Source organism: Acidiphilium sp. PA (assembly GCF_026191915.1).
In the GTDB taxonomy this organism is placed as follows: Bacteria; Pseudomonadota; Alphaproteobacteria; order Acetobacterales; family Acetobacteraceae; genus Acidiphilium.
Genome location: NZ_JAIMBY010000003.1, coordinates 225,856 through 270,013, shown reverse-complemented (window position 1 = coordinate 270,013; position 44,158 = coordinate 225,856). Strand labels below are relative to the sequence as shown.

The 44,158-nt window shown below is 62.4% G+C and carries 47 protein-coding genes and 1 pseudogene (1 of these 48 cut by a window edge); 25 read left to right on the top strand and 23 right to left on the bottom strand.

Features of this window, described 5'->3' with window-relative positions:
* Positions 1-157 (bottom strand): annotated as a pseudogene (locus AruPA_RS07465) (IS1380 family transposase); the annotation flags it as partial.
* 90 nt (positions 158-247) lie between these two features.
* Between AruPA_RS07465 and AruPA_RS07460 the strand changes: the two are divergent.
* Entirely contained in the window at positions 248-1,762 is a 1,515-nt protein-coding gene (locus AruPA_RS07460) for a Hint domain-containing protein (RefSeq protein ID WP_265636032.1), read from the top strand.
* Between the two features lie 220 nt (positions 1,763-1,982).
* Here AruPA_RS07460 and AruPA_RS07455 read toward each other — a convergent pair whose 3' ends face one another.
* Positions 1,983-2,162 carry a hypothetical protein gene (locus AruPA_RS07455; RefSeq protein ID WP_265636031.1) on the bottom strand — a complete coding sequence of 60 codons (180 nt, stop codon included), beginning with the start codon at positions 2,160-2,162 and terminating at the stop codon, positions 1,983-1,985.
* Positions 2,163-2,240: 78 nt separating this feature from the next.
* Between AruPA_RS07455 and AruPA_RS07450 the strand changes: the two genes are divergently transcribed.
* The 4 genes from AruPA_RS07450 to arsH all read left to right on the top strand — a co-directional run bounded on the left by AruPA_RS07450 (position 2,241) and on the right by arsH (position 5,020).
* A complete protein-coding gene (locus AruPA_RS07450) occupies positions 2,241-2,606 on the top strand; it encodes a helix-turn-helix transcriptional regulator (RefSeq protein WP_265636030.1) in 366 nt (121 codons plus the stop codon).
* Positions 2,603-2,953, top strand: a complete 351-nt coding sequence (gene arsC, locus AruPA_RS07445) for an arsenate reductase (glutaredoxin) (protein ID WP_265636029.1) — start codon at positions 2,603-2,605, stop codon at positions 2,951-2,953. Before AruPA_RS07450 ends, arsC begins: the two co-directional genes overlap by 4 nt.
* A gap of 62 nt (positions 2,954-3,015) precedes the next feature.
* Complete coding sequence (locus tag AruPA_RS07440) at positions 3,016-4,335, top strand: arsenic transporter (RefSeq protein WP_265636028.1); 1,320 nt, start codon at positions 3,016-3,018, stop codon at positions 4,333-4,335.
* Complete coding sequence (arsH, locus tag AruPA_RS07435; protein WP_265636027.1) at positions 4,328-5,020, top strand: arsenical resistance protein ArsH; 693 nt, start codon at positions 4,328-4,330, stop codon at positions 5,018-5,020. Before AruPA_RS07440 ends, arsH begins: the two co-directional genes overlap by 8 nt.
* Before the next feature lie 25 nt (positions 5,021-5,045).
* On the opposite strand, the gene AruPA_RS07430 is transcribed toward arsH, so the two are convergent.
* The 8 genes from AruPA_RS07430 to AruPA_RS07395 form a co-directional block, all read right to left on the bottom strand.
* The gene (locus AruPA_RS07430) at positions 5,046-5,669 is read right to left on the bottom strand and encodes a 2-dehydro-3-deoxy-6-phosphogalactonate aldolase (protein ID WP_265636026.1); all 624 of its coding nucleotides are present in this window, start codon (positions 5,667-5,669) and stop codon (positions 5,046-5,048) included.
* The gene (locus AruPA_RS07425) at positions 5,660-6,541 is read right to left on the bottom strand and encodes a 2-dehydro-3-deoxygalactonokinase (protein ID WP_265636025.1); all 882 of its coding nucleotides are present in this window, start codon (positions 6,539-6,541) and stop codon (positions 5,660-5,662) included. Before AruPA_RS07425 ends, AruPA_RS07430 begins: the two co-directional genes overlap by 10 nt.
* Before the next feature lie 18 nt (positions 6,542-6,559).
* Positions 6,560-7,330 carry an SDR family oxidoreductase gene (locus AruPA_RS07420; RefSeq protein WP_322784388.1) on the bottom strand — a complete coding sequence of 257 codons (771 nt, stop codon included), beginning with the start codon at positions 7,328-7,330 and terminating at the stop codon, positions 6,560-6,562.
* A 7-nt stretch (positions 7,331-7,337) separates the two neighbouring features.
* On the bottom strand, positions 7,338-8,096 hold the full coding sequence (locus AruPA_RS07415; RefSeq protein ID WP_265636024.1) for an ATP-binding cassette domain-containing protein: 759 nt from the start codon (positions 8,094-8,096) through the stop codon (positions 7,338-7,340).
* Positions 8,093-9,070 (bottom strand): ABC transporter permease, encoded by a 978-nt coding sequence (locus AruPA_RS07410; protein ID WP_265636023.1) that lies wholly within the window; start codon positions 9,068-9,070, stop codon positions 8,093-8,095. Before AruPA_RS07410 ends, AruPA_RS07415 begins: the two co-directional genes overlap by 4 nt.
* Positions 9,071-9,245: 175 nt before the next feature.
* Positions 9,246-10,337, bottom strand: coding sequence for a sugar ABC transporter substrate-binding protein (locus tag AruPA_RS07405; protein ID WP_265636022.1), 1,092 nt, complete (start codon positions 10,335-10,337; stop codon positions 9,246-9,248).
* Between the two features lie 386 nt (positions 10,338-10,723).
* On the bottom strand, positions 10,724-11,092 hold the full coding sequence (locus tag AruPA_RS07400; protein WP_265636021.1) for a rhodanese-like domain-containing protein: 369 nt from the start codon (positions 11,090-11,092) through the stop codon (positions 10,724-10,726).
* A gap of 184 nt (positions 11,093-11,276) precedes the next feature.
* Positions 11,277-12,494, bottom strand: coding sequence for a polyhydroxyalkanoate depolymerase (locus tag AruPA_RS07395; RefSeq protein ID WP_265636041.1), 1,218 nt, complete (start codon positions 12,492-12,494; stop codon positions 11,277-11,279).
* 229 nt (positions 12,495-12,723) lie between these two features.
* Here AruPA_RS07395 and AruPA_RS07390 point away from each other — a divergent pair, with 229 nt between their 5' ends.
* The 4 genes from AruPA_RS07390 to AruPA_RS07375 all read left to right on the top strand — a co-directional run bounded on the left by AruPA_RS07390 (position 12,724) and on the right by AruPA_RS07375 (position 15,505).
* A complete protein-coding gene (locus AruPA_RS07390) occupies positions 12,724-13,416 on the top strand; it encodes a glutathione S-transferase (RefSeq protein ID WP_265636020.1) in 693 nt (230 codons plus the stop codon).
* Positions 13,417-13,581: 165 nt separating this feature from the next.
* Positions 13,582-14,697: a sialidase family protein gene (locus AruPA_RS07385; RefSeq protein ID WP_265636019.1), complete on the top strand. Its 1,116-nt coding sequence runs from the start codon at positions 13,582-13,584 to the stop codon at positions 14,695-14,697.
* Positions 14,694-14,996: a MoaD/ThiS family protein gene (locus AruPA_RS07380; RefSeq protein ID WP_265636018.1), complete on the top strand. Its 303-nt coding sequence runs from the start codon at positions 14,694-14,696 to the stop codon at positions 14,994-14,996. Before AruPA_RS07385 ends, AruPA_RS07380 begins: the two co-directional genes overlap by 4 nt.
* A gap of 344 nt (positions 14,997-15,340) precedes the next feature.
* Complete coding sequence (locus AruPA_RS07375) at positions 15,341-15,505, top strand: hypothetical protein (protein ID WP_265636017.1); 165 nt, start codon at positions 15,341-15,343, stop codon at positions 15,503-15,505.
* A 251-nt stretch (positions 15,506-15,756) separates the two neighbouring features.
* On the opposite strand, the gene AruPA_RS07370 is transcribed toward AruPA_RS07375, so the two are convergent.
* Positions 15,757-17,355, bottom strand: a complete 1,599-nt coding sequence (locus AruPA_RS07370; RefSeq protein ID WP_265636016.1) for a gamma-glutamyltransferase family protein — start codon at positions 17,353-17,355, stop codon at positions 15,757-15,759.
* A 137-nt stretch (positions 17,356-17,492) separates the two neighbouring features.
* Here AruPA_RS07370 and AruPA_RS07365 point away from each other — a divergent pair, with 137 nt between their 5' ends.
* Both AruPA_RS07365 and gpt read left to right on the top strand, forming a co-directional pair.
* Positions 17,493-17,837, top strand: coding sequence for a tRNA-binding protein (locus AruPA_RS07365; RefSeq protein ID WP_265636015.1), 345 nt, complete (start codon positions 17,493-17,495; stop codon positions 17,835-17,837).
* Complete coding sequence (gpt, locus tag AruPA_RS07360) at positions 17,837-18,307, top strand: xanthine phosphoribosyltransferase (RefSeq protein WP_265636014.1); 471 nt, start codon at positions 17,837-17,839, stop codon at positions 18,305-18,307. The genes AruPA_RS07365 and gpt overlap by 1 nt, the downstream gene beginning before the upstream one ends.
* A gap of 6 nt (positions 18,308-18,313) precedes the next feature.
* Here gpt and AruPA_RS07355 read toward each other — a convergent pair whose 3' ends face one another.
* A complete protein-coding gene (locus AruPA_RS07355) occupies positions 18,314-18,793 on the bottom strand; it encodes a hypothetical protein (protein ID WP_076454342.1) in 480 nt (159 codons plus the stop codon).
* Positions 18,794-18,922: 129 nt separating this feature from the next.
* On the opposite strand from AruPA_RS07355, the gene AruPA_RS07350 reads away from it, so the two are divergent.
* A complete protein-coding gene (locus AruPA_RS07350; protein ID WP_265636013.1) occupies positions 18,923-19,570 on the top strand; it encodes a PadR family transcriptional regulator in 648 nt (215 codons plus the stop codon).
* A gap of 40 nt (positions 19,571-19,610) precedes the next feature.
* Here AruPA_RS07350 and AruPA_RS07345 read toward each other — a convergent pair whose 3' ends face one another.
* Positions 19,611-20,300: an alpha/beta fold hydrolase gene (locus AruPA_RS07345; protein WP_265636012.1), complete on the bottom strand. Its 690-nt coding sequence runs from the start codon at positions 20,298-20,300 to the stop codon at positions 19,611-19,613.
* Positions 20,301-20,405: 105 nt separating this feature from the next.
* Between AruPA_RS07345 and maiA the strand changes: the two genes are divergently transcribed.
* Entirely contained in the window at positions 20,406-21,080 is a 675-nt protein-coding gene (gene maiA / locus AruPA_RS07340) for a maleylacetoacetate isomerase (RefSeq protein WP_265636011.1), read from the top strand.
* Here the strand turns inward: maiA and AruPA_RS07335 are convergent.
* Positions 21,007-21,828 (bottom strand): N-acyl amino acid synthase FeeM domain-containing protein, encoded by an 822-nt coding sequence (locus AruPA_RS07335; RefSeq protein ID WP_265636010.1) that lies wholly within the window; start codon positions 21,826-21,828, stop codon positions 21,007-21,009. The genes maiA and AruPA_RS07335 overlap by 74 nt on opposite strands.
* A gap of 250 nt (positions 21,829-22,078) precedes the next feature.
* Here AruPA_RS07335 and AruPA_RS07330 point away from each other — a divergent pair, with 250 nt between their 5' ends.
* Complete coding sequence (locus tag AruPA_RS07330) at positions 22,079-24,298, top strand: bifunctional diguanylate cyclase/phosphodiesterase (protein WP_265636009.1); 2,220 nt, start codon at positions 22,079-22,081, stop codon at positions 24,296-24,298.
* Between the two features lie 279 nt (positions 24,299-24,577).
* Here AruPA_RS07330 and AruPA_RS07325 read toward each other — a convergent pair whose 3' ends face one another.
* Both AruPA_RS07325 and epmA read right to left on the bottom strand, forming a co-directional pair.
* Complete coding sequence (locus AruPA_RS07325) at positions 24,578-24,949, bottom strand: hypothetical protein (protein WP_265636008.1); 372 nt, start codon at positions 24,947-24,949, stop codon at positions 24,578-24,580.
* Between the two features lie 77 nt (positions 24,950-25,026).
* Positions 25,027-26,031: an EF-P lysine aminoacylase EpmA gene (gene epmA, locus AruPA_RS07320; RefSeq protein ID WP_265636007.1), complete on the bottom strand. Its 1,005-nt coding sequence runs from the start codon at positions 26,029-26,031 to the stop codon at positions 25,027-25,029.
* A 23-nt stretch (positions 26,032-26,054) separates the two neighbouring features.
* Here epmA and AruPA_RS07315 point away from each other — a divergent pair, with 23 nt between their 5' ends.
* The 5 genes from AruPA_RS07315 to pyc all read left to right on the top strand — a co-directional run bounded on the left by AruPA_RS07315 (position 26,055) and on the right by pyc (position 33,336).
* A complete protein-coding gene (locus AruPA_RS07315) occupies positions 26,055-27,002 on the top strand; it encodes a lysine-2,3-aminomutase-like protein (protein WP_265636006.1) in 948 nt (315 codons plus the stop codon).
* Positions 27,003-27,224: 222 nt separating this feature from the next.
* Entirely contained in the window at positions 27,225-27,674 is a 450-nt protein-coding gene (aroQ, locus tag AruPA_RS07310; protein WP_265636005.1) for a type II 3-dehydroquinate dehydratase, read from the top strand.
* Positions 27,671-28,126, top strand: a complete 456-nt coding sequence (gene accB, locus AruPA_RS07305) for an acetyl-CoA carboxylase biotin carboxyl carrier protein (protein ID WP_265636003.1) — start codon at positions 27,671-27,673, stop codon at positions 28,124-28,126. The genes aroQ and accB overlap by 4 nt, the downstream gene beginning before the upstream one ends.
* On the top strand, positions 28,126-29,472 hold the full coding sequence (accC, locus tag AruPA_RS07300) for an acetyl-CoA carboxylase biotin carboxylase subunit (protein WP_265636001.1): 1,347 nt from the start codon (positions 28,126-28,128) through the stop codon (positions 29,470-29,472). Before accB ends, accC begins: the two co-directional genes overlap by 1 nt.
* A 420-nt stretch (positions 29,473-29,892) precedes the next feature.
* Positions 29,893-33,336: a pyruvate carboxylase gene (gene pyc / locus AruPA_RS07295; RefSeq protein WP_265636000.1), complete on the top strand. Its 3,444-nt coding sequence runs from the start codon at positions 29,893-29,895 to the stop codon at positions 33,334-33,336.
* A gap of 140 nt (positions 33,337-33,476) precedes the next feature.
* Here pyc and folE read toward each other — a convergent pair whose 3' ends face one another.
* Positions 33,477-34,115, bottom strand: a complete 639-nt coding sequence (gene folE, locus AruPA_RS07290) for a GTP cyclohydrolase I FolE (protein WP_029311420.1) — start codon at positions 34,113-34,115, stop codon at positions 33,477-33,479.
* A gap of 117 nt (positions 34,116-34,232) precedes the next feature.
* Entirely contained in the window at positions 34,233-34,661 is a 429-nt protein-coding gene (apaG, locus tag AruPA_RS07285) for a Co2+/Mg2+ efflux protein ApaG (RefSeq protein WP_265635996.1), read from the bottom strand.
* Positions 34,662-34,837: 176 nt separating this feature from the next.
* On the opposite strand from apaG, the gene AruPA_RS07280 reads away from it, so the two are divergent.
* Genes AruPA_RS07280 through AruPA_RS07270 form a run of 3 tightly spaced genes read left to right on the top strand, consistent with a single transcriptional unit; the run spans position 34,838 to position 37,853 of the window.
* Positions 34,838-36,514 carry a hypothetical protein gene (locus AruPA_RS07280; protein ID WP_265635993.1) on the top strand — a complete coding sequence of 559 codons (1,677 nt, stop codon included), beginning with the start codon at positions 34,838-34,840 and terminating at the stop codon, positions 36,512-36,514.
* Entirely contained in the window at positions 36,495-37,364 is an 870-nt protein-coding gene (locus tag AruPA_RS07275) for a 4-(cytidine 5'-diphospho)-2-C-methyl-D-erythritol kinase (protein ID WP_408858582.1), read from the top strand. Before AruPA_RS07280 ends, AruPA_RS07275 begins: the two co-directional genes overlap by 20 nt.
* Before the next feature lie 42 nt (positions 37,365-37,406).
* Positions 37,407-37,853, top strand: a complete 447-nt coding sequence (locus tag AruPA_RS07270; protein WP_265635989.1) for a cupin domain-containing protein — start codon at positions 37,407-37,409, stop codon at positions 37,851-37,853.
* Positions 37,854-37,871: 18 nt separating this feature from the next.
* Here the strand turns inward: AruPA_RS07270 and phoB are convergent, their stop codons facing one another.
* The 4 genes from phoB to AruPA_RS07250 all read right to left on the bottom strand — a co-directional run bounded on the left by phoB (position 37,872) and on the right by AruPA_RS07250 (position 40,917).
* Positions 37,872-38,594, bottom strand: coding sequence for a phosphate regulon transcriptional regulator PhoB (gene phoB, locus AruPA_RS07265; protein WP_408858581.1), 723 nt, complete (start codon positions 38,592-38,594; stop codon positions 37,872-37,874).
* Between the two features lie 13 nt (positions 38,595-38,607).
* Positions 38,608-39,327, bottom strand: coding sequence for a phosphate signaling complex protein PhoU (gene phoU / locus AruPA_RS07260; RefSeq protein ID WP_265635984.1), 720 nt, complete (start codon positions 39,325-39,327; stop codon positions 38,608-38,610).
* Positions 39,328-39,338: 11 nt separating this feature from the next.
* The gene (gene pstB, locus AruPA_RS07255; protein WP_265635983.1) at positions 39,339-40,142 is read right to left on the bottom strand and encodes a phosphate ABC transporter ATP-binding protein PstB; all 804 of its coding nucleotides are present in this window, start codon (positions 40,140-40,142) and stop codon (positions 39,339-39,341) included.
* 127 nt (positions 40,143-40,269) lie between these two features.
* Complete coding sequence (locus AruPA_RS07250) at positions 40,270-40,917, bottom strand: peroxiredoxin (protein ID WP_265635982.1); 648 nt, start codon at positions 40,915-40,917, stop codon at positions 40,270-40,272.
* Positions 40,918-40,921: 4 nt separating this feature from the next.
* Here AruPA_RS07250 and AruPA_RS07245 point away from each other — a divergent pair, with 4 nt between their 5' ends.
* Positions 40,922-41,233 (top strand): DUF6726 family protein, encoded by a 312-nt coding sequence (locus AruPA_RS07245; protein ID WP_265635981.1) that lies wholly within the window; start codon positions 40,922-40,924, stop codon positions 41,231-41,233.
* An 11-nt stretch (positions 41,234-41,244) separates the two neighbouring features.
* Here the strand turns inward: AruPA_RS07245 and AruPA_RS07240 are convergent, their stop codons facing one another.
* The gene (locus AruPA_RS07240) at positions 41,245-41,919 is read right to left on the bottom strand and encodes a heme oxygenase (biliverdin-producing) (RefSeq protein WP_265635980.1); all 675 of its coding nucleotides are present in this window, start codon (positions 41,917-41,919) and stop codon (positions 41,245-41,247) included.
* A 21-nt stretch (positions 41,920-41,940) separates the two neighbouring features.
* On the opposite strand from AruPA_RS07240, the gene ppsR reads away from it, so the two are divergent.
* Entirely contained in the window at positions 41,941-43,254 is a 1,314-nt protein-coding gene (gene ppsR, locus AruPA_RS07235; protein WP_265635979.1) for a transcriptional regulator PpsR, read from the top strand.
* A gap of 50 nt (positions 43,255-43,304) precedes the next feature.
* Positions 43,305-44,158, top strand: partial view of a GAF domain-containing protein gene (locus tag AruPA_RS07230; RefSeq protein ID WP_265635978.1) — the start only. Its footprint extends 1,360 nt past the window's final position; 854 of the gene's 2,214 nt are visible here — the first part of the coding sequence; its start codon is at positions 43,305-43,307; the stop codon falls past the right edge of the window.

The window sequence follows — 44,158 nt, the reverse complement described above, 5'->3', positions numbered from 1 at the left end:
GAAGCTCGGCGATCCCCAGCCGCTTCTCGACCTCGCGCAATGTCAGCAGACCGCCGTCCGAGGACAGCAACTCGCCGTCGAAGCGGGCCACCACCGGCTTGCCGGCGACAGGTGACAGACCGGGGAGGCATGGGGTAATTTCAACCGTGGCGGGCATCGCGTTCCGTGCTGATGAAGATTTGGCGTCGACACCCAATTCTTACATCGAATCAACGGTTTACACTATGTCCGCCAACCCTCATGCATAATGCAGGTTAGTGGGACACTAATCAATATTGGCACTATCGAAGGCGTTACAATTCGAGGCGGTTCTCTAACGAATGATGGAACGATCGCCCGGGTCTCATTACCCTCGGGTGGTACGTTCACAAATGCTGGATATATCACCCCACCTATCGGCCTTAATGGAGCGGTGCTATTCGGGGTCGGCCCATCAATGCTGATTGTCGACCCCGGCGCGCGCTTCTCCGGTGGAGTGTATGCAACCGGGCAGCCGAAACATCAGACAATTGAATTGGCAACCGGCATTGAACCCGGGACTCTATCCGGCATCGGAACTCAATTCACCGGCTTTGGCGACATCATTTTCGACCCAGGCGCATCCTGGACAATCGAAGGCAGCACCGCCGGCCTGGCCGGCAGTCAGACCATTTCCGGCTTCACCCCCAACGACTCCATCGTTCTCGATAACTTCCTTTCCGCGACCGACAGCTTCGTCACCGGTACCGGCCTCGAACTTACCAGCGGCTCAAGCACGATCAGCCTCGACCTGACCGGCACCTTCACGACGGCTTCATTCACCGTCACCGACTCCGCCAGCAACACGACAATCGCTCTCGCGAACACCCCACCCTGCTTCGTCGCGGGAACCCGCATCCTCACCACGCGCGGTGAAATCGCGGTCGAATCATTGCGCCACGGTGATGTCGCCATTCTCCACGATCAGACGACCGCACCAATCACGTGGATTGGCCACCGCTCCATCGATCTTGCGAGGCACAACAAGCCCGAGACCGTCCAGCCGATTCTTATCGAAGCCGGCGCACTCGCCGACGGGATACCCCACCGCAACCTGCTCGTCTCCCCCGACCACGCCATTTTTCTCAACGGGCATCTGATCCCAGCAAAAATCCTGCTCAACGGTCATTCGATCCGCCAACTCGCCCATCGCAGCGTGACCTATTATCACGTTGAACTTGCGCATCACGCCGTCCTGCTCGCGGAAGGCTGTCCGGCTGAATCCTATCTGGAAACCGGCAATCGTGGTGCCTTTGTGAATGGCGAAACCACGCTCATCCTCCACCCCGATTTCGCGCAACGGAAGCGCGAAACACAAGGCTGCGCGCCCTTCGCCGAATTCGGCACCATCGTAGAAGCCGTTCGCGCCGAAATCCTTGCCAGACTGTCGCTGCGGACCACCGAGGACCCCGAACTCCGCATCAAATTCAAAGATGGCGATGCTGTCGTCGAGTCACGCAGCACAATCCCTGGTCACATTGCACCAGACCCGCGCGACCGTCGCCTCCTCGGCGTCAAAATCAGGGAAATCACGATCGACGATGCCACCGTTCCGCTTGATCACCCAGATCTCACCAACGGGTGGCACACCCAGGAGTCGGACGGACGATGGACCAACGGCCGAGCCATTATCCCGGCCTCAATCCTGAAAGGTTCGCGTTCGGTCTCTCTCGCAGTCGCCTCAACGCTGACCTATCCACTGGAACGTGGCGACGAAATGGAGCGTGAGCTGCGACAAGCCTGACGACGCTAACGATCAGGCCAAGGCTGACCCGATCGGGTCTGTGAGTCGCGCGATAGACGGGCTGCAATCTGGAGGATCGCTCAAGGATTGCAGCCGGCTTGGCCGCCCCCCCTCCCTCATGGTCAAATCAGTCTTCCCATCCGCAACCCTGCGTCTTCGCTGAATGGGACCACCACTCGTCCCCTTGCGACCAAGAATGATAGCTGGAACACGGCCTGCATCATGAGCGGAGCGGCTGGGTATCGGCGGTATTCATGAAATATCCACGCGGAGAGGCAAGTATAAGAAGGACTTCTTTTTTGTAAAAAAGAAGCAAAAAACTTTTTGACTCTGGGGCACGGGCGTTTTCATCGGCTCGGGCCCAAATTAACAAAGTTTTTTTTGCTTCTTTTTTGTTCACAAAAAAGAAGACTCCCTCCCCGTCAAACCTTGCCTTGACAGCTCCGCCCCACCCCGATATTTCCTCATTTCGATAATCATGGAAACGTCAAACCAACCCGACCCCCATTGGATGGTCACCGCCCTTGCCGCTCTGGCGCATGAGCACCGTCTCGCCGCCTATCGCCTGCTGGTCGAAGCCGGTCCGCCCGGCGTGGCTGCGGGGGAGATTGCCGCGCGGCTCGGGCTTGTGCCTTCGTCGCTCACTTTTCATATCCAGGCTTTGCTTCGCGCGGGGTTGGTTACCCAGCGCCGTGCGAGCCGCCATGTGATTTATGCAGCCGATTTTGCTGCAATGAACGGCTTCATCGGCTTTCTGATGCAAAACTGCTGCGGCCAGGGCGTGGTGGCATGCGCTCCGTGTGCGCCAGTCCAAACCGATTTCAATCAGGCGCAAACGGCATGAACGTCACCATCTATCACAATCCGGCCTGTGGTACCTCGCGCAACGTGCTCGATTTGATCCGCGCGGCGGGGATCGAACCGACCGTCATCGAATATCTGAAAACGCCGCCCAGCCGCGCGGAACTGACCGGCCTGATAGCCCGCATGGGCATTCCGGTCCGGGCCTTGCTACGTGAAAAGGGCACGCCTTACGCCGAGCTTGGCCTGGATGATGAAAACCTGTCCGATGATGTGTTGTTGGATGCCATGATGGCACATCCCATTCTGATCAACCGGCCCATCGTGGTTACCGCCGAAGCCGTAAGACTCTGCCGCCCCTCCGAAACAGTAAAAACCCTCCTAACCTAAACCAATAGAAGTTCTTTGCTTCTTTCTTACAAGAAAGAAGCCTTCTTTACTTCACGTTCCCCATGATTGCTCTCGCGATCTTTATCGCCACACTGACCCTGGTCATCTGGCAACCCCGTGGCCTCGGCATCGGCTGGAGTGCGATGGCCGGCGCCGTGGTCGATCTGGCGTTCGGCATCATTCACTGGCGCAACATTCCTACGGTCTGGCATATCGTCTGGAATGCGACGTTCACCTTCATTGCCCTGATCATCATTTCGCTTCTGCTCGATGAAGCCGGGCTGTTCCGTTGGGCTGCGCTGCATGTGGCACGCTGGGGCCGCGGGCGGGGGCATATTCTGCTGCCGTTGATCGTGCTGCTGGGCGCCGGTATCGCCGCGATCTTCGCCAACGACGGTGCCGCATTGTTGCTTACCCCGATCGTGATGGCGATTCTGCTGAGTCTTGCGTTTCCGCCGGCCGCCGCCCTCGCCTTTATCATCGCGACCGGCTTTGTTGCCGATACGACCAGCCTGCCGCTGGTGATTTCCAATCTGGTCAACATCGTCAGCGCCAATGTGTTTCACATCGGGTTCGACCGGTACGCCTTGGTGATGATCCCGGTCGACATAATCGCGCTGCTCGCCACGCTCGCGGTGCTCGGCCTGCTCTACCGCCGCACCGTCGATCGAGACTACGCGGTTGCGGCGCTGGACATGCCCAAGACGGCGATCCGCGACGCGTTGGTGTTCCGTGCCGCCTGGCCGATTCTGCTGATACTGCTGGCGGCCTATTTCATTACCGCACCGCTCGGTATTCCGGTCTCCTTCGTTACCATCATCGCCGCCCTGCTGCTGCTTGCCATCGCGGCGCGCCTGTTCACCCCCGGCCGGCCGATCATTGACATTCGTCGCATTCTGCAAGGCGCGCCCTGGCAAGTCGTCATTTTCAGCCTCGGGATGTATCTGGTGGTCTACGGGCTGCGCAACGCCGGTCTGACCGACCACATTGCCGCCGCCCTCCAATTGTTCGCCGCCCACGGCATCTGGACCGCCGCGCTCGGCACCGGCATTCTCGCCGCAGTTCTGTCATCGATCATGAACAATATGCCGAGCGTTCTGGTTGGCGCCCTCGCCATCGAACATCTGCCGAACGTTGCGCCGCCGATCCATGATGCCATGGTCTACGCGAATATCATCGGCTGCGACCTGGGGCCGAAATTCACCCCGATCGGCAGCCTCGCCACGCTGCTCTGGCTCCACGTGCTGGCGCAAAAGGGCACGACGATCAGCTGGGGCCAATACATGAAAATCGGCCTGCTGATCACCCCGCCGGTCCTGATTGCGACCCTTGCAGCCCTTGCCGTGTGGCTGCCGATCGTGGGATCGACCGCCCATGGATGACATGCCCGCTTTGCAGCCTGACCTGCTTGCTCCGCCAGACCTTGTTCGCCTGGAACCCACCACACGCGCGACCCATAAACCGCGCGTTCTGCTGCTTTACGGTTCGCTGCGGACCCGCTCCTATTCGCGTCTGCTGACGGAGGAAGCGGCCCGGCTGCTCGATCTGATGGGGGCGGAAACCCGCATCTTCGACCCGCGCGATCTGCCGATCACCAACACTACCACGGCGGATCATCCGAAGGTCGCGGAATTGCGCGATCTGTCGATCTGGTCGGAGGCGCAGGTCTGGTGCAGCCCGGAATTGCACGGTGCGATTACCGGTGTCATTAAAAACCAGATCGATTGGATTCCGCTCGAACTCGGCGCCGTCCGCCCGACCCAGGGCCGGGTGCTTGCGGTCATGCAGGTTTCCGGTGGCTCTCAGAGTTTCAATGCGGTCAATACTCTGCGCCTGCTCGGGCGGTGGATGCGCATGGTCACCATTCCCAACCAATCGAGCGTCGCCAAGGCCTACGAACAATTCGACGACGCCGGCCGTATGCTCGCCTCGCCCTATTACGACCGGTTGGTCGACGTGATGGAAGAACTGATCCGCTTTACCCTGCTGCTGCGCGACCGCGCCCCCTATCTGGTGGATCGCTACAGCGAACGCAGACAAGCGAGCCACGATACTTCCCGCCTCTGATCCGCCGCCGGCGGTTGAGAGAGGATCAGTTTTGCGCGGCCAGCACTGCCGAAAACCGCGCGGCCTTTGCCGCAACCTGGGTTGGCGTGTCGCCACGCTGATACAACGACCCGCCGATGCCGAACCCGGCCGCACCGGCCGCGCGCCAGGGCGCCATGTTATCCGGTGCGATCCCGCCCACCGGCAGCACCATCGTGCCCGCAGGCAGCACCGCGCGGATCGCCCGCAGCATCGCCGGGCTGCCAGCCTCGGCGGGAAACAGCTTCAGCGCATCCGCCCCCGCCGCCAGCAGCGCAAACGCTTCGGCCGGTGTGAAAAACCCTGGTGCGGCCTGAAGATCCTGTGCCTTTGCCGCCGCCACGATCGCTGGATCGGCGTGCGGCGTGATGATAATCCGCCCACCTGCATCGGCCACCGCGGTGACATCTGCTGGCGTCATCACCGTCCCCGCGCCGATCAGTGTCGTCGCGCCGAACCGCCGTGCGAGGCGGGAGATACTTTCCAACGGATCGGGCGAGTTCAGCGGGACCTCGATCACCCGTACCCCCGCGGCGACCAGCACATCGCCGATCGCCTCGACCTCGTCCGGCGTCACGCCACGCAAAATGGCGATCAAGGGCGATGCAGCGAGGCATGATTTCAGGTCCATGTTGCGCGTGCTCCCAATCGTGCCAGCCCGGTGGCACCGGCCGCCTCATCCACTGCAATCGCCACACCGCCGCGTGAAGCGATCGCCGTTACATACAGCGCCGCCAGCGCGCTCGCACCGACCACGGCCACCGGCGTGGCGACGCTATCGAGCGCCGCGTTCAACTCATGACCGATCATCAACCCGGACAGATAGGCATAAGCCGCCGCCTCGGTCATGCCCTGGCGCAGCACCTGGGTACGCACGCCGAACGCATGGTGCAGCAACCCGCCCGTATCCGCAGCGCGCGCCACGCCGGCGGTGAATGCTGCCGGGTCGATCGGCCCGGCCACGGTGGTGCGCGCCAGGATCGTATGCTGCGCCAGGGCCGCGAACATTTCACCGGTCATATAGGTGCTGAACCGCTCGATCCGCCCGGCCGACACCGCGGCCCATTTCGAATGGGTACCGGGCAGGCAGATCCTGCGCGTCGCCCCGTCGCTTGCGGCGGCACCGAGAATCTGGGTCTCCTCGCCGCGCATGATGTCGGCGATGCCGTTTTCATCGATCGTGGCGAGACCGGGAACGATCCGAACCGCCGCGCCCGCGAAGGCAACCGGGGTCAGTCGCGCCGCGATCTCATCGATCCCGGCCGGGCAGGACAGATAGGCGACTTCGTGCCAGCCTTGCCGGCTGCCGATCATGCCGCATAACAGGATATGGCGTTCGCCGTCCGCCAGCCAGTCTCCCACAATGTCGCGCAGCACCGGCTCGAACTGACGGTCTGTTATCGTCATGATACCCTGCGGCGACGCGCGCCGGTCGAGCACCGAACCCTCCTGGTCCAGCCGCCATGCGCGCAGCGATGTGGTGCCCCAATCGACGCCGATCATTGCGCCGTGCCGGCCGGCTCAGACCGCTCCGGCATCGACGTAGAAATTATGCGCCGTGATCAACCGGCTGTCGTCCGCGGCGAGCCACAGCGCCATCCGGGCGCAATCGGCCGGTGCCAGCTTCTCCTTCAGACATTGGCGCTTAAGCAGATCGGCTTCACCCTCCGGCGTCAGCCATTTCTCGATCTGGCGTTTTGTCATGATCCAGCCTGGTAAGATGCAATTCGCGCGAATGCCGTCGGGTCCGTAGTCGCGTGCGAGGCTGCGGGTGAGCGCCTCGATGCCCGCTTTCGCCGTCACATAGGCCGGCATGCCGCCCTGGCTCAGATGCCAGCTGGTCGACCCGAAATTCACGATCGCGCCGCCACCCGCGGCCTGCATCATCGGAATGATCGCCTGGGCGGCGAAAAACTGGTGCCGCAGATTAACCGCCAGCCGTTCGTCCCAGTATTCCGGCGTCACGTCCATCGTATCGTGGCGTTCGTCATGCGCGGCATTATTCACTAACACGGTGAAATCGCCGACCGCATCGCGACCTTTGGCGATCGCCGCCTTGAGGGCGGCAATGTCGCGCAGATCGCATTGAATGAACATGGGCGCCGGGTGATCGCCCGCGACATCCCGTACCACCGCCTCGCCGCCCGACTGATCGATATCGACGAATACGACTTTGCAGTGCTGCTCGACGAAATGCCGGACCAGAGAAGCGCCGATACCGCCGCCGCCGCCGGTGATGAACACGGCGCGGCCGCGCAGGCTGGGATAAATCGCGTTCTGAATTTCCGTCATGTCACTCTCACTGTGCTGCCGCGCGCATCGCGCGATATTCCCGCCGGACGATGTCGAGCAAGGCCTCGACCGAGGTGTCCCTGGCATTTCCCTCGAAGGTCACGGTACCGCGCTGCATCATCATGATACGATCCGCGATTTCCAAGGTCTGAGCATAATTGTGCATGATCATGATGATCGAAATATCGCCGCGCGCCTGCTGGCGCTGGATCAGGTCGATGATCAAGCCTGCTTCGCGTGCGCCCATCGCCGCTAACGGCTCGTCGAGCAGGAGTATTTTCGCGTTGGAGTACACCGCCCGCGCAATCGCGATTGCCTGGCGCTGTCCGCCCGACAGCATCGCCACCTCGTCATCGACCGATGGCACCTGCACCCCGATATCATCGAGCGCCGCCGCCGCGCGTTTGCGCATCGCCCCATGATCGAGCATGCCGAACCGGTTGCGCAGTTCACGGTTCAAAAACATGTTGTGATAGATCGGCAGCGTATTGACCAGCGCCAGGTCCTGGTAGACGCACTCGATCCCCAGGCTGCGCGCATGATCCACCGACGTCAGCGTGACCGCCTCGCCGTTGATGAACATCTGCCCCGAAGTCGGCTTGTGATATCCGGTGATGATCTTCATCAGCGTCGATTTGCCGGCGCCGTTGTCACCCAGAATGCCGAGCACCTCACCCTTGTTCACGTGGAGCGAGATTCCAGACAATGCTGATATGTTGCCGAAGCTCTTGGTGATATCGGTCGCCCGCAGCGACTCCGTGCTCATGACCTTCCCCCGCGGTTCAGCCGCCCGACGTGAATGTTCGCAATCATCGCGATCAGGATGGCGGCGCCGATAATCATGTCGAATGTGAAAGCATTGATGCCCTGCAAGGTGAACCCATCCTGCAACACCCCCAGCACCGTAGCGCCGATCAACCCGCCGATGATGGTGCCCGATCCGCCCGCAAGCGACGTTCCGCCGATCACGCCCGAAGCCACCGCAAGGAACATGATGTTGGTGCCGCCGGCCAGCGGATCGGTCGAGCCGATCCGGAAGGCTTCGAGAATACCCGTGATGCCGCCGAGCATGCTGGTCAACATGAAATTGCCGATCTTGATTCGCGCAGCATTGATCCCGGCCTCGGTCGCCCCGGTCAGATTGCCGCCCACCGCAATCGTATGCAGGCCCCACCGGCGATGGCGCAGCACCACGTGCATGATGACCACGATCAGAACTGCCCAGAGAAATTCGTTATATCCTGCAGCACCAAAAATATTGGCCATGGTTTGGCCGCCCGGCGTGTTGATCGGATATCCTTTCGAGACCGTCAGGGTAAACCCGTTGATCAGAAACAGCGTGCCGAGTGTCGTGACGAAACTTGGCACTTTCAGCAGCACCGTAATCGCGCCGTTGATCAGACCCACCAAAGCCGAGACGATCATCGCGAACACGAAGCCCACGAACATGCCTAGACCTGCATGATCGGTGAATGCCATGATGAACGGCGCCAGCGCGAAAATCTGCCCGACCGAAAGATCGATTTCGCCGCAGATCAACAGCATGATCTCGCCACACGCAATGATCGCCGACGGCGCAATGAACTGCGACAAGGTCTGCAGGTTCGGCCCGGTCAGGAAATTGGCGTTGACGACCGAGAAGTAGATAACCAGCACCAGCGCGACCACGATGATGCTGGCCTCACGCAAAGCCAGCAGCTTGGTGCCGCGTTGCCGGAACGTTAGTGTAGTCGCACTCATGACAACTCCTGACCGATGCGGGGTTAGGCGGTGTGGGAAGAAGGCCAGAGGGCTCTGCCCTCTGGCCCCCCGTGAAAGGCGGAGCCTTTAAAGTCCATTCGTTTCAGGCAAGGGAAGGGCGACCCGGGCCAGATCAGCGGAACCGGCGAGGGAGAGAGCCCCTCGCCTTCCTTCCTCAGCCGGCAATCGCGCCGCTTCGCGGCACGATTGCGGGTTTCGACGAATTACCCTCGTAGCGTGTTTTGGTATCGAGATACGGCTTGACCGAGCTCTTATCGATGAACTTAAGCCCGGTATTCACATCGGCCGGCCCGACCAGCCCGCCCGACGCCTTATACATGAACATTTCCATCACGGTATAAAAACCCTGAAGGTAGGGCTGCTGATCGATCGTGAAATCGAGATGGCCCTCGTTGATCAGATCGAGCGTTTTGGGCAGCAGATCGAACCCGCCGCCATGCACGCCCTTCTTGGCCAGACCGAACTGCTGCATCACTTCACCCACGCCCTGGGTACTGCCCGCATCGACCGCGAACATGCCTTTGACGGATTGATGCCCCAGGTAATACGCCTTGATCTTGGTCAATTCCTCGTTGACCGTCGGCCCGGTGGTGATTTCCTGGTAGGTGATGCCCTTGCCGAGCTTCTTGATCGCGGCGGCCGCACCGTCGATGCGCGGCTGGATGTTCAACTGCCCCGGCGTTGCTATGAACAGCGCGACATCGCCCGATCCGACCAGCTTGACGATTTTTTCGCCCATCTGATAGCCGGATTTGAACAGATCCTGGCCGATATAGGCGAGGCGCTTGTTGCCGGATGTCGCCGGCGCATCGGCATTGTAGGCAAACACCGGAATGCCTGCTGCCAGGGCCTTGTTGGTCGGCGCGTTGAATGCCGTCGGGTCGACGATCGGCACTGCAATCGCATCCGCCTTGCTGGCAATCGCGACATTCATCGCATTCACCATGTGCGATACGTTCGAGGTCTGCGAGCCGGTCCACTGATATTCGCAGCCGAGCAGCGCACAGGCATCATGAATGCCATATTGCGTCGGCACGAAAAACGGATTGGTCGTGACGTGGTTGACAAAGACGAATTTCCAGCGCGGGTGCGCCGGGAACGGTGCCGCCGTTGCCGCCTGGGCACCGCGCGTACCGGCTGCGATCAGCGCGGCCGCACCGGCGATCGAAACGCCGTTCATCACGGCGCGGCGTGGCAAGTGGCGCGCGGCGCGTGCGGCGGCCTGTTCGTCGATTTGATCGGTCATGGTTCCCCCTTTGTGAAGTCGGTCTTGGCCTGGGCGGTTATGTAGCTTGGACGTCTTTTAACGATTTCGTCCATACCGCGTCGTCAGCGCCATGGCAATTCCTGGACAGCAGTTTCACAGGACAGAACTTGGGGAGTCGAGAATTGCCTTATCGGGCCCCGGGGCGCGCCAGGACAGACAGTAAATCGGTCTTGACCGCTGGCGTCGTTGCAACATCCCACCCCGCCTCGGGCTCTACGCCATGCTGTCAAGCGGCCGCAGCGACACCACACAATGTGACTGAACTGCGAATGTCGGGCGCAGGGAAAGACAGCACTTCTTTTTTGGAAAAAAAGAAGCAAAAAACTTTTTTGAATCTGGGGCTTGGGCGGTTTCGCCCGCGCGATTCACGCGGTCGGCGCGCCTGCCTGCTGCATCGCCGCAAATCCACCCTCGATTACGCAGGTGATAGTGCGATACCCCAGCGCCATCAGCGTCTGAGCCGCCAGCGTCGCACGCATCCCGACCGCACAAAACACCACCAGATGCCGCGCCGCCACCAGCGCCTCATCACGATCCGGATTCTGCGGATCGGCACGCTGCCCGATCGATCCGCGCGGCACATGCAACGCCCCCAGGATCGTCCCGGTCTGCGCCAACTCGCCGGCCTCACGCACATCGATGAACAAAACCCCCGGTTGCCCGATCAACGGCACCGCCTCCGCCGGTGAAACCATGCGTGGCGCTGCCAATGGATGCGGGCCGGAGTCAGTCATGATCAATCAGTCCATGCTGGTGGTTCAGGTGAGTTAAAAGAAAAGGTCTTCTTTTTTGTGAACAAAAAAGAAGCAAAAAAAACTTCGTTAATTTGGGCTCGTGCCGCTTCACACGCCCGTGCCCCAGGGTCAGAAAGTTTTTTGCTTCTTTTTTACAAAAAAGAAGTCTACCTTCTCGTCAATTTCAGTTGTTCAAAGCGATGATCTCGCGCAACTGCGGGTAAATGTCGTTTGCCCAGCGCGAGCCGCTGAACACGCCGTAATGACCCACGCCCAACTGCAAATGATTACGCTTGCGCGCCGTCTTCAGGCCTGAACACAGATCGAGCGCCGCGACCGACTGGCCGGGTGGGCAGATATCATCGCGCTCACCTTCGACCGTGAACAAAAACGTCTTGCGGATTGCTTCCGGCTTTACCGTCTGGCCGCGCCAGATCAGGCTGCCGGTCGGCAGGTCATGCCGCTGGAACACCCGCTCGACGGTTTCCAGATAGAACTCGGCGGTCAGATCCATGACCGACTGATACTCGTCATAAAACTTCCGATGCGCCGTCTCGCTCACGCCATCCTCGGTCACGATCGAGCGGAACTGACGCAGATGCGCCCCGATGTGCCGGTCCAGATTCATCGACACGAACGAGGCCAATTGCATGAAGCCCGGATAGACCGCACGCCCCGCCCCCGCATAACGCGCCGGCACGGTGGCGATCAGATTTTTGCGGAACCATGCAATATCACGCGTCTTGGCCAGCGCATTCACCTTCGATGGATTGCGCCGGGTATCGATCGGGCCGCCCATCAGTGTCATGGTGCGCGGCGTCGCCGCATCATCAGCCTCGGCCATTAGCGCCGTCGCCGCCAAAACCGCCACGGCCGGCTGGCACACGGCCACCACATGCCCGCCCGGCCCGATCTCACGCATGAAACGCATGATGTGGTCGACGTAATCATCAAACCCGAATCGGCCGGCACTCAGGGGGATGTCACGCGCGTTGTTCCAGTCCGTGATATAGACATCGTGATCCTGCAGCAGCACCTCGACCGTGTTGCGCAGCAAAGTCGCGAAATGTCCCGATAACGGCGCCGCAATCAGCACCCGCGGCTGCGTCTGATCGCTGTCCTTGCGAAAATGCAGCAAATTGCCGAACGGCGTTGCGTGCGCAACCTCTTCGATAATCGGAACATCCCGATTGCCCATCCGGACCGATTTGATGCCAAAATCCGGCCGCTTGTGCGTGATGCCGCTATTGCCGAAAATCTCGAGTGCCGCACGCATCTCACGCGCCATCATGCCAAATGCGCGGGGCGGGCTGAGCAGATCGACCACCGGCGCCAGGCTCCGCGCGGCAAACCGAAACGGCCCCATCATGTCTTCCTGGGACTGGTAGACGTCGTACAACATGGACATCGGGTACCTCTCGATCGAAAATACTAGGCAGGAAACCTGAATTTCCCGTTAACGTAAAGTGGGTCCCGCACCGGTCATATCCACCGCCGCCGCGACATTTGTGCTTTGCATCGCCGCCGGTTTTCCGCTTTTATCATACTGAGCCGGTCGTTTCGTCAAACAATGAGATATCTCGCGTTTATTTTTGAGCATGACGGAAACCCTACGAAAAGGAAAGCGCGGCATGGCACCCCAGCATGGCACCACCCCAAACCGCCAGAAATCCCCGGCACGGCTGGCCATTTCCAGCCGCAACTACTCGTCCTGGTGCCTGCGCGGCTTTCTGCTCGCGCGCCTCTCCGGCATCGATTTCGTCGTCGAGCCCGCCGCCGCCAATGATCCGCAAGCCCGTGCCGAATTGCTGATGCGGACCTCATCCATCCTGCTGCCCTGCCTGATCGATGGCGACGTCACCGTATGGGACACCCTCGCCATCGCGGAATATCTTAACGAAACCTACCCCAAAGCCGCCATGCTGCCCGATGATCCCATATCGCGTGCCCGCTGCCGCTCCATCAGCGGTGAAATGCACTCCGGCTTTGCCGCCTTGCGCGCGTCGCTGCCCATGAACATCCGCGCGAACCGCCCAAGCTTCACCGTGTGGTCCGGTGCCCAGGCCGATATCGACCGCATCACCACGATTTGGCGCGATTGTTTCACCGCATCCCCCGGCCCCTACCTGTTCGGACCGCGCCCCTGCATCGCCGATGCCATGTTCGCCCCGGTCGCCAGCCGTTTCCAAACCTATGACGTTCCGCTCGACCCCGTTTGCACAAGCTATGTCAGAACCATCTTCGCCTGGCCCGATATGGTCGAATGGATCGCGGAAGCGGAAACCGAAGCCGATACGATTACGGAACTCGATCTCGAGTTCTAGCAGCAGCCGACCAATTTGGCCCGGCGGCACGACGGTATAGCGCCGTGCTTGATCGGCCGAGAGAAGAACGCATCGGCTCTCCTGCCTTAATCTTCCGCTTGGACGCGCGATTTCTGTTGACTCCGCCGAATACGACATTTTACCCCCGCGGCGGGGAGAAACCATATGAGCCGGGTTCGTGTTCTTGTCGGTACGCGTAAGGGTGCCTTCATTCTGACCGCAGATGGTATGCGGCGGGACTGGGCGGTTTCAGGACCGCATTTTCCGGGATGGGAGGTTTACCATTTGAAGGGGTCGCCGGCGGACCCGGAGCGGATTTATGCGTCGCAATCTTCAGCGTGGTTCGGGCAGATGGTGCAGCGCTCGGACGATGGCGGGGTGAGTTGGCGCGCGGTGGGCAAGGACTTTGTATATGACGGGCTGGCCGGGACGCATCAATGGTATGACGGCACGGCGCATCCCTGGGAATTCAACCGTGTTTGGCATTTCGAGCCTTCGCTGACGGACCCGGACACGGTGTTTGCCGGGGTGGAAGATGCGGCACTGTTCAAGTCGCGCGATGGCGGGGCGTCCTGGCAGGAGTTGTCCGGATTGCGGCGGCACACGACGGGGGCGACCTGGCAGCCTGGGGCGGGGGGGATGTGCCTGCATTCGATCTTGCTGGACCCTGGCAACCCGGAGCGGTTGTACACGGCGATTTCGGCGGCGGGGGCGTTTCGGAGTGATGATGGCGGGGCTTCCTGGCAGCCGATCAACCAGGGTTTGCGATCGGCCTATATTCCCGATCCGATCGCCGAGGTGGGACATTGCGTGCATCATATTGCGTTGCATCCCTCGAACCCGGACCGGTTGTTCATGCAGAAGCATTGGGATGTGATGCGCTCGGACGATGCGGGCGCGCATTGGTACGAGATCAGCGGTGATCTGCCGACGGATTTCGGGTTTGTGATCGATGTGCACGCGCATGAGCCGGAGACGGTTTATGTGGTGCCGATCAAGAGTGACCAGGAGCATTTTCCGATCGATGGAAAATTGAGTGTGTATCGGAGCCGGAGCGGCGGCGGCGATTGGGAGAGGCTGAGCCAGGGGCTGCCGGAGCGGGATTGCTATGTCAACGTGCTGCGCGATGCGATGGCGGTGGATACGCTGGATGCCTGCGGGATCTATTTCGGCACGACGGGCGGGCAGGTTTATGTTTCACCCGATGCGGGGGAGACCTGGCACGCAATTGTGCGGAATTTGCCCGCGGTGCTTTCGGTTGAGGTGCAGACGCTACCGTGAGCGCGGTCCGGGTGGAACTGCCTTCGGGCCTTTCGACGGTTGCAAGACTCCCGCGCGATGTATTGGTGCGGGTGGAAGGGGTGGTGACGCTGGCGGCGGTGCTCGATGCGCTGGAAGCGGCCCATCCGGTTTTGCGAGGGATGATCCGCGATGCGGTGACAGGGCAGCGGCGGAAGTTCATTCGGTTTTTCGCCTGCCAGCGGGATTTTTCGCATCATGCGGTGGATGAGGCGCTGCCGGACGTAGTGGCGCGCGGAGAGGAGGTGCTGTTGATTGTGGGGGCGATCGCCGGGGGGTGATGGGGCGGCATCGGGCAGCGAGGGCCTGCTTTTTTGGAAAAAAGAAGCAAAAAACTTTTTTAAGCTGGGGGTCGGGGTCGTTTTGCGGGGGGGCGGAGCGGTGACCGATTTTTGTGTTGAACAGGCCTGTTTCGGTGGTCTGTCCCGTTAGGTTTCGGGACCGAGCCGCGCGCGCAACGCCCGATTGGCGAGATCGCCTATGTGGCGAGTTTTAAAGCCCGCAGTGGCGGCTGAGCCAGCAGATGACGAGGGGCGGAGCGTGTTTCGGTCCGGCGCAGCGGTAGGCCGGAGCGGCCGGACAATCAAAGGCAGGAAGCGGTACTTTTGATACGCAGGTTTTGCTGATGGATGCGGTCGTACATGCGTCCGACATCCAGGACCGCAATGGTGGCGTGCTGCTGTTGGCAACCCTGGTCGGAGTGTATCCCGTCCTTCTGAAACTCTACACTGACGCAGGCCGGCAGGACCTCAAATCCCGAAGTAACCTTGCCGGGTCTGCCGCAAGGTAACGTCGAAATCGTAAGCCGGTGCGACACAGGACAATTCCCCGCGTTGCCCAAGCGCTGGATCGTCGCACATCCAATCGCTGGGTTAAAGCGCTGCAGCCACCTGCGCAATGACTAACGTTGCCTCACCCCAAATACCATCGCGTTCCTTCGCTGGGCATCAGTTCGGCTGATGCCAGAAGGCTTTGACGGACCAACGTACGTTTTCGATGGACTCTTGGTGGCGGTCGAGGGGCACAGCCCCCCGGGTTACTTCAGTACCCAAGCGCGCACCCATCCTTCCGAGGGTCCGACCCGCCCGCGAGTACACCGCTGGCCGGCTCGATCAGGATAGCCTGGCCGCCGCCGTGTGGTCGGGCGGTGGGTGCGACGGTATGACCGCGCCGGATCAGGCCATCGATGGTCGCCTGCGGAAATGTCGGTTCGAGTTCGACGACGCCGGCGTAGGGAAATGCACGCGGCAGGTCGAGCGATTGCTGGACATCGAGGTTATAGTGCCGCAGGTTGGTGAGGAACCATGACTGCCCCATTGGCTGATAGTGGCCGCCCATAACGCCGAACGGCATGATCGCCTGACCATTGCGTGTCGCCATGCCGGGGATGATCGTGTGCATCGGCCGCTTGCGGGGCGCGATGCAGTTGGGGTGCCCCCGTTCGAGCCGGAAGCCGAGGCCGCGATTGTGCAGGATCACACCGGTGTTCCCGGCCAGAATGCCCGAGCCGAAATTCTCGAAGGTGGAGTTGATGAACGAGCAGGCATTCCCCTCCTCATCGACGACGCAGAGATAGACGGTGTCGCGGTGGGCCGGCAGCAAAGCCTCGCCGGCGCGCGGCATGTCCTTGATGCTCTGATCGTCTCTGATGAGATTGCGCAGCGACGTGAGGTACGCATCGCTCAGAAGATGCTCGACCGGAACCGGCGCGTTCTCGGGGTCGGCCAGCAAAGCATCGCGGTCGCGATAGACCAGCCGCGCCGCCTCGATATGCCGATGGACGCGGATCGGGCCGAGCGGCCCATCCGGCGCCGGGCCGAAGCCTTCGAGAATCCCGAGCAGCATCAACGCCAGTATGCCCGAACCATTCGGAGGACATTCCCAGATTGTGAGACCGTCGAAATCGCGTTGGATCGGCGTGACGAATTTCGCCGCCGTGCGGCCCTCGGCAAAATCCGCCTCCGTATGCAGGCCGCCACGGCTACGCAGCTCCGCCACCATGCCGGCGGCAATCGGTCCCTCATAGAATGCCCGCGCGCCATGCGCGGCGATCGCGCGCAGCGTTGCCGCCAGTTCCGGCTGCTGAATGATGGCACCGACGCCAGGTGCCGCGCCGTTGGGCAACAGAGCATGAGCTCCCGTCTTGCGTAGCTTGTCGGCTGTGTGTGCCCAATCCGCGGCAACGCGCGGTGACACCGCGAATCCGGCCTCGGCGTAATGGATTGCCGGCGCCAAAGCCGCCGCCAGACCGCGCTTGCCATGCGCCTGCAGCAGCGTCTCCCACGCACCGACCGCGCCTGGCACGGTCACACCATGTGGCGATGTCGAATCGAGGCTGGTGATGCCATGCGCCTCGTAATGATCGATCGTGGCGGCCGCTGGTGCACGGCCGGAACCGTTGAGCGCGATCACCTCGGCGCTGCCCGCCTTTTTGTAGAGGCAGAAGCAATCGCCGCCGATGCCGGTGGATTGCGGTTCCACGACGCCGAGCAAGGCGGCGGCGGTGACGGCGGCATCGAGCGCATTGCCGCCGGCGCGCAGGGCATCGAGCGCGGCAAGGGTCGCAACCGGCATCGAGGTCGCGGCCATGGCCCGCCCGGCATAGACGGCGCTGCGGCCGGGTTGATGAAAATCGCGCATCGGACCTCCTGATTGGCTTTCGTATCAAATTGCACTGCTGCTGGCACAATGACAATGCAGACCCGGCCGCCGAGAGCAATTCGCCGTATAACGCATGCCACGGTTGACAAGGACGCGCCGCTGGCCAATGCCGGGCCATGGACAATGCCACCATCACCTACGCCGATTTCGAACAGGTCGACATCAGGGTCGGCATTATCATCGATGCCAAGCCGTTTCCCGAGGCACGGAAACCCGCCATCAAGCTGTGGATCGATTTCGGTGGCGACATCGGCATCAAGCGATCCTCGGCGCAGATCACCGTCCATTACAAGCCGGACCGGTTACTCGGGCGTCAGGTGTGTGCCGTGGTGAACTTTCCGCCCCGCCAGATCGGTCCGTTCGTATCGGAAGTCCTGACCCTCGGTATGCCGGACGCCGAAGGGGCGGTCGTGCTGGTCCGTCCTGACTTCGAAGTGCCGGTGGGAGGCCGATTGTTCTGATGGCGCAGCATTATTACGTCGTTTCGTGGGACCAGTTGCACCGCGATTCCAAGGCGCTGGCCTGGCGGCTGAATGCCATGAGCCCTTTCAACGGCATCGTCGCCATCACCCGCGGCGGGTTGATCCCGGCGGCAATCGTGGCGCGCGAACTGGAGTGCCGGCTGATCGAAACCGTGTCGATCGTGACCTATGACGAGGAAGAGCGCGGCGAACCGCGCATCACCAAGCCACCGACCGCTGCCGGAGACGGCACAGGATTTCTGATCATCGACGATCTGGTCGATACCGGCACGACGGCCCGGCAGGTCCGCGCCCTGCTGCCGCGCGCTCACTTTGCAACGGTCTACGCCAAGCCGGCCGGTAAAGCCCTGGTGGATACCTTCATCACCGAGGTTTCGCAGGACACGTGGATCCTGTTTCCGTGGGACACCGAGCCGCAATTCATCGCACCGATCGCCCGCAAAATCTGACCGGCGCTACGGCACGTTGCGGCCGATCGGCGCGGTTTTCGACAGCGAGATCAGATAGACTTCGAGGTCGATCATCGCCGGGCTCTCATAAGCGGGCGCCTTGCCGCCGATGCCGGCGCGAATGCAATGCGCCAACTGGCGTTGCAGCGTGAACACCGCATGTTTCTTCGCGTTGTAGCGTGGAAAATCGGCCGCGGCACCGATCAGGCTGGGGATTTGTTTGCCATTCGGCATGGTGCCGATGGTTTTGCCGCCGTTGGTGTGGCAAGCGCCGCAGGTCATCGGCTTGGCGTGAAATGCCATGTCGGGCACCCAGGTCAGGGTGCTGCCGAACCGCGCGTGATCGAATAATTGTCCACCGCGCGCGACTGCTGCGGCCATCGGGCCTTCGGCGGCGGTCATCGCGGTCGTTGAAGCGGCATGGGCCATGGTGAGAGCAAGCGATGCCGCTGCCAGCAGGGTCAGGCGCCATGTGTGATCGGGCATTGGATTTCTGTTCGTGGTTGGAAACCGGATCAGCATAGCAGAAGCCGCAGGATACGCGACCTATTTTTCCCTTGAATTCGACCTATTTTAGATATATCTAATACGGATCGATATAGAGGAGACCCATTGATGAGACTGTTCAGACGAATCGAAACAATGTGGGGCGACCATCACGCGGGGAGACACTATGCCGAGGCGAGGATGCAGCGCCGCTTCGCGTTCGGTGGCCGGCATGGACCTGACGGCGCGCATCATGATCATGGCGGGTCGGGGCATGGCGGATCGGGCCACGGCGGTCCGGGGCACGGCAGGCTCCGGGGTGGCCGGTTGCGACGCTTGCTGGAGCACGGCGATCTGCGCCTGCTGGTACTGCACCTGATCGCCGAAAAGCCTCGCCATGGCTATGAAATCATCAAAGCGATCGAGGATCTGGCGGGGGGTACCTATGCGCCGAGCCCCGGCGTGGTCTACCCGACGCTGGCGATGCTGGAGGATCTGGGCCACGTGACCGGCACCGCCGAAGGCAGCCGCAAGAGTTTCACCATCACGGCCGAGGGCACCGAAGCGTTAACCGCCAACCGCAAGGCGGTCGATACGATCCTCGCGCGGGTCGGCCATGAGCAGACGCACGAACCAGCACTGCCGGTGATCCGCGCGATGGAAAACCTGAAGACAGCCCTCCGCCTGAAACGCGGCAGCGGTGCGATGTCCCCGGCGGTAGTCCGCGAGATCGCCGCGCTGATCGATCAGGCGGCGCGCAACATCGAGGAGTTGTAAGCGGCGGGCCGGAGCGGAACGCCGCCCTGTCCGCGGAGCCCTAGTGGTGGTGGCGATGCGGCTCGTCGGCGAGGAACTCGAGGAACAGGGCCGCCGATTCGGCCGGTTTCTCGAGCGTTGGCAGATGACCGCAGTCTTTCAGGACGTGGAAATGGGCGTGCGGCAGATCATCGGCCAGGCCGCGGCCGATCTCGACTGGCACAATCGCGTCATCCTTGCCCCAAAGCACCATCGCCGGCATGTGCAGCGCACCGAGGCGTGACGTCGCTTCCCGGCGTGTGGCAAGCGCGGTCGCCTGTGCGGCACCGGCCTTGCCACCGATGTGATGGGCCATGGTTTTGAAGACATCGGCACAAGCAGTCGCATCCTGACGCACCACCAGCCCCGCCAGCATATCGATCACGGCATCGGGCTGCGCGGTCAGACCGCCCGCAAGATCGGGACCGCCGGTTTGCGGCGCGGCCGGATCGCAGCCCATCAACCACAGAGCGCTGACCCGTTCGGGGGCCGCGAGCGCCACCTCGAGTGCCAGATTGCCGCCATAGGAGGTGCCAACCAGCGCGAAGCGCGCCGGTGCCTGGCTCAGGATATCCGCGACGCTTTCAGCGAGATCGGCGCGGGGCGAGATCATCACATGGGCGTTGATTGCGTCGCCGGCGGCCGTGATCACGTCGCGATAAAGGGCTTCGTCACACAGCAGGGCGGGGATAAAAACGACGTCCGTAGCCATCGGGTCTGCCTCCTTGTGGCCGGCACTCTGGTTGCGCGGCGATTGGTTCTATGCTGGCATCCACTAAGGCCCTTTCGAAATAAGTTTCAAGGATGGAAACCCGCCATGAGTGAAGCACCACGGTTCGAGCTGTTCGCGTTCTGGCGTACCTCCGCAACGTATCGCGTAAGGGTCGCGCTGAATCTCAAGGGCATTACAGCGGAGGAGCGGATCGTCGACATCGATGCAAACGAGCAGCGCAGTGCGGCGTTTCTGGCGATCAATCCACTCGGCGCCATCCCGGCGCTGATCGATCGCGGCGCCGGGCAATCCCGCGCGCCGCTCACGCAGTCACTTGCGATCCTTGAGTTCCTCGACGAGGAATACCCCGAACCCGCACTACTGCCGCCTGATCCACACGGGCGTGCGCGCGTGCGCGCCATCGCCGCAATGTTGGCGGCGGACACCCATCCGCTGATCACGCCGCGCGTCAAAAAATACCTCATTGGCACCGGCAGTTTTGATGATACGGCGTGGCGCGCGTGGCAGATTCACTGGTTCACCACCGGCTTGCAGGCGGTGGAGCACCGGCTGGCGACCGAGGCGGCAACCGGCAATTTCTGCCACGGCGATGCGGTGACGATGGCTGATATCTGCCTTGCCAGCATCATCGCGGTCATGCGGATTTTCCGCATCGACGTCTCCGATATTCCGACCATCGAACGGATCATGCGCAATTGCGAAGCGCATCCGGCATTTGCGATGGCCGATCCGATGATTCAGGTTGGGGCGCCGCGCTAACGGCAGCTGGGGCAGCCCCGAAGATCGACACGCGCTCACCGGCGATCAGGCCATGATACGCGGCATCGTTGGTGTTGATGCCGCGGAGGAACGGCAGGTCGTTGCGGGCCTGATCGTAGCTCGTACGAAAACACGCCATGAGCCCCGTTTGGAAGGTCAACCCCGGATATTGTCGCGGTGCCTCCAGTTGCTGAAAGCCAAAGCGACGGTACATCGGCATATGGTGGGCCCGGACCGCATTGAATACGACATCCACATCCCGATCGAGGATCAAGTAGCCCACAGTGCGAAACAACGCGAAAAGAACGTCCAAGTCTCTGGTATATCCGGGAAGCCGCGCGAGTTTGCCGATCTCGACGGCACGGGGGCTGCGACCGTCGAAGCGTATGCGATTGAGCGCCGAATTGATTTCGGGCTCAAAGATTTCCATCGCCTGCACGCAGTGGTAGTCTGTGTCGCTCCGCTCAGGCTCGTAGGACGCAATTCTGATTGTCGCGACCGCAACACCGTGTTTGAATACCAGAGTTGTCTGACAGTTTGATCGCTCATCATACGCGTCAGAAAATATTCCGTTCTCCCTCTGCGCTACAAAACCATAGGAGTTGTAAGCCTCATATCTAATGCGATACGCCGCTTCCTTTGACTGGCAACTTAAAGCAAGTTGAGCCTCGAGTTGTTCATTGTGATGCGGACGTAACCTGGAGGTGGGAGGCTTAACCGTCTCAGGCACGAAATAGAAACAATCCATCTTTGCTTACCACTGCTAATTGTATGAGCGGGCAATGATAGCCGGAACCGGATTGTTTGGAATAAATTAAGCGTATCTTAACTTACAATCTGTCTAACATGAGGGGCACTAGATACAATAGTCGATGCAGATTCTGAATTTAATTGCAAAATCTCACCGTTCATCTAAAAATATCGACGGTATCTCGGAGGACGTTCGACGTCAGATCGAGCTCTCACAACTTGGGGTGCGAGCAACACTGGCGCCACGGATGGGCCTAACCGGCTTTGTTGTCGCAGCGGCCCTTTCATGGAGTTTTTGGGATCACTACGATGCGTTCGCCCTCCGCGGCGGTCTAATCGGCGTCTTCGCCACCTACATCGGCTTGTTCGCCGTCTCGGCATCCTGGTGGCGCGATCATCGCCGCCACGAACGCCTGAAACGCTATCAGTTCCTGTTTTGTGTAACAGCGGGTCTGATCGGTATCTTTTGGTCGGTTGTCATCATATTCGGGTTGCAGGACGCTAACCTGGTTCAGACGAGCACGTTGTACGCCCTTGCAGTCGCGTTGATGTCAGCGCCCGCATTTTCCGGACCCGCCCTCTACGCATTCGCACTGTGGACCCCCATCACAATCGGCGCGTTCCTGGCGATCATGATCGATGCGGCGACTCCGCCCATCCCCAGCCTGGTCGGGCTGCTCAGCTACGCCTTCCTGACCTTCACTTCGATTTTGTCCGTGAACGCCAGCACCATCGATCGCGAACTCAAGCGCATCGAGGCTGAGCGCCAGAATGCATTGATCGGTCTGCTACTGCGCGATTTCCAGGAAGGCACGAGCGACTTCCTCTGGGAAGCCGACGCCAATCTCGACCTCGTGCGCCCCTCGGCGCGGTTTGCCCAAGCCGCCTTCACGACCGAGACCGAACTCGCCGGCACATCGGTGATCCGCTTCCTTACGGACCATCGTGCCCGCTGCGCCAACCAGACCAACGATGGCGTTGTCGCGACCTTGATCGACCACGTCGGCCGCCGCCAACCTTTCCATGAGCAAAGGGTCGAACTGAGTTTTGGCACTGAAAATCGTTGCTGGTCGATCACTGGCAAACCGATCATCGGCGCGGACGGTCAATTCATCGGCTATCGCGGCGTCGGGTCCGACGTGACCGCAATCCGCGAAGCAGAGCGTCAGATCGACCACATCGCCCGCCACGACAAGCTGACCGGCCTTGCCAACCGGATGAGCTTCGATGCCGCCCTCGCCAGCCTGTGCGCGAACCCGGCCACCGGGGCGGCACTGCTCTGCATCGACCTTGATCATTTCAAGTCGGTTAACGACCGGTTCGGCCATCAGACCGGCGATGCCCTGCTAGTGGCGGTGGTGCAGCGCATTCTGGGGTGCGTACGCGAACATGACCGGCCGTTCCGCCTCGGTGGCGACGAATTCGGGATCATCCTGCCAAACACCGACCAAACTGTGGCCGACGGCATCGCCGCCCGGATCGTCGAACGCCTCGCTCAACCGTTCCGGATTGATGAGGTTAATCTAACGATCGGCGCCTGCGTCGGTATTGCCATGGTTACGACCGCGGATCAGAATCCCGTGGACGTCTACCACGCTGCCGACCTGGCGCTCTATCGCGCGAAATCCGAAGGACGCGGCACGCATCGCGCCTTTGCCGCCGAATCGAAAAGCGAAGCTGAGCGGGCTCGCGATTTGAAATTCGCCCTGAACAATGACCTCGACCTTCGCGCCTTCTATCTGGAGTACCAGCCGATCGTGGCTCTCGCGGACGGGCGCCTGACCGCTGTTGAAGCACTGGTGCGGTGGGATCATCCGACCTATGGCGTTTTGCGTCCTGATTTTTTCATCCCGGAAGCCGAACACAGTGGCGCCATCATACCAATCGGCCGCCACATCATCGCGATCGCCTGCGCCTTTGCAGCGACCTTACCGGATGACGTGTCCGTTGCAATCAACCTCTCCGCCGTACAGGTCCATGATGCCGAACTGGTTGACACAATAGCGAGCAGTCTTGCGCGCAACGCTCTCGCCGCCAATCGCATCGTGTTCGAACTGACCGAAACCGCGATTCTAAACATCACGCCCGAAACAGTCGCGACCCTCGATCGTATCAAGGCGCAGGGGTGCCGACTGAGCCTCGATGACTTCGGCTCCGGTTTTTCGTCGATCGCGACTCTTTACTACATCCCGTTCGACTGGCTGAAAATAGACCGTTCACTGATCCACGACGCCATGGGTGATCGTCGACGTGGAAGCATCCTTCGGAATATCACGCACCTGGCGCGTGACCTCGGCATGCATGTCACTGGCGAGGGCGTGGAGAACGACCAGATGAAAGCGGCGCTCGTCGAACTCGGGTTCGATCACGGCCAAGGCAGCCTGTTTTCGCCGCCCCTGCGCGACGCCGCGCTCCACGCTTGGTTGACAGGTCGGAAGCAGGTCCTGATGGGCGAAACCGCCGCCTGACCGGCCGGGCATACCCAGCACCCCAAACCATGATGACGGTAAAGCAATGTACCGCATCTGGAAACTGCGGCGTCGAATTTTAAATAGTTGAATTCGATCGCAACAAAACAAAAGGAGACGTGCGGATGTTCTATTGGGGTGGCGGCTTAGGTACAGTTATTATTGTTCTGCTTATTTTATGGCTGCTGGGGGTTATTTGAATCACGGACCGCTGGTTCGCACAGTGAAGTGACGAACGCAATCACGCGCCGGGTGCCGAAACACCCGGCGCGCGCATTTTCAGCAATCGTTGCCCCGCAGGGCGAACGATTGGACAATTTTATTTTTTAACGCAAAAGTCGTGGTACATTCGCTCGTGTAGGCCTCAGCCGGAAAGCTGCCGCCGTAGAATGGCCCATAAAACGGTCCGTAAAATCCACCAAAGCCGCCATAGCCGAATGAGCCTGACTCGTAATGGAAGGATTTGTGGACGTAAGCGAAGTACGTGACACCTCCGACATGAATTCGTCGATCCGGCACGCCAAGCTGGGCAACCAGCACCGACTCCGGGCGACCAACATAGCCAGACATCTGTTCGGCAAGGCTCGGGCCAACCGCGCAGCCGGCCAATGAAATAGCCGCGAGCGGGGCAGCCAGGATCAGCTTACGCATCGTGCGCTCCATCAGGATGAATTCTATTTATGTGATATGGTATTGATCTGGTGTAACCCCAGTGTTTCGGAAGAATTTCACAACCATAACACCTCCGTGATCCGCGCAGCGCCGGTCGCGATCATCGCCAGCCGATCGAAGCCGAGCGCAATGCCGGCACAGGGTGGCAGCATTGCCACGGCGTCCAGCACCTCTTCGTCAAGCGGCCAGTCCACCGTGGCGTTGATGGCATGACGCCGCGCACGGTCATGCTCGAACCGGGCCCGCTGCTCATCCGCATCGGTCAACTCGACGAAGGCATTGGCGAGTTCGATGCCGCACACATAAAGCTCGAACCGTTCGGCCACCCGGGCATCGGCGGGGTCGCGTCGCGCCAGGGCCGCCAGCGGCGCCGGCCAGCCGGTCAACACGCTCGGCATATCGCGCCCGAGTTTCGGCTCGATATGGGCAAGCATCAGCCGAAAGAACAGATCCTCCCAGGTCTCGCCAGGCCGGCGCGGCGTGCGCGCGTCCGCCGCCAGACGATCCGCATCGCTCACACTCGCCAGCACGTCGATGCCGAGGTGACGCTCGAACGCCGCAGCGACGCTGATCACCTCGACCCGATCGAGCAGCGTCGTCACGCCCCGGCAGGTCACCACCGGCGGCAGCACCGCGCGCAGAAACGCAATCGTCTCGGCGATCAGCTCAGACATCGAAGCGTCGGGCCGATACCATTCCAGCATGGTGAATTCCGGCGCGTGGGTTGCCGAACCCTCACCATTGCGCCAGACTCGCGCCAGTTGGAAAATCCGCCCCGCCCCGCCGGCCAGCAGCTTCTTCATCGCAAATTCCGGGCTGGTGTGCAGCCATAATGGCTCGACCGACCCATCCGGCGCGCTGCGTGCGGTCGCGAACGCGGCGAGATGCACCTCTTCGCCCGGTGCTGGCACCGCGTAAGGCGTTTCGACCTCCAGATAGCCGCGCGCGGCGAAAAAAGCCCGCGTTGCCTGGGTTAGCCCCGCGCGCCGGCGCAAATAGGGCAGGCGGGCGGCCAATCGTTCGGGATGCCAGGGGCGTGAAGGCGTGTCTTGTGCGGTCATGCATCAGCGGATAGCACCGCAGCATGAGTTTGCGCACACTCCGCACCCCCGAAGACCTGATCGCGGCCGGCCTCGTCCCGCCGGCCGCGCGGGCAGCGCTCACCGCCGTCGCCGCGCGTTACGCCACGGCAATCCCACCCGGCATGGCCGCGCTGATCACCGCTCGCACCGACCCGATCGGCCTGCAATTCATCCCCGATCCGGCAGAACTGACGCGGGCCGCCCATGAAAGCGCTGATCCGATCGGCGATGATGCGCTCTCGCCGATCAAGGGCATCGTCCACCGCTACCCCGACCGCGCGCTGTTGAAACCAACCCTGGCGTGCCCGGTCTATTGCCGCTTCTGCTTTCGGCGCGAGCATGTCGGGCCGGACGGCGGTGTCCTGAACGACACCGAACTCGATGCCGCGATCGGCTGGATCGCGGGTCATCCGGCCATCGCCGAGATCATCCTGACCGGCGGCGATCCGCTGATCCTGTCGCAACGACGGCTCGATGACATCCTTACCCGCCTCTCCGCTATCAGGCATGTCAAGCGCCTGCGCATTCACACCCGCGTGCCGGTGGCCGCGCCGGAACGCATTACCGGCGCCCTGGTCGAGACCCTCGATACCGAGACGCCGCTGTTCATCGTGCTGCACGCCAACCACGCCAGCGAATTCACCGCTGCCGCGCGGGACGCACTGGCCCGCCTGCGCTACGGCGGCATACCGGTCCTCGGCCAATCCGTGCTGCTGCGCGGCGTCAATGATTCCGAGGCCGCGCTACGCGATCTGTTCGAAACCATGCTGTCCTGCCGGGTGAAACCCTACTACCTCCACCAGCTCGACCCCGCACCCGGCACCGCCCGGTTTCACGTGCCGATCGCCGAAGGCCGCGCCCTGCTCGCCGCGCTGCGCGGCACGGTTTCGGGCACCGCTCTGCCGCATTACATCCTCGATGCGGCGGGCGGGAAGACCGTGTTGGGCTGAGGGGTGTAAGGAAGGAAGCGCTTCTTTTTTGAAAAAAAGAAGCAAAAAACTTTATTTGATCTGGGGTACGGGTGTTGTCGCGGGCACGGGCCAGAATTAAGAAAGTTTTTTTGCTTCTTTTTTGTTCACAAAGAAGAAGAGACCTCCTCTGCTGTCCCCTGCCTGTTCGTCCGCCAGCCCGGCACAGTTGGCCGACCCATCGCCTTGTGCTAGGCGCGGCGGATGGCGGAACCCCTGATTGCCGTGCTCAACGGCCCTAACCTCAATCTGCTCGGCCTACGCGAGCCGGAAATCTACGGCATCCAGACGCTCGACGATCTGGAGGCGGTGTGTGCCGAGGCGGCCGAGCCGTTGGGCCTTGCCATCGATTTCCGCCAGACCAACGGCGAGGGCGAGTTGATTACCTGGGTCCAGGAATGCCGCGGCCGGGCCGCCGGCATCATTATCAATCCCGCGGGCTATTCGCATACTTCGGTCGCGCTGATGGACGCGCTCCACGCGGTCGATCTGCCGATAATCGAGGTTCATCTGTCTAATATTTTCACGCGCGAGGCATTTCGCCACCATTCCTATATATCGATGGCAGCGCGCGGCGTGATCTGCGGGCTTGGGTTCACTGGCTACCGGCTGGCCTTGCAGGCGATTGCCGACATTGTGGAGCAGGAAGCATGAGTTTATCCTTCGACCCCGAAGCGCTGCGCCAGTTGGCAGCCTTGTTGAACGAGAGCGGTCTCGGCGAGATCGAACTGGAAGAGGGCGACCGGCGGCTGCGCCTCGCCCGCGCGGTGGCCCAACCATCAGCGATGATGCAACCGATGATGACGGCGCCGACGACCCCTGTCCCCGCACCCGCACCGCAGGTCGCGGCGGCGCAGGATATGGGCGTGCACCCTGGTGCGGTGAAATCGCCGATGGTCGGCGTCGCTTACCTTGCCCCCGAGCCGAGTGCCGCCCCGTTCATCACGGTTGGCGCCAGTGTCGAGGCCGGTCAGACGCTGCTGCTGATCGAGGCGATGAAAACCTTCAACCAGATCAAGGCGCCGCGTGCCGGCACCGTGAAGCAAATTCTGGTCACCGGCGGCCAGCCGGTCGAATACGACGAACCGCTGGTGATCATCGAGTAATGTTCAGCAAAATCCTGATTGCCAACCGCGGCGAAATCGCGCTCCGCGTCCAGCGTGCCTGCCGCGAAATGGGCATCGCTACAGTGGCCGTGCACTCGACCGCCGATGCCGATGCGATGCATGTACGCCTCGCCGACGAAAGCCTGTGCATCGGCCCGCCGCTCGCGCGCGATTCTTATCTCAATATGCCGGCCCTGCTCTCCGCCGCGCTGATCACCGGCGCCGAGGCGATCCACCCTGGGTATGGCTTCCTTTCAGAAAACGCCGATTTTGCCGAAATGGTGGAAGCCCACGGTCTCACCTTCATCGGACCCAGTCCCACCCACATCCGCATGATGGGTGATAAGATAACCGCCAAGACCACGATGGCCGAGCTTGGCGTACCGCTGGTGCCCGGGTCGGACGGCGAAGTGCCGGATGTCGAGGCGGCGATCGAGGTTGCCCGCCGGATCGGCTGCCCCGTGCTGGTCAAGGCGGCGGCCGGCGGCGGTGGGCGCGGTATGAAAGTGGCGCATACGCTCGATGAAGTGGCCGAGGCGTTTTCGACCGCGCGCGCCGAGGCCGCCGCCGCGTTTGGCAACAACTCGGTGTATATCGAAAAATACCTCGACCGGCCGCGCCATATCGAATTGCAGGTGCTGGGCGATAATTATGGCAAGGTCCTGCATTTCGGCGAGCGTGACTGTTCGCTGCAGCGCCGCCATCAAAAATTGCTCGAAGAAGCCGGCTCACCCGGCATCACCGCCGCCGAGCGCACCGCGCTCGGCGCCATTGCCACCCAGGCGCTCGAAAAATTCGGCTACCGCAACGCCGGCACGCTCGAATTCCTGTATCAGGACGGCCAGTTCGCCTTCATCGAAATGAATACCCGCCTGCAGGTTGAGCATCCGGTGACGGAAATGGTCACCGGCGTCGATCTGGTGCGCGAACAAATCCGCATCGCGTTTGGCGAACCGCTCGGCTACGACCAGTCCGGCGTGACAGTGTCCGGTCACGCGATCGAATGCCGGATCACCGCCGAAGATCCCGAAACCTTCGCGCCGTCGCCCGGCACCGTCACCATGTTCCACGCGCCCGGCGGCCTTGGCGTAAGGCTCGATTCGGCGCTCTACGCCGGCTATCGCGTGCCCTCGCACTACGACAGCCTGGTTGCCAAACTGATCGTTCACGGCCGCAGCCGCCCCGAAGCGATCGCCCGTATGCGCCGCGCACTGGAAGAATTCGCAATCGCGGGAATCAAGACTACGATTCCGTTGCATTTGCGGATTCTGGCGAACGCGGAGTTTCAGAGTGGGGACTATAGCATCCACTGGCTGGAACAGTTCGTCGCGGCGAACAAGGCATAAAAACGACGTCTATCGTCTACTGAAAAGACTGGCCTCCGCTGCTTCAATAGCGCGACCAACCACCATGCCATCGGCAGCGTGTTCGTCGCGCTGACCGATCTCATTTGCATGCGCACCGAAGACGCCACGGGCTCACGATCCTCCGGCGCGCATCAAGGTCGGAGCGTGGATACGCTGTAACCACCCGGCAGCACCAAGCCGCTCGCGCTGCCCCTCGCCCTGATGATCGATGGCAGGGCGAGGCCCACGCCACCAACCGTACCGATCGCGCGCACCGCCTTTGGTGGTGGCCAGGGAGCCATGCCGCGCATCCAATAGGCCGCGTTTTGTCGCGCCGCACAATTCGCTTGCCAGCAAGTTTATGTCACCATAGCTTGCCCCAGCGGCTCGGCGCGTAGCCAAAACGGATCGGAGCGAAACTTGAAAAAATTCAGTCGGCTGTTGGTGGCGAATCGGTCCGAAATCGCCATTCGCGTATTCCGGGCGGCAGCCGAATTGGGGATTCGGACAATCGGCGTCTACGCCGAGCAGGATAAACTGTCACTTCATCGCTTCAAGGCCGACGAGGCTTATCTGATCGGCAAAGGGATGGGCCCGATCGAGGCATATTTATCGATCGAGGAAGTTTTGCGCGTTGCGGTCGAGGCGCGGGTGGATGCGATCCATCCGGGTTATGGGTTCCTGTCGGAAAATCCCGACTTCGCGGAGGCCTGTGCGGATGCGGGCATCGTCTTCATCGGCCCGCTGCCCGCGACCATGCGGACGCTGGGCAACAAGGTCGCTGCGCGCAACCTGGCCGTTTCGGTCGGCGTGCCGGTGATGCCCGCGAGTCCGCCGTTGAGCGATGACGATACGGCGACCCATGCGATCGCGGCCGAGATCGGTTACCCGGTCATGCTCAAAGCCTCCTGGGGCGGCGGCGGGCGCGGCATGCGGCCGATTGCGGCGGCGGCCACGCTGATCGATGAGCTGAACACCGCGCGGCGCGAGGCGAACGCGGCGTTCGGCAATGATGAAGTCTATATCGAGAAACTCGTCCAGCGCGCGCGGCATGTCGAGGTGCAGTTGCTCGGCGATGCGCATGGCAATCTGGTGCATCTGTTCGAGCGTGACTGCACCATCCAGCGGCGCCATCAAAAAGTTGTGGAACGCGCGCCGGCGCCGTATCTTGATGCTGCGACGCGGGCTGCGCTGTGCGAGGCTGCGCTCGCGATCGGCCGGGCGACCGATTATCGCAATGCCGGAACGGTCGAGTTCCTGCTCGATCGCGATACCAACAAATTCTACTTCATCGAGGTCAACCCCCGGATTCAGGTCGAGCACACGGTCACCGAAATGGTCACCGGCATCGACATCGTCAAAGCCCAGATCAAGGTGGCCGAAGGTGGCCATATCGGCGATGTCGGCGAAACCGGCGTGCCGCCGCAGGCCGACATCGTGCTCGATGGCCACGCCCTGCAATGCCGGATCACCACCGAGAATCCCGAGAATAATTTCATCCCCGATTACGGCAGGATTTCGGCCTATCGTGGCGCGTTCGGCTTCGGCATCCGCCTCGATGGCGGCACCGCCTATTCGGGCGCAGTGGTAACGCGGTTCTACGATGCGCTGCTGGAAAAAGTGACCGCCTGGGCCCCCTCGCCGGGCGAGGCGACGGCGCGGATGCTGCGCGCGCTCCGCGAATACCGCATCCGTGGCGTCACCACCAACCTGCCGTTCCTCGAGGCCCTGCTGACGCATCCAGCGTTCCAGGCGGGCGATTACACCACACGGTTCATCGATACCACGCCGGAGCTGTTCACTTTGCCGAAGCGCCGCGACCGGGCGACGCGACTGCTGCGTTATGTCGCGGATGTGACGGTGAACGGCCATCCCGATGTCAAAGGCAAGCGCAAGCCGCTGGCCTCGGCCCGCACGCCCGATGCGCCGCGCATCGCCGGCAAACCGGCGGATGGCACGAAACAATTGCTCGATCAGCTGGGACCGGTGGGGTTTGCCGCCTGGATGCGCCAGCAATCGCGCGTGCTGATCACCGACACGACGATGCGCGACGCCCATCAATCACTGCTGGCGACCCGGATGCGCAGTTACGACATCATTGCCGCGGCCCCCGCCTACGCGGTCGGGCTGCCCGGGCTGTTCTCGCTGGAATGCTGGGGTGGGGCAACGTTCGATGTCGCGATGCGGTTCCTGACCGAAAGCCCGTGGGAGCGGCTGGCCGCGATCCGCGCAGCCGCGCCCAACATATTGCTGCAGATGCTGCTGCGCGGTGCCAATGGCGTCGGGTACACCAATTACCCCGACAATATCGTGCGGTTCTTCGTCCAGCGCGCCGCGGCGAACGGGATCGATCTGTTCCGGATTTTCGACTGTCTCAACTGGGTCGAGAACATGCGCGTCGCGATTGATGCGGTACTCGAAACCGGCAAGCTCGCCGAGGGGGCAATTTGTTACACCGGCGATATCCTCGACCCGACGCGCTCGAAATATTCGCTGAACTATTACGTCGATCTGGCAAAACAGCTTGAGGCGGCCGGCTGCCATATCCTCGCGATCAAGGACATGGCCGGCGTGCTGAAACCCTCGGCCGCGGGCGTGCTTGTGCGGGCATTGAAGGACGCGGTCGGGCTGCCGATCCACCTGCATACGCATGATACATCCGGCATTTCGGGCGCCACCGTGCTCGCCGCGGTCGAGGCTGGGGTGGATGCGGTGGATGCGGCAATGGACCCGATGTCCGGCCTGACCTCACAGCCCTGTCTGGGTTCGCTGGTCGAGGCATGGCGGCATACCTATCGCGATACAGGGCTCGATCCCGATGTCATCCGCGATCTGAGTTTTTATTGGGAGGCCGTGCGGGCGCAGTACGCAGCGTTCGAGAGCGACCTGCAATCGGGTGCGTCCGAAGTGTATCTGCATGAAATGCCGGGCGGGCAGTTCACCAATCTGCGCGAGCAGGCCGGCTCGCTGGGCCTGGCCGAGCGCTGGCACGAAATCTCGCGCACCTATCGCGACGTGAACATGATGTTCGGCGATATCGTGAAAGTCACGCCCTCGTCGAAAGTGGTGGGCGACATGGCGCTGATGATGGTCAGCCAGGGGTTGACAGTCGGCGATGTGCTCGACCCCGCCAAGGAGATCGCGTTTCCGGCCTCCGCAGTCGAGATGCTGCGCGGCGATCTGGGCCAGCCGCCGGGCGGGTGGCCCGGGCTGTTGCAGGCCAAGGCACTGCGTGACGAGGAACCCTACATCGTGCGGCCAGGGTCGCTGCTGCCGATGGCCGATCTCGAGGCATTGCGCGCCACTGCGACCGAACAATGCGCCGGGCCGGTCGATGACGATGGTCTGGCGGCCTATGTGATGTATCCACAGGTCTACACGGGCTATTGCGCGGCGCGGCGGACCTATGGACCGGTCGGCGTGCTGCCAACGCCGGTATATTTTTACGGCATGCAGCCCGGCGATGAAATCGCCATCGAGATGGAGGCGGGCAAGACGCTGATCCTGCGCCTGCAGACGATGAGTGAGACCGATGAGGACGGCAATGTCCGGGTGTTTTTCGAACTCAACGGCCAGCCGCGTGTCGTTGTGGTGCCGAACCGCGCGGTGAAGCCGACCCGCGCTGCAAGGCGCAAGGCCGATGACGGTAAGGACGGCGAGATCGGCGCGCCGATGCCGGGCACCGTCGCCAGCATCATGGTGCGCGAGGGGCAGTCCGTCAGCCAGGGCGACGCACTGGTCGCGATCGAGGCAATGAAAATGCAGACCCGCATCGCCGCACCGCGCGATGGCAGCGTCAGGGCGCTGCATGTGAAGCCGGGTGAGGCGGTGGAGGCTAAGGATTTGTTGGTGGAAATGGCGTAAGGGAAGGGAAGGAAGCGCTACTTTTTTGAAAAAAAGTAGCAAAAAACTTTTCTTAATTTGGGTCGTCGGCGCGTAAACGCCGGGGACCCAGGGAATAGAAGTTTTTTTGCTTCTTTTTTTTGAAAAAAAGAAGTACTCGCTTAACTCTCAAACCCCGTACACCGCCGCCCCTGAATCATCGACAAAAACTCCCGCCGCGTCGAGGGATCATCGCGGAACGCGCCGAGCATGCGGCTGGTGACCATGGCGACACCGGTTTTATGGACGCCGCGGGTGGACATGCATTCGTGGCCAGCCTCGATCACTACGGCGACGCCGCGGGGTTGCAGGACCTCGTTGATCGTGTTGGCGATCTGGGCAGTGAGTTTTTCCTGGATCTGCAGGCGCTTGGCATAGGCATCGACCACGCGGGCGAGCTTGCTGATGCCGACCACCCGGCGGTTCGGCAGGTAGGCGACATGCGCAACGCCGATGATCGGCACCATGTGATGCTCGCAATGGGATTCCAGGCGAATGTCGCGCAAAATCACCATCTCGTCATAGCCTTCGATTTCCTCGAAGGTACGGGTCAGGATTGCTTCGGGGTCCTCGGCATAGCCACGAAAGAAATCCTCATAGGACCGGGCAACCCGCGCCGGCGTGTCGAGCAGCCCCTCGCGCGCCGGGTCGTCACCGGCCCATTGGATCAGCGTACGGATCGCGGCCTCGGCTTCGGCGCGACTCGGACGATCGGGGTGTCCCGCGTTATCCAAGTGATCGAGCGGGGTATGAATATCCACAGGCAGTCTCCCATCATTGACATGCGAGATGTATTCAACAGCCCGCTCCACACGGCATATGGTCGGCACTTGCGACCCCGCAACCCGATGAGGTTGCCATGATTTGTGGGCCGATCATCAGTGCAGCCGCTGGTCGGCGTGCGGACTGTCGAGGCTGAACGCCGGGATCGCGATGTCGAATGGTTCACCGCTATCCACCGCGACCATATGGAACAGCCCGGTCATGAACCCGCTGGGCGTCTCGAGCGGTGTGCCCGAGGTGTATTCGAACGTCTCGCCCGGATCGAGTACGGGTTGCTCACCCACGACGCCCGGGCCGTGAACCTGCTGGATATGACCATTGGCATCGGTGATCATCCAGGTCCGGCGCAGCAATTTCATGGTGACGATGCCAATGTTCTCGATCTTGACCTGATAGGCCCAAACGAAATGCCGCTCCTCCGGCCGGGATTGATCTTCAAGGAAAATCACCCGCACCGACACGCGAATGCCCGATGTTTCACGTTGGTAGAGGTTATTAGCGGTTTGCGGACGGATCGGTGCCATCGTCGTTATCCTCATAGTCCTCGAAAGCGCAAGCTCCGGAGGGGTACCGCATCCGATGGCGATCGGTGCGGGGTCACTTGCTGTAATCCCGCAGCGCGTTGGAAACAAGCCGCTTGCTGTTGGTTGCGTGCCTGAGGGGGCGTGACCGGCACGGTGATCCGGGTTAGGAAACCACGATGATCCCAGCATCGAAAGCGCTGCGGCGCGCGGCCTGTTCGTTGGTTCTGTTCCTGTCGTCATGCGCCGGCGGCGTCGCCGGATCCGCATCCGCCCCCGCCGGGTCAGGGACAATGTCCCTCTACGGCGCCTTCATGGCCGGCAGCTACGCCGCCGGCACCGGGCACGAAGCGGCGGCGGCAAGCCTGTTCGCCCGGGCAATCGCGCTTGATCCCCACAATCAGGCCCTGTTGCGCCAAGGGTTCGTAACCGCCCTGCTCGCCGGCAGCCCCGATGCGCCGGCGCTCGCCGCGAAACTCGGCACCGATCCACTCGCGATCATGGTGCGCGGTAACGCGATGATGCAGGCCGGGGACGATGCCAAGGCGGCGGCCATATTTGCGACGATGACGCCGGATGGCGTGACCGGCCTGATCCGCCCCCTGCTGGTCGCCTGGGCCGAAGCCGGCGCTGGCGAGACGGATCGCGCGATCGAACTTCTGCAGGGGCTGGACACCACGCCGCCGTTCGGGCCGGTCTACGCGCTGAACGCCGGACTGATCGCCGATCTGGCCGGGCGGGAAGTGCAGGCTGCACCGTTCTATGCAAAGGCGGAGCAGGCGTTCGAGGCGCCCAATCTTCGCCTTGCCGAGGCGATTGCGAGTTTTCAGGCACGCCAGGGCCACCGCGGCCGTGCCGATGCCCTGCTCGTGCGCATGGTTGCCAGCCATCCCGATCTTTCACTGGCGCTGCGTGCGCTCGAGCAAGATGCGGCGACGCCGATGATCAGATCAGCCAAGGACGGGGTGGCTGAAGCCTATCTGACGCTGGCAGGATCAATCAATCAACCCCAACAGGTGCTGCTGCGCCAGATTCTGCTCGGATTCGCACTCATCCTGCGGCCTGATCTGACGGCCGCGCGGCTGGTACGGGCCGACCTCGACGTTGCGCTGAAGCAACCTGAAAAAGCCGCCGCCGATCTGGCAAAAATCGGCCCGAATGATCCGCTCTACGGTCCAGCGGTGATGCAGCGCGGCCAGATCCTCGATGGGCTGGGCCAGGGCACACCACTGCTGCCAGCCCTGACCGCACTGGCAAAGGCGCATCCCCACAATACGGCACCGCTGGCCCTGGCCGCCGATATCGAGCGCGACGTCGGCCATTTTCACGCCGCGCGCATTCTATATTCCCGCGCGCTGGCACGGCTGGCGCCGAACCCGCCGGGCAATGCCTGGGCGCTGTATTACGGCCGGGCGATCGCGGAGGATAAGCTGAAGGACTGGCCTGCCGCCGAGGCCGATCTGCACCGCGCGCTCGCCCTGCAACCGGGCCAGCCCTTCGTGCTGAACTATCTGGGTTATTCCGATGCCCTGCACGGGGTGCATCTGGCGCAGGCACAGAGCATGATCGAGCAGGCGTTGCAGGTCGATCCGAACGAGGGCGCGATCATCGACAGCCTGGGCTATGTGCTGCTGCGGCGCGGCAAGATCGCCGAGGCGATGAAGGTACAGATCCGCGCGGTGCAGGCCGCACCGGACGATGCCGAGGTCAATGCACATCTGGCCGATATTTTCGCCGCCGCCGGCGATCGGCTCGCGGCCCGCAACCAATGGGCGCGCGCACTGGCGCTCCACCCGGACAAGGCGGAGGCTGCGAAGATCGAAACGCATCTGAAACATGAAGCTGCAGGGTCGTGAACCGATGAGCACAATCCTGACCGAACGCGCACGCGCCAAGGTTAATCTGTTCCTCCACGTGGTCGGACGGCGGGCAGATGGGTTTCATCTGCTCGACAGCCTGGCGGTGTTTCCCGGCGTGGGCGACCGCTTGAGCATGACCCCGGCCTCGGCGCTGAGCCTCGCGGTGACCGGCCCGTTCAGCGACGGGCTGGCCGCGGAGCCGAACAACCTGGTGCTCCGCGCGGCGCGCGGGTTCGGCGCATCCATGGGCCGACCGGCGAATTTTGCGTTCCGCCTGACCAAGAACCTCCCGGTGGCATCGGGCATCGGCGGTGGCTCGGCCGATGCCGCGGCAGCGTGCCGGTTGATCGCGCGGCACTGGAATTGCCCGCTGCCCGATTTCCTCGCCGAACCGCTGGGGGCGGATGTGCCGGTGTGCATCGCCAGCGAACCCGCGCGGATGGGCGGGATCGGCGAAGTGCTGACCCCGGCACCAAACCTGCCCCCATTCGGCATGGTGCTGGTGAACCCCGGGGCGGCCGTGGCGACCCCGGCGATTTTCAAGGCGCGCAGCGGCGGGTTCTCACCGGTCGCATCACTGCCCGGCGGGTGGGACGACGCGGCAACGATGGCGCAGGATCTCGCGCGTTTGTCGAACGATCTGGAAACACCGGCAATGGCGATCGCACCCGCCATCGGCACCGTGCTGGACGCGCTGCGCACCGATCCCGCCTGCCTGCTCGCACGGATGAGCGGATCGGGCGCAACCTGCTTCGGGCTCTACGCCGATGGCGCGGTGGCGGCACGGGCGGCCGAACGCGTCGCCCGGCCGGGATGGTGGACCTGGGGCGGCAATGCGCTCGGCTAGCCGCAGTTTCATACGCCATCCGCTTCGTATGCAGGAGCGCTTATGATCGATCTGCGCGATCCGTCGTGCGATGCCGCGGCGGTGCGCCGCGCACTCGATCTCGCACCCCACCCTGAAGGGGGCCATTACCGGGAGGTCTGGCGCGATCGGCCCGCATCCGGCGGGCGCGGTGCTGCAACCAGCATTCTGTTTCTGCTGGACTCCGCTGAACGCTCCCGCTGGCACAAGGTCGATGCGGCGGAGTTGTGGCTGTGGCAGGCGGGCGCGCCCCTGGCACTGGGCGTCTGCGCGGCGGACGGCGTGCCGTATCGGGTCCGGCTCGGTCCCGATCTCGCGCAGGGCGAGACGCTGCAGCACACGGTCCCGGTCAGTGCCTGGCAGGATGCAAGCAGCCTGGGGCGCTGGACCCTCGTCAGTTGCGTCGTCGCACCCGCATTCGAATTCGCTGGTTTCGAAATGGCACCCGCTGGCTGGGCGCCCGGCAATTAGCGGGAAGCCCGGTTCGGGCTAGGCCGCAACCATTTCGGTATCGAGCGCATAGCCGGCGGCGCGCACGGTGCGGACCAGGTCGAGTTCGTTTTCACCGTTGATCGCCTTGCGCAGGCGGCGGATGTGCACATCGACCGTGCGGGGTTCGACATGGATGTCCCGGCCCCACACCGCATTCAGCACATCCTCGCGCGAGAACACCCGGCGCGGGTGGCGCATGAAGAATTCAAGCAACCGGAATTCGGTTGGCCCGAGGTGCAGCACCTTGCCGGCCCGCGTCACCTTATGGGTGGTCGGGTCGAGTTCCATATCGGCGAACTGCAATGGCGCTTTGGCGGGGGCGGCACCGGTACGGCGGAGCAGCGCGCGGATGCGCGCAACCAGCGCTTCCGGCGAAAACGGCTTGGTGATGTAATCATCGGCGCCGGTTTCAAGGCCGCGCACCGCGTCCTGGTCTTCCGCGCGGGCGGTGAGCATGATCACCGGCAGGCTGCGCGTGGCCGGGCGGCGCCGGAGTTGGCGGCAGAGCTCGATGCCGGACAGGGTCGGCAGCATCCAGTCGAGCAGCACGAGGTCGGGCGGAGTTTCGGTGATTTTGGTCAACGCTTCGTTGCCGTCGCCGGCTTCATCGACCCGGAAGCCGCTCTTTTCGAGATTATAGCGCAGCAGCGTGACCAGCGGCGCTTCGTCTTCGACCACGAGCACCAGCGGGCGGTTGGATTCACTCACGACAGACTCCATCGGTAAAGTGCACTCACGTGTCGGTACGCGGCATGTACGTCGCGGAGAGATCGCCCTTGGGCCGGTTGTCCGGCAGGGTTTGACCGGTCGCCGCGTAGTAGGTCAGCTCGGCCACGTTGGTTGCATGATCGCCGATCCGCTCGAGGTTTTTCGCGATGAACAGCAGATGAGTGCACGCGCTGATGTTGCGCGGGTCTTCCATCATGTAGGTGATCAGCTCACGAAAGATCGTGGTATAGAGATCATCGATCATCTGATCCGCCCGCCAGACCGCCATGGCTTTCTGCGGATCGGCCTCGCCGATCGCATCGATCGTCGATTTCAGGTTTTCCTGCACCAGGCGCGACATCTGCGCGAGGCTTGCGAGCGGATAGGCTGGCGCCGCCTGGTTCAGAATGATCGTGCGCTTCGCGACATTGGCGGCATAATCGCCGATGCGCTCGAGGTCGGTGGTGACTTTCAGCGCTGCCACGACCTGACGCAGATCATCCGCGACCGGCTGACGCAGCGCGAGAACGCGGATCGCGAATTGCTCAATCGCGCGCTCCTCTGCATCGACGCGTGCATCGAACTCGACGACGCGGGCGGCCATCACCGCGTCGCGCGAGAGCAGGGCGGCGGTCGCGTCGGCCAATTCGGTCTCAATCAGCCCGCCCATCGCCGCGATCATGTCGCGCAGACGGCCGAGATCGGCTTCGAAGCTCGTTAGAATATGGCGGGATTCGTCAGGCATGGCGATGCTCCTCAACCGAACCGGCCGGTGATGTATTCCTGGGTGCGGCGTTCGCGCGGGGCGGTGAACATCTGCGTCGCGTCGGCCACTTCGACCACTTCGCCGAGATAGAAAAACGCCACCCGATCCGCGCAGCGGCCGGCCTGCTGCATATTGTGAGTGACGATGACGATCGTGAAATCGCGTTTCAGCTCCTCGATCAACTGCTCGATTTTCAGCGTCGAAATCGGGTCGAGCGCACTGGTCGGCTCATCGAGCAGAATGACCTGCGGCCTGACCGCGATGGTGCGGGCAATGCACAGGCGCTGCTGCTGCCCGCCGGACAGGGCAAGCGCCGAATTGTTCAACTTGTCCTTCACCTCGCCCCACAGGGCGGCGCGCACCAGCGATGATTCCACCCGTTCGTCCATTGCGCTGCGCGAGAGCCGCTCATGCAGCCGCACCCCGAAGGCGACGTTCTCATAAATCGACTTCGGAAACGGCGTCGGTTTCTGGAACACCATGCCGACGCGCCGGCGCAGGCGATTGATATCCATGCCGGGCGCGATGATGTTTTCACCATCGAGCATCACCTCGCCCTCGGCGCGCTGACCGGGGTAGAGATCGTACATGCGATTGAGCACGCGCAGCAGCGTCGATTTACCGCAGCCGGATGGGCCGATCATCGCGGTGGTCTGGCGGTCGAGAAAATCGATCGAGACCGATTTCAGCGCCTTGGTGGCGCCGTAATAGAAATCGAGATTGCGGATCGCGATGCGCGGTTCCTGAGACAGGGACTGCGCCATCGGTACGATGCGGGCGGCGGCTTCGGGCATCAGCAGGCTCCGTCTTGATGCGACAGCGTCGGAAGGAGCGATGTCATGGTCATGACACCGCTCCTTAAGCCCCTATCATGCCACAGTTGTGACAGTTCGATGAAGCTTTTGTGACAGATAGGCTCCCTCAGCCCGCGCTCGGCAGCTTTGGCTGCTTGACCAGCCGCAGATACGGCTTCAACGTCTTGAAACCAGCCGGGTAGCGTTTGTGTGCCTCTTCATCGGACACCGAGGTGATGATGATGACGTCATCGCCATCCTTCCAGTTCGCGGGCGTCGCGAGTTTGTCGGAATCCGTCAGTTGTAACGAGTCGATCACCCGCAGGATCTCATCGAAATTGCGCCCGGTCGCCATCGGATAGGTCAGGATCAGCCGGATCTTCTTGGCCGGGTCGATAATGAACACCGAGCGCACCGTCGCCGTCGTGCTGGCATTCGGATGGATCATTTCGTACAACCGACTCACTTTGTGGTCATGATCGGCAAGGATCGGGAAATTCACCGACTGGCCCTGAGTCTCCTGAATATCCTTCGCCCAGCCGACATGGTTCTCCCCGGTATCGACCGACAGGCCCACCGGCTTGACATTGCGCTTGTCCCACTCGGGCTTGAGCCGCGCGACCACACCAAGCTCAGTCGTGCAGACCGGCGTGTAATCGGCCGGGTGGCTGAACAGGATGCCCCAGGAATTACCGAGGTACTCATGGAATTTGATCCGGCCCTCCGAGCTGTCCTGCTCGAAATCAGGGGCGGTATCGCCGAGTTGCAATGACATGGGCATGGCTCCGATCATCAGTTGTGCGCTGCACATAATACTTTGGTCCCGACTCGCCAACCGGACCGGCACCGATGCATCGGCGATCGCCCATCCTTATATCCAGCCACGGATATCAATGGGGATCATCATGAAACTGCGCGCCGTCTTGCTGCTCTGCCTTACCGCCCTGGCGCTATCCGGCTGCGGGTTGTTCGCCGCGCCGTGCCGGGTGACGTCCGCGGGCCTGAAAATCGTGCCGCTGGTCGGCCCGGTCGCCGCCGCACCGACCGATGCCTGCGCCAATGTAATCGACCCGACGCCGACCCGCAGCTGATCGGCGCAGGGTCAGGCCTCGAGCGCCACCGACAGCGCGATATTGGCCCGAAATGCCGCCTGTGCTTCGGCCAACACGGCAGCGGTGGCATCGGCATCAAGGCAGACGGCGTCGATCGCCTCCCGATAGGCGCGCCGGAACGCGGCCAGATCGGCAATTGCCTCGAAGCGGTAGAAGGCGAGTGCAGTATCATCGAGACCGAGCGTGGCGGCCAGACGGCGCTGGAACACCTGGCCGCCGTTCAGATCGCCGAGGTAGCGGACATACGCATGGGCAACCAGCAGTGCAGGGGCGTCCTCTGTCGCGTGGGTGATCCGCTCGGCGTAAGCCCGTCCGGCATCCATCAGCGGCAGCGTGCCTGCCCAGTCGGGACCGGCGAGCATTGCCAGATCGCTTTGCAGCGCCGCGGCGCGATATACCGCCGGCCGCGCCAACGCCCGCAGGCAGGGGTGATCGCAATGCCGTTCCAACCCCTGTTCGATCCGCTGATAGGCGGGCAGCAGATTGCGCAGCAAACCGGCATACTGCCCACGTGTAATCGTGCCGCGCAGCATGTGCGCGACAATGCCTGAACGTTCCGCTTCCCGGTGAAGATCGTGTGTCGCATGCCGCAAGGCGGTGGTGAGCGCCGGGGAGACGTCGGTCGATCTTGCTTGGTCGACCGGGAAAACCAGGCTATCATCCATAAAACATTGATTGAACCGGTTATGACCACTGTCAACCTGACCCAGCCTGATCTTACGTTGCAGCTGGATCGAAACGGCGTCATTCGCGACACCACATTGTCGGACCGCATCGAAACCGGCGGATTGCAGCCCTGGCATGGCCGACCGTGGAGCGAAACGGTGACCGCATCGGGTTTCGCGACGATCGAACGCATGGTCAAGGACGCCTGGCACACTGGCGTTTCCGCCTTTGCGCCGGTCAATCAGCTGTTTCCGAGCGGGGCGGAACTGCCGTTGGAATACACTACGGTCAGGCTCGGCGGCGACGCCGGGTTGCTCGCGATCGGCCGGCGGTTTCATGTGGTTGCCGATCTGCAAAGCCGCCTGATGGCGGCGCAGCAGGCGATGGAGCGCGACCACTGGCGGCTGCGCGATGTCGAGCGCCGCTATAATCTGATGTTCAATGGCGCGAACGATCCCTTGCTGCTGCTCGACGCGGCAACGCTGCGCATCACCGAGGTCAACCCGGCGGCGGGCCGCCTGCTCGGGGTCGGCCATGATTGGAGCTTCATCGATCAGATCGCGAAATCGTCGCAGCCCACCTTTCACGCTATGATCCAACGCGCCCGTACCGATGGGCAGGCGCCCGGCGTGGTCGTGCAACTCGGCAGCCCGCGGGAATCCTGGATCGTGCGCGCATCGTTGGCCGATGGCGGAGTGGCGCCGTCGTATCTGCTGCATCTTACCCCGCTCGCGGCCGCTCCGCGTGGCATCGCGTTGCCGGACCGCAATGCCTGCCCGGCCCTGATCGCGCGCCTGCCCGAGGCGTTCGTAATTATCGATCGCGATGGGACGGTACGCCAGGCCAATGCCGCCTTCATCGACCTGATCGAGGCGGCGAGCGAAGCGGCCGTGCTCGGGGCGCGGCTCGATCGCTGGCTCGACCGGACCGGTAATGATCTGGCCATGGCGCTCGAGCTGATCCGCAGCCACGGCAAGCTGATGAGCATGCCATCGGTGGTCCACGGCGAATACGGGGCGGTCGTCGAAGTCGAGATCTCGGCGGGAACCGACGATGGCCTGATCGGGTTGCTGATCCGCGACACCGCGCGTCACGCAACACCGCCCCGGTCGGGTGGCGTCAATCCGTTACAGGCGGCGCTGGCCGCGCTGTCGCTATCGGTTGGATCGACCACCATCCACCACGCCGTGGACCAGACCGTGGCGGCCGTCGAGCAACATTTCATCCGCACCGCCCTCACGCAGACCGCGGGCAACCGTAAGGCGGCGGCGGCGTTGATCGGTCTCAGCCGCCAGAGCCTCTATCTGAAAATGAACCGCTACGACTTGGAATAGCGCCAACCGACCGCAATGTAACGCGCGGCAGCAGCACGGGGAGGCACGCCATGATCCAAAAATTCGTGCCCGCACCGGCTTTCGGCGAGGCCGATCTTTCGAACTGCGAACGCGAGCAGATCCATCTTGCCGGATCGATCCAGCCGCATGGTGCGCTTTTGCTATGCAGCGAACCGGCCCTGAAGATCGTGCTGGCGAGCGAAAACGCATCCGAATTCCTCGGCCTTGTTCCTGCGGGCGAACATCCCACCCCGATCGGCATGGCGCTCGACGAGCTGCCCGGGACTCTGGCCAGCCGCATCCGCCCGCAACTGCGCGCCCCGTTGCGCACCCAACCACTCAGGCTGCGCTGTACCATCGGGACGCCCCCGCGCGCCATCAATGCCATGATCCACCGGCCCGCGGGCGGTGGCGTGTTGATCGAACTCGAACCGGCGGGGCCGGTCATCGATGTCGTCGGGCCGATCGAAGCGGCGTTGCAGACCATTCTCGGCTCGGTCTCGCTGGCGAGCCTGTGCGACGAGACGGCGCGGATCTTCAAGGCGCTGACCGGCTATGATCGGGTCATGGTCTACAAATTCGACGATGAAGGTCACGGCCATGTGTTCGCCGAACAGCGCGAACCGGGGCTCGAGCCGTATCTCGCGAACCGCTATCCCGCAAGCGACATTCCGCAGATCGCCCGCCGGCTTTACGAGCGCCACAGGGTACGCATGCTGGTGGATGTCGCGTTCAAGCCGGTCAGGCTGCATCCGGCGCTCTCGCCGATCAGCGGCGCACCGCTCGATATGTCGCTGTGCGCCTTGCGCAGCTCATCGCCGATCCATGTGCAATATCTGCAGAACATGGGGGTACGTGCAACGCTGGTGGTGTCCCTCATGGTGGGCGGGCAGCTCTGGGGTCT

Excerpts from the sequence above, each read along its gene's own strand:
- AruPA_RS07280 (WP_265635993.1), top strand. The coding sequence starts at position 34,838 with ATGATCCCAGCATCGAAAGCGCTGCGGCGCGCGGCCTGTTCGTTGGTT.
- AruPA_RS07250 (WP_265635982.1), bottom strand. The coding sequence starts at position 40,917 with ATGTCATTGCAACTCGGCGATACCGCCCCTGATTTCGAGCAGGACAGC.
- AruPA_RS07405 (WP_265636022.1), bottom strand. The coding sequence starts at position 10,337 with ATGACCGATCAAATCGACGAACAGGCCGCCGCACGCGCCGCGCGCCAC.
- apaG (WP_265635996.1), bottom strand. The coding sequence starts at position 34,661 with ATGGCACCGATCCGTCCGCAAACCGCTAATAACCTCTACCAACGTGAA.
- AruPA_RS07450 (WP_265636030.1), top strand. The coding sequence starts at position 2,241 with ATGGAAACGTCAAACCAACCCGACCCCCATTGGATGGTCACCGCCCTT.
- AruPA_RS07460 (WP_265636032.1), top strand. The coding sequence starts at position 248 with ATGCAGGTTAGTGGGACACTAATCAATATTGGCACTATCGAAGGCGTT.
- AruPA_RS07270 (WP_265635989.1), top strand. The coding sequence starts at position 37,407 with ATGATCGATCTGCGCGATCCGTCGTGCGATGCCGCGGCGGTGCGCCGC.
- AruPA_RS07430 (WP_265636026.1), bottom strand. The coding sequence starts at position 5,669 with ATGGACCTGAAATCATGCCTCGCTGCATCGCCCTTGATCGCCATTTTG.
- AruPA_RS07275 (WP_408858582.1), top strand. The coding sequence starts at position 36,495 with ATGAAGCTGCAGGGTCGTGAACCGATGAGCACAATCCTGACCGAACGC.
- AruPA_RS07315 (WP_265636006.1), top strand. The coding sequence starts at position 26,055 with ATGAGTTTGCGCACACTCCGCACCCCCGAAGACCTGATCGCGGCCGGC.
- ppsR (WP_265635979.1), top strand. The coding sequence starts at position 41,941 with ATGACCACTGTCAACCTGACCCAGCCTGATCTTACGTTGCAGCTGGAT.
- AruPA_RS07375 (WP_265636017.1), top strand. The coding sequence starts at position 15,341 with ATGGATGCGGTCGTACATGCGTCCGACATCCAGGACCGCAATGGTGGC.
- AruPA_RS07325 (WP_265636008.1), bottom strand. The coding sequence starts at position 24,949 with ATGCGTAAGCTGATCCTGGCTGCCCCGCTCGCGGCTATTTCATTGGCC.
- phoB (WP_408858581.1), bottom strand. The coding sequence starts at position 38,594 with ATGGAGTCTGTCGTGAGTGAATCCAACCGCCCGCTGGTGCTCGTGGTC.
- phoU (WP_265635984.1), bottom strand. The coding sequence starts at position 39,327 with ATGCCTGACGAATCCCGCCATATTCTAACGAGCTTCGAAGCCGATCTC.
- AruPA_RS07420 (WP_322784388.1), bottom strand. The coding sequence starts at position 7,330 with ATGACGGAAATTCAGAACGCGATTTATCCCAGCCTGCGCGGCCGCGCC.
- aroQ (WP_265636005.1), top strand. The coding sequence starts at position 27,225 with ATGGCGGAACCCCTGATTGCCGTGCTCAACGGCCCTAACCTCAATCTG.
- AruPA_RS07385 (WP_265636019.1), top strand. The coding sequence starts at position 13,582 with ATGAGCCGGGTTCGTGTTCTTGTCGGTACGCGTAAGGGTGCCTTCATT.
- AruPA_RS07335 (WP_265636010.1), bottom strand. The coding sequence starts at position 21,828 with ATGGATTGTTTCTATTTCGTGCCTGAGACGGTTAAGCCTCCCACCTCC.
- AruPA_RS07425 (WP_265636025.1), bottom strand. The coding sequence starts at position 6,541 with ATGATCGGCGTCGATTGGGGCACCACATCGCTGCGCGCATGGCGGCTG.
- accB (WP_265636003.1), top strand. The coding sequence starts at position 27,671 with ATGAGTTTATCCTTCGACCCCGAAGCGCTGCGCCAGTTGGCAGCCTTG.
- AruPA_RS07415 (WP_265636024.1), bottom strand. The coding sequence starts at position 8,096 with ATGAGCACGGAGTCGCTGCGGGCGACCGATATCACCAAGAGCTTCGGC.
- AruPA_RS07400 (WP_265636021.1), bottom strand. The coding sequence starts at position 11,092 with ATGACTGACTCCGGCCCGCATCCATTGGCAGCGCCACGCATGGTTTCA.
- AruPA_RS07355 (WP_076454342.1), bottom strand. The coding sequence starts at position 18,793 with ATGCCCGATCACACATGGCGCCTGACCCTGCTGGCAGCGGCATCGCTT.
- pstB (WP_265635983.1), bottom strand. The coding sequence starts at position 40,142 with ATGCCCGAAGCCGCCGCCCGCATCGTACCGATGGCGCAGTCCCTGTCT.
- gpt (WP_265636014.1), top strand. The coding sequence starts at position 17,837 with ATGGCGCAGCATTATTACGTCGTTTCGTGGGACCAGTTGCACCGCGAT.
- AruPA_RS07350 (WP_265636013.1), top strand. The coding sequence starts at position 18,923 with ATGAGACTGTTCAGACGAATCGAAACAATGTGGGGCGACCATCACGCG.
- AruPA_RS07365 (WP_265636015.1), top strand. The coding sequence starts at position 17,493 with ATGGACAATGCCACCATCACCTACGCCGATTTCGAACAGGTCGACATC.
- AruPA_RS07370 (WP_265636016.1), bottom strand. The coding sequence starts at position 17,355 with ATGCGCGATTTTCATCAACCCGGCCGCAGCGCCGTCTATGCCGGGCGG.
- arsC (WP_265636029.1), top strand. The coding sequence starts at position 2,603 with ATGAACGTCACCATCTATCACAATCCGGCCTGTGGTACCTCGCGCAAC.
- arsH (WP_265636027.1), top strand. The coding sequence starts at position 4,328 with ATGGATGACATGCCCGCTTTGCAGCCTGACCTGCTTGCTCCGCCAGAC.
- epmA (WP_265636007.1), bottom strand. The coding sequence starts at position 26,031 with ATGACCGCACAAGACACGCCTTCACGCCCCTGGCATCCCGAACGATTG.
- AruPA_RS07440 (WP_265636028.1), top strand. The coding sequence starts at position 3,016 with ATGATTGCTCTCGCGATCTTTATCGCCACACTGACCCTGGTCATCTGG.
- AruPA_RS07390 (WP_265636020.1), top strand. The coding sequence starts at position 12,724 with ATGGCACCCCAGCATGGCACCACCCCAAACCGCCAGAAATCCCCGGCA.
- AruPA_RS07245 (WP_265635981.1), top strand. The coding sequence starts at position 40,922 with ATGGCTCCGATCATCAGTTGTGCGCTGCACATAATACTTTGGTCCCGA.
- AruPA_RS07240 (WP_265635980.1), bottom strand. The coding sequence starts at position 41,919 with ATGGATGATAGCCTGGTTTTCCCGGTCGACCAAGCAAGATCGACCGAC.
- accC (WP_265636001.1), top strand. The coding sequence starts at position 28,126 with ATGTTCAGCAAAATCCTGATTGCCAACCGCGGCGAAATCGCGCTCCGC.
- maiA (WP_265636011.1), top strand. The coding sequence starts at position 20,406 with ATGAGTGAAGCACCACGGTTCGAGCTGTTCGCGTTCTGGCGTACCTCC.
- AruPA_RS07345 (WP_265636012.1), bottom strand. The coding sequence starts at position 20,300 with ATGGCTACGGACGTCGTTTTTATCCCCGCCCTGCTGTGTGACGAAGCC.
- AruPA_RS07410 (WP_265636023.1), bottom strand. The coding sequence starts at position 9,070 with ATGAGTGCGACTACACTAACGTTCCGGCAACGCGGCACCAAGCTGCTG.
- AruPA_RS07330 (WP_265636009.1), top strand. The coding sequence starts at position 22,079 with ATGGGCCTAACCGGCTTTGTTGTCGCAGCGGCCCTTTCATGGAGTTTT.
- AruPA_RS07395 (WP_265636041.1), bottom strand. The coding sequence starts at position 12,494 with ATGTTGTACGACGTCTACCAGTCCCAGGAAGACATGATGGGGCCGTTT.